Raw genomic sequence first — 57,671 nt, 5'->3', positions numbered from 1 at the left:
ACGACCAGCCGGCGGGCAAATCGCGCGGCTCGTCGCGGGAATACACGACGACGGGGATGCCGCTGGCGGCGATGTCGTCGCGGAACGCGAGCTCCGCCGCCTCCGACACCACATAGACCAGCACGACGTCACGGTCCTGGCCGGTGGCGACGAGGTGACGCAGTTGCGAGACGAAGGGTGTCACCCCGATACCGGCGGCCACCAGCAGCACGGGCGCCGTGGGGCGGGACGGCAGCACGAAGTCGCCCCACACACCGGTGACGGCGAGCGTCGATCCCGACTCGACGGCGGCCAGGGCCTTCTTGTACGACGACTGCGATCCGTCCTTGAACGCGATCCGCACCTCGGGAAGGTCTTCCGGCGCCGACGCGATCGAGAACTCGCGACGGGTGCCGCGGGCATCAGGGCGCCGATGCGGCACGTCGAGCTCGAGGTACTGCCCCGGGGAGAACGAGAACGGCCGGGCAGCGTGGAACGTCAACTCACGCACGGTGGGCGTGAGCTCCTTCCGCCGCTCGACCCGCAGGCGCACGGCCGCCCGCAGGCACAGCAGGAACGCGAGCAGGTTGCCGATCAGCAGAGCACGCTCCTGACCGAGCGTGATGTCGCCGACAGGCACCGGCCAGCCGGCCAGAACGCCGACGACGATCGCGACGACATACTGCTGCGTGCGACGCGGGGGCAGGGTGAGCGGCTCGGACAGCATGAAGGCGCCGAGGAAGAGGAAGGGCGACGAGAACGCCACCTGCATCAGCACGGCGGGTACGTCGACGGGAAAACCCGCGGCCTGGAACTGCACCGTCGTGCGCGCGAACGCCACGATCATCGCCACGGCCCAGAACACCGCAACGATCGGCAGTTTGTCGGTGCGCAGCAGGAGCAGGACGCCCAGCACGAGCACGGGGGCGGCGAGCCAGGGCGAGCCCACCCACCAGGCTGAGGAGCCCAGGTCGGGCGCCCAGATGCTCACGATGGTCAGGACGCTCGCACCGGTCGCGGCGGGGTTGAAGATGTGGCGCCCGCGCCAGACGAGCAGGTACTTCGACGCGGATGCCACGACTCCCGCGAGGGCGAGACCCGCGAGCCCCAGCGGCTCGATCGACGGGCGCAGCACGAACAGCAGGATCAGGGCCGTGATCAGCGATGACTCCAGCCGTCGCGGCATCCGGAGCACGCTCTGGGCGACGAGGTCGGTGGCGGCGCAGGCGACGCCGAGCACCACCGCGCTGACGACGAGCTCGAGCGGGGCGGGAACGACGAGGCCGACGAAAGACAGCACGAGGGCGATCAGCGCGAGCAGCCCGAGCGACGACAGCACGAGGCGGTACATCGAGACCCGGCCGATCAGGCCGAGCATGCGGGTCGAGCCCGCGGTGAGCGTGGCGCTCATGAGAAGACCTCTCCAGTGAATCCGGGCGACCACTCCACGCGGCCGTCGGTGCGCATGCGCACCCAGTGCGCGTTCCAGGATGCCGCGAGTTCGGGACCGCCGTCGAAGAACAGTGCCGTGGCGAGGGCATCGGCCCGCATCGCCGTCTCGGCCAGCGCCCAGGTGGCGGCGAATGCACGCACGGGCGCACCGGTACGGGCGTCGAGCACGTGATGCAGACCGTCGCCCCACGCGCGACGGTTGATGGCCGACGCGCACAGCGCGCCGTCGGTCACCGTGACCACTCCGATGGCGAGGGTGGGATCGTACGGGTGCTCCAGCGCGACGCGCACCGGAGCTCCGCACGCGGCGAGGTCGCCCGAGGCGTCGACGACGACATCGCCGTCGACGTGCGCGCGCACCACGTCGAGCACGAGATCCACGAGGCGGCCCTTGCCCAGCGCGCCCACATCGATGATCGACGCCGTCGACACGCTCAGGCGACCGTCTCGCCACGAGACTGCGTCGCGCCAGGCCGGCGCCGGCTCGGTCTCGGCCGAGGGGACCAGGGTCAGGCGCGCGTCGTAGCCCAGGCGGGCCAGCGCTTCGCCGACCAACGGGTTCACCGCTCCGGCGGTTGCGGCGTCCAGTTCGTCGTAGAGCGAGAGCATGGCGTCCGCGTCGGACGGTGCGGGGACGGATGCCGCCCGGCCCTGCGCGAGCGCCGACACCGTGGAGTCGTCGCGGAAACGCGACCACTCCCGATCGAAGCACTCGACGAGGGCTGCGATCTCGTCGCGGGCGATCGACGACAGCGGGTCGGCCGTGTCGATCGCCCACGTCGTGCCGATCGCGTCGAAGGCCCAGGTCGAGCCCGTCGCGGTCGGAGGGTTCATGATCGTCAGGCCTTGGCCTCGGTCTTGATGGTCTCGACGGCGTTGTTGAAGCCGCCGCTGGTCAGTGATGAACCGGCCACCTTGCTCACCGAGATCTCGTCGAGCTTCTTGCCGACGACCTCTGCGGCGATGCCGCCGATGAACTCGCTCTGGTAACGCCGGGACTCCGCCGCCTGCGGGTCGCCCGTCACGTTCACCTCGGTGATGGTGTCGCCGGCCAGGGTGAGGGTGACGTCGACGGTCTCGACGCTCTCGGGGGTGGCGTACTGACCGGTCGCCTCGTAGGTGCCGTCGGCGTAGGTGCCCGAGGTCGTGGCGCTGCCCGTGGCGGCGCTCTCGCTGGGCGCCGAGGTGGGCGCCGAGGTGGCCGCGGGGGCGGCGGTCGTCGCGGCCGGTGCGGGGGCGGCGGCATCGCTGGTCGCTCCGCCGGCGCAGCCGGCGAGGGTGACGATGCCGGCGACTCCCAGCAGTGCGGTGCCGATGCGGACGGGACGGGGTACGGCTGTGGTGCGGATCATGAGGGTCCTCCTTCGGTCGTGCCGAGCTCGTGCGTTCGTGCTCACGGTAGGGACACGACCTTGACGGCAGCCCGGTTCATTCTTTTGCGCCGGCTGTGAGCGACTCCCTCGTCGGAGCGGGCTATCGCGGACGATCCGGGTGACACGCCGCACCCGCGGCATCCGGGACCCGGCCTGTCAGGGTCCGACGCCGCTCGACGGCGCAGCCGCGGCCGACCCTGACGAACTCAGCCACCTCCCCCGAAGGGCAGATGGCTGAGCGTCGAGGGTGCGGAACGCCTACGCGTCGCCGCCGAACATGCTCGTGACCGAGCCGTCCTCGAAGACCTCGTGGATCGCGCGGGCCAGCAGCGGGGCGATCGGCAGCACCGTCAGTCGGTCGAAGCGGCGCTCAGCGGGCAGCGGGACGGTGTCGGTGACGACGACCTCGTCGATCGCGGCATCCTGAAGCCGTTCGGTGGCCGGGTCGCTGAAGATCGCATGGGTCGCGGCGACGATGACCTTGCGCGCACCGCTGGCCTTCAGCGCCTGGGCGGCCTTCTGGATCGTGCCGCCGGTGTCGATCATGTCGTCGACGAGGAGGCAGGTGCGCCCCTTCACGTCACCGACGATCTCGTGCACCGAGACCTGGTTCGCGACCTTCGGATCGCGGCGCTTGTGGATGATCGCCAGCGGGGCACCCAGGCTGTCGGACCACGTGTCTGCGACGCGCACGCGGCCCATGTCGGGCGAGACCACCGTCAGGGTCTCGCGGTCTTCACCGGTGAGCTTCTGCTCGAAGTGCTCGAGCAGCACGGGCTTGGCGAAGAGGTGGTCGACGGGGCCGTCGAAGAAGCCCTGGATCTGCGCCGCGTGCAGGTCGACGCTCATGATGCGGTCGGCACCAGCGGTCTTGAGCAGGTCGGCCACGAGACGGGCGCTGATCGGTTCGCGACCGCGGCCCTTCTTGTCCTGCCGCGAATACGGGTAGTACGGGGCGACGACGGTGATGCGCTTGGCGGACGCGCGCTTGAGCGCATCGAGCATGATGAGCAGCTCCATGAGCCACTCGTTGACCGGCGGACCGAACGACTGGATGACGAACACGTCGCATCCACGGATCGATACCTCGAAACGGGTGTAGATCTCGCCGGAGGCGAAGGTGCGGTGCTCGGTCGGGGCGAGTTCGGTGCCGAGGTGGTGTGCGACCTGGGCAGCCACTTCGGGATGCGACCGACCCGAGGCGACGACCAGTCGCTTCTTCGTCTTGGCGACGAGCCCGGGGGCGATGCCGTTGTCGCGGTCGAGATCTACACGATTCTTCTTACGAGCCATCGGCCGCTTCCTGTTCAGCCCGAGCCCGAGCGGCCACGTCGGCTGCTGCGGTGCCCGGTCGGTTCTTCTCGACCCACCCCTCGATGTTGCGCTGGGGTGCCACGCTCAGTGCCAGAGCACCGGCCGGGACGTCCTTGCGGATGACCGCGCCGGCTCCCGTCTTGGCGCCATCCCCAATCGTAACCGGCGCGACGAAGACGTTGTGCGAACCGCTGTGCACCTCGTCGCCGATGACCGTGCGGTGCTTGGCGATGTCGTCGTAGTTGGCGGTGATGGCTCCGGCGCCCAGGTTGACGCCGCGTCCGATGTCGGTGTCGCCGATGTACGACAGGTGCGGGACCTTGCTGCCTTCGCCGATCGAAGAGTTCTTCACCTCGACGAAAGTACCGACCTTGCCCCGGACGCCCACGCGGGCATTGGCGCGGAGGTAGGCGAAGGGCCCGACGCTCGCCCCCGCCTCGACCACGGCGAGGGTGCCGTCGGTACGGGTGACGGTGGCGCCCTCGCCGACCTCGCAGTCGACCAGGCTCGTGTCGGGTCCGATCGTGGCGCCCGAGGCGATGACCGTCGCTCCGCGCACGTGCGTGTTGGGCAGGATCGTCACGTCGGGCGCGAGCGTCGCGGTCGTGTCGATCCAGGTGGTGGCGGGATCGACCACGGTGACGCCCTCGAGCTGCCACCGACGCACCGTCCGTGCGTTGAGCGTGCGGCCGGCCTCGGACAGCTGCACGCGGTCGTTCACACCCAGTGCGGCGGAGGCGTCGGAGGTGACGGATGCCGCGACCCCGAGCTGCGCCTCACGCAGCAGGCCGATCACGTCGGTGAGGTACTTCTCGCCCTGCGCGTTGTCGGTGCCCACGAGCGCGAGCTGCGTGCGCAGCGGAGAGGATCGGAAGACGTAGACGCCGACGTTGATCTCGTTCACGGCGGCCTCGTCGGCCGTCGCGTCCTTCTGCTCCACGATGCGGCGGACGCCGTCGGCGTCGTCGCGCAGGATGCGGCCGTACCCGAACGGCTGGTCGACCCGCGCGCTCAGCAGCGTCACGGCCGTGCCGCCCGTGCGATGCGTCGCCAGCAGTTCGGTGAGCGTGCCGGTCTCGAGCAGCGGCACGTCGGCGCTCAGCACGAGCACGTCGCCCTCGAACCCCTCGAGCGCACCCAGGGCGGCCTCGACCGCGCGGCCCGTTCCGGGCACCTCGTCCTGATCGACGACGATCACCCCGGGGGCGAGCTCGGCCACGGTCTCGGCGACGAGCTCGCGCTCGTGCCGCACGACCACGACGATGCGGGCGGGGTCGAGGGATGCCGCGGTGTCGAGCACGTGGCCGACCAACGGCCTTCCGCCCACCGGATGCAGCACCTTGGGGGTGCGTGAGCGCATGCGGGTGCCTTGACCCGCCGCGAGGACGACGACGGCGAGCTCGGTCGTGGAAGTCATGCTCCGCCGCCAGGATTCGAACCTGGACCTAACAGCTCCAAAGGCTGTCGTGCTGCCGTTACACCACGGCGGACCGTGCCCGCGGGCACCGGTCAAGTCTGCCAGACGGCGCGCCTCCGCATCCGCGCCGCGACACCCGGGCCGCCATAATGAGACCGTGAGCCGGGACAGCGACGAGGTCGACCGCATCGTCGATGCGTGGGTCCGCCAGCGCCCCGACCTCGATTTCTCCCCGCTCGAGGTGCTCTCGCGCGTCGCGCGGCTGTCGCGGCACCTCGACATCGCCCGCAAAGAAGCGTTCCGCCGCAGCGACATCGAGTCGTGGGAGTGGGACGTCCTGTCGGCGCTCCGGCGGGCCGGCGAGCCCTACCAGCTCAGCCCCAAGCAGCTGCTGCAGCAGACCCTCGTCTCCAGCGGCACCATGACCAACCGCATCGACCGTCTCGTCGCCCGACGGTTCGTGCGGCGCGAGGCCGACCCGGGTGACGGACGGAGCATTCTGGTGACCATGACCGAAGACGGCCGCGTTCGCGTGGATGCCGCCATCACCCGCCTCGTCGACGCCGAGGCCCTGCTGCTCGAGGGCCTGTCGCGCGGCGACCGCGACCGGCTGGCGACACTGCTGCGCAAGCTCAGCATGGGATTCGACGCGTGAGCGCCGAGGTCAGCTCGCCGTCGCGGTGGGACGGTGTTCGCGCCTGGTTCGACGTGCGCTTCCGCTCCCCCGCCGCGATCTACGGCCTGATCGTGTTCGCGGCGTTCGTCACGATCGCCGACGACCATGCCGAGACGGTGGGCGAGGTGCTGCTGAGCGCCTCGAGCTCGCTCGTGGTGTTCTTCATCGCCCACGTGTTCGCGCACACCCTCACCCAGCACGCGGAGCATGGGCTGCGCCACGCCACCGCCGACGGCATCCGTCATGGCGCCGGCATGCTCTACGCGTCGGTGCCCTCCGTGCTCGTGCTGGTGTTCGCCGACGCCGCTGGCCTGTCGGTCGAGGATGCGTCCGAACTGTGCGGGTGGTCGACGTTCGTGGTGCTCGGGATCCTCGGTTACTTCGCGTACGCGCGGCGCAAGGCGAACCTGGTGATGCGTCTCCTCGGCGCCTTCGCGACCGCGTGCCTCGGGCTGTTCATCGTCATCCTGGAGTACGCCGTCCACTGAGGGGCGGTCGCGCGCCCCGTCTTGGGAGACCGCGCCGGGAGGAGAATCCGGGAGTGGAGGACGGATGCCGGGCACCCGGCCCTCCGCTCCCGGAATCCCCTCCGCTCCCCGGCGTGTCGCCGCAGCGCGGAGCGGCGGCCCCACGTCTCTCGACTCTCAGCCGATCGTCTCGGTGAGCTCGAACCACTGCATCTCGAGCTCGTCGCGCTCGGCCTCGAGCGTCGAGATCCGCTGCATCTCCTTGCCGAGACCGACGTAATCCGCCTGATCGTGCTCGGCGAGCGATGCCTTGGCCCGATCGATCTGCTGCTGCAGCTTCTCGATGCGCCGCTCGGTGGCTGATGCTTCCTTCTGAGCGGCTCGGAGTTCCGCGCCCTGCAGGCCGGACGCCGCGGGGACGCCGCCGGATGCCGCGGAGCGTGAGGGCTCGGCATCCTGGATCGCCCGCAGGCGCAGGTACTCGTCGACGCCTCCGGGGAGATGGCGGAGCCGGCCATCGAGGATCGCGTACTGCTGGTCGGTGACCCGCTCGAGGAAGTACCGGTCGTGCGAGACGACGATCAGCGTGCCCGACCACGAGTCGAGCAGATCTTCCATCGCGGCGAGCATGTCGGTGTCGAGGTCGTTGGTCGGCTCGTCGAGGATGAGCACGTTCGGCTGATCGAGGATGACGAGCAGGAGCTGCAGGCGCCGCTTCTGACCACCCGAGAGGTCTTTCACGGGTGTCGAGAGCTGAGCGCTCGAGAAGCCGAGACGCTCCAGCAGCTGACCGGGTGTGAGCTCCTGCGACTTCGATCCGGCGCCGAAGGCGTAGGTGGTGCGGAGGCTCGCGATCACCACGCGCACGGGGTCGTCCATGTGCTGCTCGAGCTCGTCGAGGCGCTGGGTGAGCGTTGCGACCTTGACGGTCTTGCCGCGCTTCACGCGTCCGCTCGTGGGTTCGAGCGAGCCGGTCACCAGGTTCAGCAGCGTCGATTTCCCCGCGCCGTTCACGCCCAGGATGCCGGTACGCTCACCCGGCGCGATGCGCCATTCGATGTCCTTCAGCACGGTGTGATCGCCGTACGTCACGCCGGCGTCGAGCAGATCGACCACGTCTTTGCCCAGGCGCGCGACGGCGAGGGACTGCAGGGCGACCTTGTCGCGGATCTCGGGCACGTCGGCGATGAGCTCGTTCGCCGCATCGATGCGGAACTTCGGCTTCGCCGTGCGCGCCGGAGCGCCCCGGCGCAGCCACGCCAGCTCTTTCCGAGCGAGGTTCTGACGCCGCTGTTCGATGGTCGCCGCCTGACGGTCGCGCTCGACGCGCTGCAGGATGTACGCGGCGTAACCCCCCTCGAAGGGTTCGACGAGACGGTCGTGCACCTCCCACGTGGCGGTGCAGATCTCGTCGAGGAACCACCGGTCGTGGGTCACGACGAGCAGGCCGCCCGCGCTGGGCGCCCATCGCTTCTTCAGGTGCATGGCGAGCCAGGTGATGGCTTCGACGTCGAGATGGTTGGTGGGCTCGTCGAGGAAGAGCACGTCCCAGTCGCCCGAGAGCAGTGTCGCCAGCGCGACGCGTCGACGCTGACCGCCGGACAGGTCGCCGAGGCGCGCGTCCCACGGCAGGTCGCCGAGAAGGCCCGCGATCACGTCGCGCGTACGGGCGTCGCCGGCCCACTCGTGCTCGGCGCGATCGCCGACGACCGCGTGGCCGATCGTCTCGTCGTCGTCGAGGGTGTCCTGCTGGTCGAGCACACCGACGGTCACGCCGCCGCGCACCGTCACGCGGCCGCCGTCGGGCTCGCGGATGCCGGCGAGCATGCCCAGCAGGCTCGACTTGCCGTCGCCGTTACGACCGACGATGCCGATGCGGTCGCCCTCGTTGACGCCGAGCGAGACGGAGTCGAAGACGACCTTGGTCGGGTATTCCAGGTGCAGGGCTTCGCCCCCGAGCAGATGTGCCATATCCGTCCCAGGCTACGCGGTGCGCCGCGCCTCGTGCTCCCCCGTCGCGCGGGCCGTGACGCGGCGGGGAGGCTGACGGTGGCCGCTCCGGGCACGAGCCCCCGCCTTACGGAGCCGTGACCATGTAGACCGCCTGCGCCCCGCCCTGACCCGACGTGGCGCCCCGAAGAATACTGGCCGCGCGCAGCAGCGTGAGCGAGGTGCCGTCGGTCCGACCGATGTTCCACGCCAGCTGAGCACCGCGGTTCCACACCGACCCGTTGCTCTTCAGCGCGAAGACGCCACCCTGCGAGGCCGTCATCGTGACCACATCGCTGGCGATCTGCACCGGCGACAGGATATCCGCCTTCGTGGAATCGATCTGCAGGTCGTCGTTACGCCCCCACGCCCACAGGGTGCCGTCCGTCTTGAGGGCATACCCCGTCGCCCCGAAGCCGTCCCAGTAGAGCCCCGTGGTGCCCGCGATCGCGGTGACGTCGGTAAGACCGGGGATCTGCTTCGGAACCGCGCTCGACGTCGTCGTCCCATCGCAGAGCTGTCCGTAGTTGTTGCGTCCCCACGCCCAGACGGAGCCGTCCGAACGGAGGCCGACGAACCCCGCGCCGAAGCCGTCTGCGACGTCCGTGAAGCCGTCGAGCGCCGTGACGCGGACCGGCGATGATCGGCTCGTGAAGGTCCCGTCGGCGAGTTCTCCGCTGCCGTTACCTCCCCATCCCCACCAGGTCCCATCGCTCTTGCGCGAGAGACGCGCCGTGAACATCGCCCCGTACACGCGGCTCGCGCCGCCGAAGGAGGGGATACGGGCGGGCGTCGTGCGGCCCCCGGAGACGGGCTCGCCGAGCTGGTTGCCGTCACCGCTTCCCCAGGCCCAGACGTCGCCGACCGTGTCGATGGCGTACGACGACGTGCCCATCGCCGCGATCGAAACGATCGACGGGAGTCCGGGCACCTTCGCCCACGTCGCCCGGCTCGTGGTCGTCCCGTCGCCGAGCGTGCCGTTCTGGTTCTGTCCGGTGGCCCAGACCGAACCGTCGGCGAGCAACACCAGCGTGAACATGCCGTTTCCTCCGGGGTATCCGGAACCTCGCGCATCGACGACGGGCGACGGGAAGACCAGCGACGTCTGACGCATCGCGCCGATCGGTCCCGACGCCCATCCCAGGCCCAGCTGCCCGCCGGAGTTGTTTCCGCCGACGAGGAGATTGGCCCCGTACACCGTGAAGACGCGGGTGGTCGACTCGCCGCCGACGAGGGCCGTCACCATCGCCGAGCTCCCGGGGGTGGTCCACGGCGTCGCCAGATCGATCGTCGTCGCGTAGACACCGTTCGCATCGGTGACACCTGCTGCACCGCCGAATTGTGCCCCCGAAGGGCCGGTGAGCGAGACGGCCACTCCGGCGGCCGGCGCGCCCCCGCTCGCGATGGTCACGGTCAGCGGGGTGCTTCCACTCGCCGGCAGCACGCCGGTCGGCGCGGCGATATCCACCGCATACGTGCCCGACAGCGCCAACGCCGGCGTGCTGGCGACCAGCGTGATCGCCGGCACAGACCAGAGCGCTGCCCCGACGACGGTGCGACGCGACGGCAGCGAAGACGCTCCGGAGGAAGACTCCGGAGGCTCCGACGCGGAGCGGGCGAAAGGAAGACGATCAGTCATGTGGACTCCAGGTTCGAGTGGACACACGGCACGCGGACATGCGGCCCGGTCCCCTCCATCCTCAGAACCACCGTGACCTCGCGCCGACGGCGTCACAGGGAAATCAACACGAAGCGCCCGTACTTCACCCGGCGGCGGCGAGACGAGGCATCCCACGACGAGAACGGTGCGTCCAGGGCCATCGATGAGCGTGGCGGGGGCCGTGTGTGTGAGCCTGCCGTGCAATGACGTCGAACAGGCACGACAACGAAGGCCGCCCCCAACGGGACGGCCTTCGTCGTGGTGCGGCGACGCTGGATCAGACCAGCCCGGCCTCCTTCAGCCAGTCGGCGGCGGCGGTGGACGCCGATGCCTGCTCGCTCCCCTCGACGCGGTCGCGCAGGGCGATCAGGTCGTCGGTGGTCAGCTTGGCCGAGACGGCGTCGAGCGCCTCCTTCAGCTCCGGCGTGTCGATGGACGCGCTGAGCAGCGGGAGCACGTTCTGCGCCGCGATCAGGTTCTCAGGGTCTTCGAGCACGAGGAGGTTCTCGGCCACGAGCGCGGGCGAGGTCGTGTAGATGTCGGCCACCTGCACGGTGTTGTCGACGAGCGCACGCACGGTGTCGGGACCGCCGAAGTCCTCGTAGGGCACGAAGGTCACGTTGCTGACGCCGTACACCGAGGCCAGACCCGGGATGCCGTATCCCAGCTCCGCGAACTGCGGGTTGGCACCGAGGCTGAACGGCTGCACCTTCGCCAGGTCGGCGATGGAGGTCAGGCCGTTCGCCTCCGCGTACGCCTGAGTGACGACGTAGGCGTCCTTGTCTTCGGCCTCGGCCGACGAGTACACGACGAGGTCGTCCGCCGCCACGGCGTCGGTGAGCGCCGCGTCGACGTCTTCGGTCGTGCGCTGGGTGAACTCGGTGTCGTAGTACGCCAGCAGGTTGCCGTTGTACTCGGGGATCAGGTTGATCGAGCCGTCCTGCAGGGCCGGAATCGTCTGCTGACGTGGGCCGATGTTGAACTTGGTCTGGACGTCGAAGCCCTTCGCCTCGAGGGCCTGGGCGTAGATCTCGCCGAGGATCTCGCTCTCGGGGAACGCGAACGACCCGACGGTGATCTGGCTCGAGTCGCCGCTACCGGCATTACCGGTGTCGGGAGCGGTGGGATCCGCCTGCGAACACCCTGCCAGGGCCACGACGGCCCCGACCGCGATGACGCCCGCGGCGACCCGGCCTTTACTGAAAATGCTCATGCTGTGACATTCCTCTCGTGGGTTGGTGTTTCCACCACCGACTCGGGACGGGACGCCCCTCGACGGACTTTGTTTCCTCGGCCGCCGGCGCCGACTCCGGGGCCGCGGGTGAAGCGTTGGACGAGCGCGAACAGCGCGTCGACGACGAGGGCGAACACCGTCACGAGGATGGCGCCGCCCAGGATGCGGTCGTAGTCGTTGAGACCGATTCCGCTGCTGATGATGCGGCCCAGCCCGCCGAGGCCCGCGTAGGACGCGATGACCGCGGTGGCGATGACCTGCAGGGTGCCCGCGCGGAGTCCGCCGATGATCAGCGGCAGGGCCAGAGGGATCTCGACGCGCGTCAGGATCTGCATCTCGGTCATGCCGACCGCGCGGGCGGCGTCGATGACGGGCCGCGAGACCGACTCGAGACCCGCGTACGCCCCCGCCAGGATGGAGGGGATCGCGAGGATGACGAGGGCGACGATCGTGCCCCAGAAGATGCCGGACGGGCCCCTCACGACCGAACCGAGCACCATCGTCAGGAAGAACAGCACGCCCAGGGTAGGCAGGGCGCGCATGGCACCGGTGAATCCGATGACGAACTGGCGGCCCTTCCCGGTGTGACCGATGTAGAACCCCAACGGCAGGGCGATGAGCGCCGCGATCACGACGGCGAGGGCCGTATAGAGCAGGTGCTCGAGAAGGCGGTCCTGGATGGGCAAGGGGGATTGTCCCCCCGGCTGCCAGTTCTGGGGCGCGAAGATCCACGCGATCGCGTCGAGGAAGAGGTTCACTCGCGGCCCCCCGGGAGAACAGCGTTACCCGCGGCGATGGGCGCGGTGCCCCCCGATGCGAGGTGGGTGAGGGCGACGTCGCGCTTGGCGCGTCGGCGCGTGCCCCGGTCGACGCGGACCCACGGCATGAGGATGCGTCCCAGTGTCACCAGGATGAGATCGAACAGGAGGGCGATGAGGAGCGTGGCGATGATGCCCACGGCCACCTCTTCGAGGTTGTTGCGCTGCTTGCCGTTGGTGAACAGGTATCCGAGGTTCTCGGAACCGATGAGCACGCCGACCGAGACCAGGGCGATCGTCGACACCGACACGACGCGGAGTCCCGCGAGCATGACGGGTCCCGCGAGCGGGAACTCGACGCGCCAGAATCGACGCCACGCCGAGAAGCCCATGGCGGTGGCCGCCTGCTTGGTGTCGGCCGACACCGAGAAGAAGGCGTCGGAGGTCGCGCGCACCATGATGGCGACGGCGTAGATCGTGAGGGCGACGATGAGGTTCGTGTCGCTCAGGACGCGCGTGCCGATAATGGCGGGCAGGATCACGAACAGCGGCAACGACGGGATCGTGTACAGCAGGCTCATCGCCGTGATCATCGTGGCGCGAGCGTACCGGCTGGTCAGAGTCAGGCGTCCCAGCGGCACGGCGATCACGAACCCGAGCACGATGGGGATGATGCTCAACCGGATGTGGTTGAGCGTGAGATCCAGCACGAGGGGGAAGTTTCCCCACAGCCAGGTCACGACACCGGCTCGTCTCTCAGGGCGCCCTGCGTGCGTCCCTCGGCATCCACCACGACCGTTCCGGTCGGCGTCTGCTTGAGGTGGAGCGCGCGCTTACCCTTCACGGCGCCGATGAAGCTCGCCACGAAATCGGATGCCGGGTTCTCGACGATCTCGCTGGGGGTGCCGACCTGGGCGATCTTGGCCCCCTTTTCGAGGATGACGACCTGGTCGCCCAGAAGGAAGGCCTCGTCGATGTCGTGAGTGACGAAGACGATCGTCTTGCCGATGTCGCTCTGCAGGCGGATGAGCTCCTGCTGCAACTCATCGCGGACGATCGGGTCGACGGCGCCGAACGGCTCGTCCATCAGCAGGATGTTGGGATCGGCGGCGAGTCCGCGCGCGACGCCCACCCGCTGCTGCTGCCCGCCCGAGAGCTGGCTGGGGTAGCGGTCCGCCATCGCGGCATCGAGCCCGACGGTCTTCATCAGCTCGAGGGCTCGCGTGCGCGCGGCCTTGCGGTTCTGGCCCTGCAGCACCGGCACGGTGGCGATGTTGTCGGCGACGGTGAAGTGGGGAAGGAGTCCCGAATTCTGCATCACGTAGCCGACGCTGCGTCGCAGCTGCACGGCCGGCTTACCGCCGATGTCGTCGCCGTCGATCTCGATCGAGCCGGAAGACGGTTCGACCATGCGGTTGATCATCCGCAGCAGCGTGGTCTTGCCGCACCCGGACGATCCGACGAACACCGTCGTCTTACGTGAGGGGATCACCAGGTGAAAATCGTCGACGGCGCGGGTGCCGTCGGGGAAGACCTTTGAGACGGCCGAGAACTCGATCATGGGTTCGACCGACCTCAGTCGGAGACCACGACCTTGCGGTCGAAGGCGACGTAGCCGGCGAAGTCCTTGCCGACGCGGTCGACCGCGCCCGGGCGCAGGTCGGGGTAGGACCACGCGCCATCGGTGAGCTCGGCACCGTCGAGCGAGATGCTCCAGTACTGTGCTGCACCCTTCCAGGGGCACGTGTAGGGGGTGGGGCTCTGCTGCAGAGCACCGTCGCGGACGGCCTGCGGCGGGAAGTACCAGTTGCCCTCGATCGATGCCAGGTCGTCGCGGTCCGCTTCGGCGATAACGACGCCGTCGAGCACTGCCTTCATGGGATACCCCCTTCGTGGCGCCCCGCGGGCACGGCACCCAGCGGTGACGAACCACCTCGGACGAGGGTAGCGAGGTACGGATCGCTCGATCTGAAGATTGCCCCGTATGTCCACCTGGGTTATGGTGCCGCGCCATCCGCCGTTCCGGTGGCTTCGCCAGGCTCAGCCACCTCCGCCCCGCGAGCGCTCTGAGCCGGTGTCGAGGTCCCTGATCGACACCGGAGGTCCCGAGCCACGGCCGCAGCCGAGGTCCCTGCGCTGCGGCCGAGGTCCCTGCGCTGGTCGAAGGGACCGGAACCCGATGCGGCCCTCAGACCACGCGGGCGCCGGGGACCGGGCCGTGCACGTGCAGCGCGACGAGGCCGGCGGCGCTCAGCGTCACCTGCAGGTCGATCGCGGATGCCTCGTCGGCCGCGAGGAAGGCGAGGGTGGGACCCGAGCCCGAGACGAGACCGGCGAGGGCCCCCGAACTCTCACCGCGTTCGAGCACGCGTGCCAGATCCGGACGCAGGTGCAACGCGGGGGCCTGCAGGTCGTTGCGCAGTGTCGCTGCGAGCATCTTCGCGTCTCCCTGCCGGAGCGCGTGCAGCACATCGGGGTCGACGGCGGGCACGCGCGGGGCGGGGCCGATGTCGACCGCGTGGCGCTCACGATGGGCGTCGAGCTCGCCGTAGACGACCGGCGTCGATATGCCGACGTCGTTGGGCACGAGTACCCAGTCGAACCGGCCGCGTGCCAGCGCCGGACTCAGTTCGTCGCCGCGACCTGTGCCCACCGCCGTACCGCCCATCAACGCGAACGGCACGTCGGCACCGAGGCGCGCGGCCAGTCGCGAGAGCTCGCTCATCGGCATCCCCAGCCCCCACAATGCGTCGCACGCGACCAGCGCGGCGGCCGCGTCCGCCGACCCACCGCCCATTCCACCGGCCACCGGCACGGCCTTTCGGATCGACAGGTGAGCGCCGCGGTCCACTCCTGCGGTCTGCGCCAGCAATCGGGCGGCGCGGATGGCGAGGTTGCGATCGTCGGTGGGGACGCCGTCGATGTCGACGGGTCCGCGCGACGACACCTCGAGCGACATCTCGTCGGCGGGCGTCGCGGTCATCTCCTCGTAGAGCGACACCGCCTGGAAAGCAGTCGCGAGCTCGTGGTAACCGTCGTCTTGCACGTCGCCGACCTCGAGGAAGACGTTGATCTTGCCGGGCGCGCGTACGCGCACGGATGAGGGGGTGTGCGTGGTCATCGCCGTTCTCCCGCCCCCGCTCGTCCACCGCTGCCCGCGTGTGCGAGACTGAGGCTTCGGTCCGAGGCCCCCCGCCGCTCCCCAGTCGGTACGGGGAGGTCCGGTCCGGAGCGAGCGATCTGAGTCACTCTTCGACAGTAGCGCTCCGCTCCCCGACGTTCGCCGCCGCTGCCGAAACGTCTTCGAAACCCCGGAACCGTACGGTGACCGGATACCGTCCCCTACCCCCGAGGAGGCAGCATGCGCCCAATGGTCCCCCTGTCGATCGACGCCGACCCATGGCGCGCGCTGCTATCCCGCTCCGACATCCGGATGCATGACGGCATCCTGCACATGGTCGACGACACCGCGACCCCGGCCGTCGCCGAACGGGAAGACCTGTTGACCGCCGCCGCCGCGATCGAGGCCGCGGGGATCCGCGTTCTGCTGGTGCGCGACGCGAACCGCCGCCCCAAGCTCGTCGTCGACACCGCCCACGCCGAAGCCGCGATCGAGGCGCTGCGCGACCCCGAACTCGGCCCGGTCTACATGAAGGCCCGCGGCGAGGACCCCGTGCCCGCGCACAGCGTGCACCCCACCGCCGGATCCGTACAGGCGTACGCGGTCTTCCGCCCGCGCACCTCGACGGAGGGCTCGTATCGCTACGGCGCATCGCTCGCCCCCCGCCTCGAGCTCTGGCGCTTCGGCGAGAAGACGATCGAAGCGCCCCGTCCGAGCGCCCTCAGCCGCCGCCGGTTCGCCGCGACCGACCTCGACCTCGTCGAGGTGGAGCGCTACGGGCGCCGGTGGCAGACCATCTCGGGCATGTTCGACCCCCACCCGAACGAATTCACCGCCGATGTCGACATGGTCTTCTCGTGGGTCGACGGGTCGTCGAGCGAGTTCCAGCGGCAGCGCGCCGCGCGCATGAAGGGGTACGTCGTCGGCGATGGCGACGACAACGCCGCCCGCTACCGCCAGGTCGACGAGTTGCGCTACGCGCTCCGCAGCGTGCACATGTACGCACCGTGGGTGCGCCGCATCTTCATCGCCACCGACTCCCCCACGCCGGAATGGCTCGCCGATCACCCCAAGGTGACGATCGTGCGCAGCGAGGAGTTCTTCGCCGACCCCTCGGTGCTCCCCACGCACAACTCCCACGCGGTCGAGGCCCAGCTGCACCGCATCCCGGGTCTGGCGGAACACTTCCTCTACAGCAACGACGACATGTTCTTCGGGCGCCCCGTGACACCCGAGCTGTTCTTCAGCGGCGGCGGCGTGAGCCGCTTCGTCGAGAGTGGCGTGCGTATCGGCAGCGGTCCCTCGCACATCGACCGATCGGGCCACGACAACGGACTGCGTGTGAACCGCGCCCTGCTCAAAAAGCGCTTCGGCCGGGTCATCACGCTCGACCTCGAACACTGCGCCACCCCACTGCGTCGCTCGGTCGCGGCCGAACTGGAGCAGGAGTTCGCCGACGACTACGCCCGCACCGCCGCGAGCCGCTTCCGTTCGGCGACCGACATCTCGGTCACGAACAGCCTGTACCATTACTACGCGCTGGCGACCGGTCGCGCGATCGTGACGACCGAGCCCCGAACCCGCTACGTGCAGACCACCCAGCTCGACTCCCTGCGCACCATGGAGCGACTCGTCACACGTCGGGACACGGACATGTTCTGCCTCAACGACGGCAGCGTGCCCGAGATCCCCGAAGAAGTGCGCGTGCCGGCGCTCCGGGCATGCCTCGAACGGTACTTCCCGGTCGCAGCCCCCTGGGAGAAGCCCGCGGTCAGCGCAGGATCGGCAGCGGCGTCGTCGGCGGCGACACCGGTCCACTGAGCTCACGCGTGGCCGGGACGACGAGCCCGGCCTCGCGCAGGCGCCGCTGCGACTCGGCGGCATCGACGTACTGCAGCGCCTCGGCTGCCCCGAGCGGGACGACCGAGTGCACGACGGTCTCGTCGTAGACGTGGACGATGTTGAAGCCCTGGGCCGCGTCTTGCGGGCGCGTTCCCCCCACCGGAACCATGAGGTCCTGCGTGTAGCAGGTGGCGGATGCCACCGACACGGGGATACCGGCGAACGTGGCGAACGTCGAATAGTGCAGGTGACCGGCGAGGATCGCGCGGACGTCACTCCCGCGCAGGACGGCGGCGAGGCTGCGCTGGTCGCGGAGTTCCACCGAGGCGGCCAGATCGAGGACGCTCGGCACGGGCGGGTGATGCATCGCGAGGATGGTTCCGAGAGGGGCGGGGGTGGCCAGCACATCGGCGAGCCACGTCAGCTGGTCGGCGCCGACCTCACCGTGGTGGGCGCCCGGCACCGAGGTGTCGAGAGTGATGATGCGAAGGCCGTCGAACTCGTCGACGCGGTCGACCGGCGCGGTCGGGTCGGCGCCGTCGCCGGGAAGCAGGCTCGCACGGAACGCGGTGCGGTCGTCGTGGTTGCCCATGACCCAGACCACGCGCGTCCCCAGGCGCTCGGCGAGCGGCTCCACCAGCGCGCGTACGCGCTCGTACGCATCGGCCTCGCCGAAATCGGCCAGGTCGCCCGTGAACACCAGGGCGTTCGGTCGCACGCCCGACGCGTCGATGGCCGCCACCGCGCGGGCGAGGTAGGCCTCGGAGTCGACGCTGTCGTACAACCGAGTGCCGCCGGCACGTAGGTGGGTGTCGCTGAGGTGCAGCAGCACACGTTCGGCACGGGGGTATTCGGAGTAGCGCATCTCGAGTTCCTCTCGGGCCGTCGGGTGCGGCCTCGTCACCGGCGTGATGCTCCCGGTGCCTCAAAATGTTACAGACATGTTTCGCGAACGCGTGATGAACACGTCGGTAATTCACCCTGACGCGGCTGTGCGCGTCGGCGACACCGCCGTCCAGCTCCTGGCATCCGGAACACGACGGCGGGCGCCGCACCCGACACGCCGCTAAAGACCCGGCGCCCTACGGCGTGTCGCCGAACGCCCCGCCGTTGTGCACCTACGCGCCGCACGCCGCGACCCCGACGGCGCCGCCGGAGCCGGCGCTCGCAGTGGCGGCGCGTCAGAGTGCGGCGACGCGGGCGTAGTCGTCGACCGTCAGCTGCTCGCCGCGCAGCGTCGGGTCGACGCCCGCCTGCTCGAGCACCGCCGACGCCTGGGCCGCCGTGCCGCCCAGCACGCCCGCAAGCGCCTGCCGCAGCATCTTGCGGCGCTGCTGGAAGGCGGCATCCACGATCTGGAAGGTGCGGCGCCGGTGCTCCTCGGTGCCGCGGGGCTCGGCATCCCGGTCGAAGCCGACGAGCACGCTGTCCACGTTCGGGACGGGCCAGAACACCTGCCGCGACACTGTCCCCGCCAGACGCCACGAGCCGTACCACGCAGCCTTGACGCTCGGGGCCCCGTAGATCTTCGAGCCCGGCGGGGCGGCGAGTCGCTCCCCCACCTCGGCCTGCACCATGACGACACCGCGCTGGAGATAGGGGAAGGTCTCGAGGAAGTGCAGCAGCACGGGAACGGAGACGTTGTACGGCAGGTTGGCCACGAGCACGCTCGGCTCGCCCGGCAGATCGTCGACGCGCAGGGCATCGGCGTCGATCACCGTGAGGCGGTCGGCCGGCACGTCGTGCGCCGACGCGGTCGCGGGCAGGCGCTCCGCGAGGCGGTGGTCGATCTCGACGGCGACGACCGAAGCGCCGGTCTCGAGGATCGCCAGGGTGAGGGAGCCCAGGCCCGGCCCGATCTCCACGACGCGATCGGATGAGGTGACCCGCGCGGCGTGCACGATCTTGCGCACCGTGTTGGCGTCGACGACGAAATTCTGCCCGAGCTTCTTGGTCGGGGTGACGTCGAGGTCGGCAGCGAGCCGACGGATCTCGGCGGCACCGAGCAGGGAAACGGGCATTGTTCCACTGTAGTCAGGGCGCCGCCAGAACCCCTCCGGCGCGAGAGCCGGGAGTAGCGTGGGCGGGTGAGTCAGACGCAGTCGATCCCCTCCAACGCCTTCACGCTCCGGAGCCCGTACGGGCGACGAGCGATCGGGCTGTCCCTCGCCGCCGCCGTGGGCGGGTTCCTTTTCGGGTTCGACTCCTCGGTCATCAACGGTGCGGTGGACGCCGTCGAGAGCAACTTCGAGCTCAGCCAGGTGCTCACCGGCTTCGTCGTGGCCGTCGCGCTTCTCGGCTGCGCCGTCGGCGCCGTGGTCGCCGGAGCACTGTCGGACCGCTGGGGCCGGCTGAAGGTCATGCTGCTGGGTGCCGTGCTGTTCTTCGTCTCGTCGATCGGCGCAGCCCTCACCTTCAGCGTCCCCGATCTCATCCTGTGGCGCGTCATGAGCGGTCTCGGCATCGGCATCGCCTCGGTCGTCGCCCCCGCCTACATCGCCGAGGTCGCACCCCGCCAGATCCGCGGTTCGCTGGCGTCGCTGCAGCAGCTCGCGATCACGCTCGGCATCTTCGGAGCGCTCCTCTCCGACGCAGTGCTCGCCAACAGCGCGGGCGGCGCCGCCAATGAGCTGTGGTTCGGGATGGAGGCCTGGCGGTGGATGTTCCTCGTCGGCGTCGTGCCGGCGGCGGTGTACGGCATCCTGTCGTTCACCGTTCCCGAGTCCCCGCGGTTCCTGCTGGCCAAGGGCCGGGTCGACGAGGCCCGCTCGATCTTCGCCCGGCTCGTGCCGCCCGCGGACCTCGAGAAGACGATGAAAGACCTCACGCAGGCGATCGACACCGACCGCAAGAACGCGAATGTATCGCTGCGCGGACCGGTGCTCGGCCTTCAGCGCATCGTCTGGATCGGCATCATCCTGTCGGCATTCCAGCAGTTCGTCGGCATCAACGTGATCTTCTACTACTCCACGACCCTCTGGAAGGCGGTCGGATTCCAGGAGAGCGACTCGCTGCTCATCTCGGTGATCACCTCGATCACCAACGTGCTGGTGACCCTGGTGGCGATCTTCCTCGTCGACCGCGTCGGGCGGAAGCCGATCCTCCTGACCGGTTCGGTATTGATGACGGTATCGCTGGGCGCGATGGCCCTGGCGTTCACCTTCGCGCAGGGCAGCGGCGAGGACGTCTCGCTCCCGGCCCCGTGGGGCACGGTGGCTCTCGTCGCCGCCAACCTGTTCGTCGTCGGCTTCGGCGCCTCGTGGGGACCCCTGGTGTGGGTGCTGCTCGGCGAGATCTTCCCGAGCCGCATTCGCGGTCGAGCCCTCGGCGTGGCCGCCGGTGCGCAGTGGATCGCCAACTTCGCCATCACGGTGTCGTTCCCCGCGATGTCGAGCTGGTCGCTCCCGCTCACCTACGGCATGTACGCACTGTTCGCGGCGCTGTCGTTCTTCTACGTCGCCTTCCGCATCCCCGAGACCAAGGGCATGGAGCTCGAACAGGCCGAGACGTTGTTCGTCGACAAGCCGAAGACCAGAGCGAAGGCATAGCGGATGCCGGAGGGACGGCGCCCCGCGGGGTGCCGGCCTCTCGCGCGCGTGGGGGTCTACCGCGGGCGTTACCTCAGCGATTCGCACAGAGTCAGCGGCATCCGGGAAGAAGCGGGTGAGGTCACGCACATCACTGAGGTTGTGCGCCGCGTCGCGCGTCCTCCGGATCCGTCGGCTTGCGCGGTCGCGTGGGTGGCGATGAGTGCAACCTCCGCGATCTGCACGACCTCCATCGCATTCGGAGGCGCAGGGCTGAGCGAGGGCTACCCGAGCGGGTTCGCGCAACCCCGACGACAGCCCTAGTCGTGAAAGGGAGGGAGCGCGGGCGGCGAGCGCGGTGCGCGGGTCAGTCCTCGAAGGCGCCGTAGACGCGCAGCGTGTTCGCCGCGACCTGGGCGCCCAGTTCGTCGGCGTCGATGCCCAGCTCCGCCGCGAGGAAGCGCAGCGTGACCGGGATCAGGTACGGCGCGTTCGGGCGGCCCCGGTACGGTGCCGGCGTCAGGAAGGGCGCGTCGGTCTCGACGAGGATGCGATCGAGCGGCGTCACGGCGAGGGCGTCGCGCAGGTTCTGCGCGTTCTTGAACGTGACGTTGCCGGCGAACGACAGGTAGTAGCCGCGGTCGGCGGCGATGCGCGCCATGTCGGCGTCGCCCGAGAAGCAGTGGAACACGGTCTTGTCGGGCGCGACGACGCGCTCGAGGGTCTCGAGCACCGCGTCGTGCGCGTCGCGGTCGTGGATCTGCATGGCCATCCCGTGCTTCTTCGCCAGCGCGATGTGCGCCTCGAATGAGCGCATCTGCGCCGGGATGCCATCGGCCCCGGTGCGGAAGAAGTCCAGGCCCGTCTCGCCGATCGCCCGCACGCGCGGCTCGGCGGCGAGCTCGTCGATCACGGCGATCGCGGCATCCAACTCGCCCGCCCGTTCGTACTCGGGAGCTTCGTTGGGGTGGATCGCGACGGCGGCGAGCACGCGCGGGTGCGAGCGCGCGGCCCACGCCGACCAGCGCGAGGAGTCGACGTCGCCGCCGGCCTGGACGACGCCGTGCACGCCGACGGTCAGCGCGCGCTCGAGTTGCTCGTCGAGGGACAGCCCGGTGTCGCCGTCCTCGATCTCGAGGTGGGTGTGGTTGTCGTAGACCGGGATGCCGAGCGGCTCGGGCGCGGGCGGATAGCTGACGTCGCGGCGGCCGTCGGCACTGCGCTCGCGCACGTACTGGCTGGGGTCACCCGCCTGGATCGTGCCGCGGGGGCGCTCGACGGAAGTCGATCCGGCGGCCGAACCCTTGGTCGGGCCGGGCGCCGCCGCACGGGAGCCCTGCTGCTCACCGTCAGCCGCGCCGGACGCCGGGGCCGGCTCCGGTGTCACGGGCGTCACGCCTGCTCGACGCGCGGGAACAACGGCGTGAGAACGGTGACCTTCGCCCCGGCACCCAGCGCGCCCCACTCCCCCGCCCGGCGGAGAGGCTGCTCGACGAGAAGCCCGAGGCCTTCGTCGGCGCCGAGGGCACTCCACAGCTTCTCGGTCGAGCTCGGCATGACCGGCGACAGCAGCACCGCGAGGGCGCGCAGACCCTCGGCCGCGGTGTAGAGCACCGTGCCGAGGCGCTCGCGCTGCGCCTCGTCTTTGGCGAGGGCCCACGGCTCGTTCTCGGTGATGTAGCCATTGAGAGCGTCGACGATGGTCCAGACGGCGGCGATGGCCTCGTCGATGCGGAAGCGCTCCACGGCGGAGTCGGCGGCTGCCGCGGCATCCGCCACGATCTTCTGGATCGCCAGGTCGCCCTCGGCATAGGCGCCGGCCGACGGCACGACCCCCTCGAAGTACTTCTCGATCATCGCGACGGTTCGCGACGCCAGGTTGCCGAAACCGTTGGCGAGCTCGGCCTGGTAGCGGGCCGACAGGTCTTCCCACGAGAAGGACCCGTCTTGCCCGAAGGCGATGGCGGAGAGGAAGTAGAAGCGGTACGCGTCGGAGCCGAACACGTCGGTGATCTCGGTGGGCGCGATGCCGGTGAGCTTCGACTTCGACATCTTCTCGCCGCCGACGAGCAGCCACCCGTGGGCGAAGACGCCGCGGGGCACGTCGAGACCGGCGGCCATGAGCATGGCCGGCCAGATGACGGCGTGGAAGCGCAGGATGTCTTTGCCGACCACGTGGAACGCCGGCCAGCGGCGGGCGAACTGCTCGGGGTCGTTGCCGTAGCCGACGGCGGTGGCGTAGTTGAGCAGCGCGTCGACCCACACGTAGATGACATGCGAGGGGTCCCAGGGCACCGTGATACCCCAGTCGAACGCCGAGCGCGAGATCGAGAGGTCTTTCAGACCGCTGCGGACGAACGAGACGACCTCGTTGCGCGCCGATTCGGGCCGCACGAAGTCGGGCTCGGTCTTGTACAGCTCGAGCAGCCTGTCTTGGAACTCGCTGAGCTTGAAGAAGTAATTCTTCTCCTGCAGCAGTTCGAGGGGCTTGGAGTGGATCGCGCACACCTTGAGGCCCTCGAAGGGACCGGTGCCGTCGACGATCTCGGCCTCGGGCTTGAACTCCTCGCAGCCGACGCAGTACAGCGCCTCGTATTCGCCCGCGTAGATGTAGCCGCGGTCGAACAGCGCCTGCACGAACTGCTGCACGCGCTCCTCGTGTCGTGGCTGCGTCGTGCGGATGAAGTCGTCGTTGGCGACGTCGAGCGTCTCGAGGAGCGGGAACCACGACTCGGTGACGAGCTTGTCGACCCATTCCTGCGGCGTGACGTTGTTGGCGGCCGCGGCGCGCAGCATCTTCTGGCCGTGCTCGTCGGTGCCCGTCAGCATCCAGGTGTCATCGCCCGCCTGGCGGTGCCAGCGCGCGAGAGTGTCGACGGCGACGGTCGTGTACCCGTGCCCGATGTGGGGCAGATCGCTGGGGTAGTAGATCGGCGTCGTGATGTAGAAGGATCGGCCGGAAGTCACTTGAGGATTCTACGCAGGAGGCACCGACGCAGCCGACCGTGTGACGCCCCGACCGCGCCGCCGTCCGGTCGCGCAAGCAGGCGCGTGAGGGGTCGTCTTTGTCGCCGCGGGCGATACTCGGCGACACGTTCCGACCCCTCGCGCGCGGTGCGGGCCGAGGACGGGCGTCAGCGCTTGACGGCGAGTCCCGCCTGGTACAGCTCGCGCGAGGAGTGACCGGTCTGCGACGCGACCTCGGCGGCCGCCTCTTTGAGCCGCGTCCCACCGCGCACGAGCTCGAGCACCTGGGTGACGGCATCCGGGAACGCCACCTCGCGGGCTTCGGCTCCGCCCACGACGATCGCGATCTCCCCGCGCACGCCCTCCGCGGCCCACGCGGCGAGTTCGGCGAGGGTGCCCCGCTTGACCTCTTCGTAGAGCTTGGTCAGCTCGCGGCAGACGGCGGCGGGGCGATCGGCGCCGAACGCCGTGGCGAGGTCGTCGAGGGTGGATGCCAGTCGCGACGGCGACTCGAAGAACACGAGGGTCCGCTCCTCGGAGGCGAGCTGCGCGAAGGCTCTGCGGCGCTCCCCGGGCTTGCGGCGCGGAAACCCCTCGAACGCGAAGCGGTCGGTGGGGAGCCCCGCGACGGCGAGCGCGGTGACGACGGCGCTCGGGCCCGGGAGGGCGGTGACGGTGACACCGGCCGCGGCCGCCGCAGCGACGAGACCGTACCCGGGGTCGCTCACCGTCGGCATACCGGCGTCGCTGAGAACGAGCAGATCGTCTTCGCGGGCGAGCTCGACGAGCTCCGCCGCCCGCTCCTTCTCGTTGTGATCGTGCAGGGCGATCAGCCGCGGGCGGTTCTCGACGCCGAGGCCCGCCAGCAGGCGCTGGGTGGTGCGGGTGTCTTCGGCGGCGACCACACGGGCGTTCTCGAGCGCCTCGACGAGGCGCTTCGAGGCGTCACCGAGGTTGCCGATCGGCGTCGCCGCAAGGATGATCACCGCCCCACCTTATGCTGGGGCGCGTGAGCACCGCTGTCCCCTCTCTGCGTCCCGAGGTGGAGCGCACGCGCCTCGATCGATGGCGCGACGTGCTGCTGGGCGACCCCCGGGGGCTCCGACTGTGGCGTTGGCTGGCGCCGGCGCTCGTCACGATCGTCGCCGGGGTGCTGCGCCTGTTCGACGTCGGCACACCGCACGCGCTCGTGTTCGACGAGACGTACTACGTGAAGGACTCGTGGAGCCAGTGGGTGCTCGGCTACCCGTCGGCATGGCCCGAGAACGCCGATCCGAGCTTCGTCGCCGGCGACACCGACATCTTCACCGGCGTGGGCAGCTACGTGGTGCATCCGCCTCTCGGCCGCATCCTGATCGGTGCCGGAATGGCGCTGCTCGGTCCCGACTCGGCCACGGGATGGCGACTGTCGGCCGTGATCTTCGGCACAGCCACCGTGCTGCTGGTCTACCTGCTCGCGCACAACCTCACCCGCTCGATCACGTTCGCCACCGTGGCATCCGGTCTCATCGCGATCGACGGTCTGAGCATCGTGCTCAGCCGCACCTCGCTCCTCGACGTGTTCCTGACCTTCTTCGTCGTGCTGGCGTTCTGGTTCGTCGCGCTCGATCACAAACGCACCGGCGACCGTCTCGACGCCGCCATGGACGAACTCCCCGGCACCACCCACAACTGGGGACCGTTGCTGTGGGACCGCCCGTGGCTGCTGGCGGCGGGCGCCGCCGCCGGTGCCGCCACGGCGGTGAAGTGGTCGGGGCTGTACCTGATCGCCGCGATCGGCATCTACGTCGTTGTCACCGATGCGCTGGCGCGCCGCCGCGTCGGCATCGTGCAGTGGCCGATGGATGCCGTGCGCCAGGGCCTCATCTCGTTCGTGCTCATCGTGCCGGTGTCTCTCGTGGTGTACCTGACGAGCTGGTCGGGCTGGTTGTTCACCACCGGCGGCTACATGCGCAGCAGCGAAGCTCTGGGCACCGGTCTGCTGTCATTCCTTCCCGTACCGCTGCAGAACCTCTGGGCCTACCACGAGTCGATGTACGGCTTCCACGTCGGACTCGTCACCCCGCACAGCTACGCCAGTCCCGCGTGGCAGTGGCCCTTCCTGATCCGTCCCACCTCGATGTACTGGCACCAGGACGACTTCGGCGTGAACGGCTGCGCGCTGCCGAACGGCTGCACCGAGGCGATCTCGAGCAACGCGAACCCGCTCATCTGGTGGGCGGGCATCGCGGCATCCGTGTATCTGCTCGTGCGCTTCGTCCTGGTGCGCGACTGGCGCCATGCGCTGGTGCTGACGGGCCTGGGCGCCACCTACCTCCCGTGGCTGCTGTACCCCGAGCGCACGATCTTCCAGTTCTACACGGTGGCGATGGTGCCCTTCCTCGTCCTCGCGGTGGCTTTCGCCCTGCAAGACGCCGTGCGGGGCGTCTGGCGGCTCTCGCGCGCCCACGCACAGGTGATCGCGGTGGTGTTCCTGGTCGTCTGCATCGGGATCTCGGCGTTCTGGTATCCGGTGTGGGCGGGCCTTCCCGTCTCGTACGAGTTCTGGCGCCTGCACAACTGGCTGCCCAGCTGGATCTGACGTGTCACGGGGCGACGACTGGCTGCACGACCCGCGGCCGATCCAGCGCGTCAAGGTGTTCCGCGACGCGCCCGTCGATGCGCGGGCGTGGCCGGCCGACATCCCCGCCGTGGCTCACTTCCTCGACGTCGCGCGGGCCGACGGGTGGGAGTTCGGCGCGGGCGTGACCTTCCTCGTCGGCGAGAACGGCTCGGGCAAGTCGACGCTGATCGAGGGCATCGCCGAGGCGTACGGCCTGCCCGCGGAGGGCGGGTCGACCAATGGCGGCGGTGAGACCCGCCGTACCGAGAGCCCGCTCGGCGAGTGGCTGCGCGTCGAACGCAGCCCGCGCGCCGCGCGGTGGGGCTTCTTCCTGCGCGCCGAGACGATGCACGGCTACTACTCGTGGCGCGACGACCTGCCCGACGCGCCGCCGAGCCTGCACCCGATGAGCCACGGCGAGTCGTTCAACGCCCTGCTCGACGAAGCGCTCGACCACCCGCGCTACGTCGCGGGGCTCGCGTGCCTCGACGAACCCGAGGCGGCGCTGTCGTTCTCATCGACCCTGCGCTGGTTGGCATCCCTCGACCGCATGCGCTCGCGCGGCACGCAGGTGATCTGCGCCACCCACTCCCCCGTGCTGGCGGCGCTGCCGGGCGCAACGATCCTCGAGCTCGGCGAGTGGGGCATCCGCGAGAGCGTGTGGGAGGACCTCGAGGTGGTGCGGCTGCAGCGCGGGTTCTTGGAAGCGCCGGGGCGGTTCTTGCGGCATCTGCTGGATTGAGGGCGGATCGGCGGGCGGCGACAACGGCGGAACGACCGCGGGCGCCACGATGCTCGCAGAATCACGCGCAACTCGCAGATGTGCGGGCGAATACCGCGAGAAAAGAGCTCGTCTGCGAGATTCGACAATGCGCTGACCGGCGCGAAGTATGCGTCGGCTCACTGGACCACCGTCATCTGCCGCGCCGGCCCCCATGCCGTCGTTGCCGAACCGAGGCGCCCGGCCGGACAAGCCTGCGGCCGCACACCCGATGACCCCGAACCACCCCCGGTGATCAACCATCCCCGCAATCTCGTCGTTCGAGGAGACTGAACCGGTACGGCTGTGGGATAGCGACCTTGGGGTCCTACGGACGATCGAAGAGCAGTGAGTCGCGGGGCATATGGTGCAGAGCTGTGGCCTGACGCGTATCTGCCGCTCGATCCTGGTCATGACAGGGCATGAGGACGCTGGATAGGGTGGAACATGGCTGGTTCGCGCTTTCGGGGTATCGCACAGGTCAACGTCTGGGCTGAGGATGTGGCACGCGCCCGCGATTGGTATGCCGCGGTGTTCGGCATCGAGCCGTACTTCCAGCGGCCGGATGCGGACGCTCCGCTCTACGTGGAGTTCAGGCTCGGAGCGGACGAGGACGAGTTCGGGATCGTCTCCGCAGGTTTCGCGCCCGGCGCGCCCGTCCCTGCCGCCGGGTCGAGAGCCGTCGGCCCGCGCGGTGTCATTGCGCGGTGGCACGTGGACGACCTCCGCTCCGTTGTCGCGGATCTGCTCGAGCGTGGCGCGAAAGAGTGGGAACCCGTCGTAGAACGGGAAGCCGACTTCATCACGGCATCGGTGGTCGACCCGTTCGGTAACGTTCTCGGACTGATCCAGAGCCCGCACTTCGTCTCTCGCGGTTCGTGAGGCCCACCGTCGACCGCGGACTGGGGCGAGCGAGTGGTCCGGGGTGTCGGGTCCGTCCAGCCCGCCGAGTCGGACCCGCGCTCGCGTCAGACGCACCCGGCCCCACGCGTCAGACCAGCGCCGCCGGATTCGTCGTCGGCAACGCGCACGTGAACGCGCGGCAGTCGTACGCCGTCGCCTCGCCGCGCAACGCGACCTTGGCCTCGAACAACTCGAAGCCCGCCGCGGCGAACGCGACAGCCTGAGCGGGCGACACCACGGCGACCACGTCGGCGGCGACCCGACGCGCGGCGTCGGCGATCTCGGCATCGGGCTCCCCCACCACGACGACCTGACGCGGCGCTGATGCCAGACCCACCGCGACCTCGAGGATCGCTCCGTGCGCGAGGGGCGTCGACAGCGCGGCCTCGGCGGCGGCGCGCACGAGGGTCTCGGCGGCGGTGCGGTATCGCTCACCCGCCCCCAGGCGCCAGAGGTCGAGCGCTGCCGCGGCGAACACCGACGGCCCCGAGGGCGACGCGCCGTCGCTGGGCACTCCGTGCGGCTGCATGCCCTGCGCGACGAGCACGGGATCGCCACCGCCGGGAGGATGGATGCCGTCGGCGCCGAGGCACTGGTCGACGAGGCCCCGCGCGCGCTCGGCGTACGCGACCTCGCCGGTCGCCCGCGCGAGGGCGAGAAGGCCCCGCGCGAGGCCGCCGTAATCCTCGAGTGTCGCGGGAGCGGCGGAACGGATCTCGTCGAGCGACGCGCGCCGGAGCGTGCCGTCGTCGGCAACGTTGCTCTCGAGTACCGCGTCGGCCGCCCAACGCGCGGCCTCGAGGAAGCGCGGGTCGGTGCGGGTTCCGGCGGCGGCGAGTGCGGCGATCGCGTGGCCGTTCCACCCCGTGACCACCTTGGCATCCAGAGCCGGGGGCTGCAGCGCCGACCGGTCGGTCACGCGGTAGTAGCCGCCCTCGTTGCGGACGCCGTCGATGATCGACTCCGAGTCTTGGGCTGCGGCGATCCCGCCGGACGGCAGCTGCAGCACGTCGACGAGGAAGCGCGCCGCATCGGTCGCGACGGACTCGTCGGACGCCGCGAGCGCGACCTCGATCAAACCCGCATTGTCGGTGAGCATGCGCTCGTAGTGCGGCACGCTCCAATCGCGGCGGGTGGCGTAGCGGAAGAAGCCGCCCTCGACGGTGTCGTGCAGGTCGGAGCCGGCCATGGCCGACAGGGCGCGGGATGCCACGTCCGCCGCCTCGGGGGCGTCCGAGGCGAGCGCGGGGTGCTGCAGGAAGCGGAGCACGGGCGTGTTCGGGAACTTCGGCGTCTCGAAGGCCGGTCCCGCGGCGAAACCGGCGTACTCGCGATCCTCGCGCGCGGCGACGGTGCGCGCGGCGGCGGCGAGCTGCAGGAGGGACGGGGGCGCATCGGCGGGGGCGGTCGCGGCGGCCGAGAGCGCGTCGCGCAACGAGGAGCCCGTGGCATCCACCTCGCTCCGGCGCTCGGTCCACGCCTCGCGGACCGCGGCGAGCACTTGGCGGAACGACGGCTGGGGCGGGCGCGGCGCGGGCGGGAAGTACGTGCCGGCGTAGAACACGCGCCCCTCGGGTGAGGCGAAGACCGTCAACGGCCAGCCCAGATGCGGGGTGAAGGCGGACGCGGCGTCGAGGTAGGCGGCATCCACATCGGGATGCTCCTCGCGGTCGACCTTGACCGCGACGAAGCCGTCGTCGAGGATCGCGGCGATCTCGGGGTCTTGGAACGACTCGCGTGCCATCACGTGGCACCAGTGGCAGGTGCTGTAGCCGATCGAAATCATCACGGGGACGTCTCTCTCGGCCGCGAGCGCGAACGCCTCGGCCCCCCACGGGAACCACGCGACGGGATTGTCGGCGTGGGCCCGGAGGTAGGGGCTCGAGGCGTTCGCGAGGCGGTTCATGCGCGCCTTGTCAGATCACTCGACGTCGTCGGGGTGCGAGCCGACCCGGCCCGAACCGTCACCGGGGTCGACGGCGTCGATCGCGGCCATCTCGTCGGAGGTGAGCTCGAAGTCGAACAGGTCGAAGTTCTCTTCGAGGCGCTCGCGGCGCACCGACTTGGGGAACACGATGAAGCCGTGCTGGATGTGCCAGCGCAGAACGGCCTGCGCCGGGGACTTGCCGTGGGCCTCGGCGGCATCTTTCACCGCGGGAAGTTCGAACAGGTCGTACTTGCCCTGGCCGAGCGGGCCCCACGACTCGATGTGCATGTCGTGCTCCTGGCCCCAGGCGGCGATCTCGCGCTGGCTGAGGGCGGGGTGCAGCTCGATCTGATTGACCACGGGGGTGACCCCGGTCTCGGCCACGATGCGGTCGAGGTGCGGCACGAGGAAGTTCGAGACGCCGATGGAACGGGTCTTGCCCGCCTCGCGGATCTCGATGAGCTTCTGCCAGGCGTTGAGGTAGTTGTCGGCCTTGGGGGTCGGCCAGTGCACGAGGTACAGGTCGACGGCGTCGAGGCCGAGCTTCTCGAGGCTCTCGTCGATCGCGGCGTGCGGGTCGTCGCCATCGTGGCGCGCGTTCCACAGCTTCGTGGTGACGAAGAGGTCGTCGCGGGAGATGCCGCTGGAGGCGATAGCGCGGCCGACACCCTCTTCGTTCTTGTAGATCGCGGCGGTGTCGATGTGGCGGTAGCCGACCTCGAGGGCCTCGGACACGGCGCGCTCGGCGTCGTCGGCGGGCACGAGGAACACGCCGTAGCCGAGCTGGGGGATGGAGTTTCCGTCATTGAGCTGAACAGAAGGAACGGTCATGGCATCCACCCTAGGAGCCGCCTCCGACATCGGATCCGGGGGTTGACGGCCCCTACGACAGCGGAGGTGCGGATGCCGCTCGGGCGAGCGCGTCGGCCACCAGCCGCACATTCTCGGTGACCGATCCCGCCGTGACCCGCACCCGCTGCTGCGCGGAGGCGTCGGCCATGAACGGCCCGCCCGCGGCCACCGCGATGCCCTCCGCGGCGAGGTGGACGACGGCGGCGCGCTCGTCGCGGACGGGCAACCACAGGTTGATGCCGTCGGGTGCGCCCACGTCGATGCCCAGGCGGCGCAGGGCCGCCGCCATGCGGTCGAGCCGGTCGCGGTAGATGAGTCGCGCCGTGCGGACCGGCGCGACCGAGCGCGAGTCGGTGAGCAGTTCGAGGAGCACGCTCTGCAGCAGGCGCGACGTCCACCCCGGTCCCAGCATTCGGCGCCGCACGATGCGCTCGACGATACGGGCGGGTCCGCCGAGGGCGGCGATGCGCAGGTCGGGGCCGTGCGATTTCGAGAACCCTCGCACGTGCACGACCTGGCCGGGGAGCCACCGCGCGAGGGTGACCGCCGGAGCGGTGGCGATGAGGGCCGAGTGGTCGTCCTCGATCACCGTCACCTCTCGCCCGCCCGGAACGGTGAGCAGCACGTCGGCCAGACGTCTCGCCCGCTCGACCGACATCGACACCCCGGTGGGGTTCTGCGCCCGGGGCTGGAGCACGAGTGTCGAGGGACGCTGCGCGAGCGCACGCGCCAGGGAGCCGGGCAGGATGCCGTCGGCGTCGCTCGCGAGCGGCAGCGCGACGCCCCCGGTGGCCTCCACCAGGTCGAAGATGTACGGGAATCCCGGGGACTCCACCGCGACCCGGTCGCCGAAGCGCACGACCTGCTCGACCGCGCGGGAGATGCCGTCGAGCGCTCCGTCGACGACGGTGAGTGCCTCGACCGTCCGCACCGGCCAGTCGTCCACGAGGGCGTCGTGCAGCTCGGGGAGGACGGGAAGGTCGTGGTACCGGCCGGTGTCGGCGCGCGGACGGGCCCGGGAGAGCGCCCGCTCGAGCGAGGGCAGCATGGCAGGGTCGGGCGTGCCGAGCGAGAGATCGAGACGTATGCCGTGCGCGCCCCGCCCTCCGAGTCCGCTGGGAGCCGCGGCGGGTGGACCCTCGCCCGTGGACATCCCGCGCACCCGCGGACTCAGCCACTCACGCCGCTCCGAGCGGACGAAGGTGCCGGAGCGACCGCGGGAGGTGACGACACCCGCGTGGGCGAGGGCGCGCCACGCCGCCGCGATCGTTCCGGTGGACAGGCCAAGGTCGGCCGCCATCTGCCGCACGGTCGGAAGGCGCTCCCCCGGCACGAGCGTGCCGTCGGTGACCAGGCGGGCGATCTCCGCCGCCAGCCCCGCGGCGGAGCGGGATCCGAGGGCGCGGGGAGAGAGCATGCGGCTCCAATTAACGGCGAAGTCACCCGACGAAATCGTCGGGAAATGTTCAGGCGCGACAGTAACAGAACACCCCGCCAGAATGCGACCACCCGCATTCCCCCGCGGGACAGAGATCGAGGAGGACCCATGACGACGGTGCGAGCGGCCATCACGCAGACCACGTGGACCGGTGACAAGGAATCGATGCTCGACAAGCACGAGCAGTTCGCCCGTGACGCGGCGGCGCGGGGAGCGGAGATCGTCTGCTTCCAGGAGCTGTTCTACGGCCCGTACTTCGGCATCACCCAGGACCAGAAGTACTACCGCTTCGCGGAGCCCGTCGACGGGCCGATCGTCCAGCGCTTCGCCGCCCTGGCGAAGGAGCTGGGCCTGGTCAGCGTGCTGCCCATCTACGAGGAGGCGCAGACCGGGGTGTACTACAACACCTCGGTGCTCGTCGACGCCGACGGCACCGTGCTCGGCAGCTACCGGAAGAACCACATCCCGCACCTCGACAAGTTCTGGGAGAAGTTCTACTTCCGCCCCGGCAACCTCGGCTACCCCGTCTTCGACACCGCGGTCGGCAAGGTGGGCATGTACATCTGCTACGACCGGCACTTCCCCGAGGGCTGGCGCGAGCTGGGCCTGAACGGCGCCCACATGGTGTTCAACCCGAACGCGACCAAGCCCGGCCTCTCGAACCGCCTGTGGGAGGTCGAGGGCCCGTGCGCCGCCGTCGCGAACGGCTACTTCGTGCTGCAGCCGAACCGCGTCGGCCGCGAGGACAACGAATACGGCGAGGACGCCGTCACCTTCTACGGAACGAGCCAGGTCATCGATCCGCGGGGCAACCATGTCGGCGCGGTGGGCTCGTCGGAGCACGAGGAGATCCTCATCCGCGACCTCGACATGGACCTCGTGCAGCAGATGCGCGACGACTGGCAGTTCTACCGCGACCGCCGCCCCGACACCTACGGCGAGATCGTGGAGGCCTGACATGGCCACCACCCTGCTCACGGGCGGCACCGTCGTGTCGGCGACGGGTCGCGGCGCCGCCGACGTGCTCCTGGACGGCGAGAGCATTGCCGCCGTGCTCGCGCCCGGGTCGACCCTGCTCGGCCACGACCTCGCGGCATCCGTCGACACCGTCATCGACGCCACCGGCAAGTACGTCATCCCGGGCGGGATCGACGCGCACACGCACATGCAGCTGCCCTTCGGCGGCACGAGTGCCTCGGACACGTTCGAGACCGGCACGCGCGCCGCCGCCTGGGGCGGCACGACCACGATCGTCGACTTCGCCGTGCAGCGCACCGGCGAGCGCGTGCAGGACGGCCTCGCCCACTGGCACGAGCTCGCCGCGGGCAACTGCGCGATCGACTACGGCTTCCACCAGATCGTCGGAGGGGTGGATGCCGACTCCCTCGCGGCTCTGCCGGGGCTCATCGACGAGGGCATCTCGAGCTTCAAGATGTTCATGGCCTACCCGGGCGTCTTCTACGCCGACGACGCGCAGATCCTGCGGGCGATGCAGGTGGCCGCCGACACGGGCCTGTTGACGATGATGCACGCGGAGAACGGTCCCGTCATCGACGTGCTCGCCGAGCAGCTGATCGAGAAGGGGAAGACCTCGCCGTACTTCCACGGCGTCGCCCGCGCGTGGCAGATGGAGGAGGAGGCCACCCACCGCGCGATCATGCTGTCGCACCTCACCGGCGCCCCGCTGTACGTCGTGCACGTCAGCGCGAAGCAGGCCGTCGAGCAGCTCGCCTGGGCGCGCGACAACGGCCAGAACGTGTTCGGCGAGACGTGCCCGCAGTACCTCTACCTCTCGCTGGAGGATCAGCTCGGCGCCACGAGCGAGGAGTGGGGCGACTTCGAGGGCGCCAAGTGGGTGTGCTCGACCCCACTGCGCTCGAAGCACGAGGGCCACCAGCACCACATGTGGCAGGCCCTGCGCACCAACGACATCCAGATGGTGTCGACCGACCACTGCCCCTTCTGCATGAAGGACCAGAAGACCCTCGGCCAGGGCGACTTCCGCGCGATCCCCAACGGCATCGGCTCGGTCGAGCACCGCATGGACCTGATGTACCAGGGCGTCGTCACGGGGCAGATCACGCTCGAGCGGTGGGTGGAGCTGACCAGCACGACGCCGGCACGCATGTTCGGGATGTACGGCAAGAAGGGCGTGATCGCCCCCGGCGCCGACGCCGACCTCGTCGTCTACGACCCGGCCGGTCACACGTCCATCGGTGTGGGCAAGACCCACCACATGAACATGGACCACTCCGCGTGGGAGGGCTACGAGATCGACGGGCACGTCGACACCGTCATCTCGCGCGGCAAGGTCGTCGTCGACGACGGCGCCTACCTGGGCGCGCCGGGCGACGGCCGGTTCGTCAAGCGCGGCCTGAGCCAGTACCTGATCTGAGAGGAGACCCCATGGACTTCGGTGTCGTCCTGCAGACGAACCCCCCGGCCGCCCGCACGGTGCAGCTGTCGCAGCTGGCCGAGGCGCACGGGTTCAGCCACGTCTGGACCTTCGACTCGCACCTGCTGTGGCAGGAGCCCTACGTCATCCACTCCGCCATCCTCGCGGCCACCCGCCGCGTGACCGTCGGCCCGTTCGTGACCAACCCCGCGACCCGCGACTGGACCGTCACGGCATCCACGTTCGCCACGCTCAACGAGATGTACGGCAACCGCACGATCTGCGGCATCGGCCGCGGCGACTCCGCGGTGCGCGTCACCAACGGGCGCCCGACGACGCTGAAAGCGCTGCGCGAGTCAATCCACGTCATCCGCGAGCTCGGCAACTCCCGCGCCGTGGAGTACAACGGCGCGACGCTGCAGTTCCCGTGGAGTCGCGGGTCGGAACTCGACGTGTGGGTGGCCGCCTACGGTCCGCTCGCGCTGAAGCTCACCGGCGAGGTGGGCGACGGCTTCATCCTGCAGCTCGCCGACCTCGACATCGCCGAGTGGATGATCGCGACCGTCCGCAAGGCCGCGGAAGACGTGGGCCGAGACCCCGACGAGATCGCCTTCTGCGTCGCCGCCCCGATGTACATCGGCGAGGACACCCCCGAGGCGCGCGCGCACATGATCGAGCAGTGCCGCTGGTTCGGCGGGATGGTCGGCAACCACGTCGCCGACATCGTGACCAAATACGGTGACGGCTCCGACGTTCCCGCCGCCCTCACCGACTACATCGCGGGGCGCACCGGATACGACTACAACTCGCACGGCAAGAGCAACAACGACCACGTCGACTTCGTGCCCGACGAGATCGTGGAGCGCTTCTGCGTGCTCGGCACCGCCGAGGAGCACATCGCCAAGCTCGAGAAGCTCCGTGCCCTGGGCGTCACCCAGTTCGCGGGCTACCTGCAGCACGACAACAAAGAGGAGACGATGCGGGTCTACGGCGAGACCGTCATCCCCGCGCTCACTCCCCCGGTGACGGCGAAGCGGTGACACGCCCGTGACCGACCAGGTGATCGCCCCCGGTACGGCGGCGCCCGTCGAGACGGCGGAAGAGGGACGGATGCCGCGGGACTCCGGCATCCGTTCCTCCCGCGCCCGCACCGCCGCGGTTCGAGCGGGATGGGGAATCGCCGGTATCGCGGTCGTCGTCACCGCGTGGGAGCTGTACAAGACGTTCGGCCCGGCCGACGGCCTCACGGTCGGCAGCGACGGATCGGCCGGTTCCGGCGTGATCCTGCTCCCGCGCACGAACGACCGCGCCATGCCGCACGTGTGGGACATGGTCACGCGCATGTTCGCACCGACGAGCGGCGGGGACACCCCACCGCTGATCGTGTCCGTCGCGGGAGCGGCGGGGATGACGCTCGGCCTCGCCGCCCTCGGCTGGGTGATCGGCGTCGTGGTCGGCTCGCTCCTGGGCATCGCGATGCAACGGTGGCGTCTCGTCGAGGCGGGACTCCTGCCGTGGATCGTGGTGAGCCAGATCGTGCCGCTCATCGCCTTCGCACCGGTGGTCAACGCCATCGGCACCCAGGTGGACCGCTCGGGCTTCCCCTGGCCGCCGTGGTTGTCGGTGGCGCTCATCGCGTCGTACCTGGCCTTCTTCCCCGTCGCCGTCGGCATGCTGCGCGGCCTCTCGGCGCCCGACGCTCTGCACCTCGACCTGATGCGCGCGAACTCGGCCGGCTGGGGGCAGACGCTCGTGCGACTGCGCCTCCCGGCGGCCGTACCGTACCTGTTGCCCGCGCTTCGCCTCGCCGCCGCGTCCGCGGTCGTCGGCGCCGTCGTCGCCGAAGTCTCGATCGGCCTCCGTGGCGGCATCGGACGCATGCTCATCCAGCTCGCCGGCCAAGCCTCATCCGACCCTGCCGCCCCCTGGGCCCCCACCTTCGGCACCGTCGTGATGGGACTCGTCGCAGCCGGCGGCGTCGCGCTCGTCGGGGTCGCTCTGCACCGCTTCCGTCGCGGAGAGGACACCGCATGACCACCCAGACCGCCACCGACCTCGCCGTCCGCGCCGCGGGCGTCGGCAAGGTGTTCCCCAGCGCCGGCGGCGAGGTGAGCGCCCTCACCGGGGTCGACCTCACCGTCGCCGCGGGCGAGTTCGTCTCACTGATCGGGCCCTCCGGCTGCGGCAAGTCGACACTGCTCCGGCTCATCGCCGACCTCGACAGCCCCACCGGCGGCGAACTGACGCTGTACGGCAAGTCGGCGCGCCAGGCGCGCCTCGACCAGGACTACGGCATCGCCTTCCAGCAGGCGGCGCTGCTGCCGTGGCTGACGGTGGCCGCGAACATCGCTCTCCCTCTCGACCTGCACAAGTGGTCCCGCGCCCGCCGCGACGCCCGCGTGGCGGAGCTCGCCGAACTCGTCGGGCTGACCGACTTCATCGGCCGCTACCCCGACCAGCTCTCCGGCGGTATGCAGCAGCGCGTCGCCATCGCCCGCTCCCTCGCCGCACAGCCCCGGCTGCTGCTGATGGACGAGCCGTTCGGCGCGCTCGATGAGATGACCCGCGAGCGGCTCCAGTCCGAACTCGCGCGCATCGCCGCCGAGACCGGTGCCGCGGTGGTGTTCGTGACCCACTCCATCCCCGAGGCGGTGTTCCTCTCCGACCGCGTCGTCGTCATGAGCCCTCGGCCGGGGCGCATCACCGACGTGATCGACACCCGCCCCGGCCGCGAGCGCGACGACCACCTCCGCGAGTCGCCGGAGTTCTTCGCCCGCGTCACCGCCGTGCGCGAAGCGCTGCACGGAGCCCCCGTCCAGCGGGCGAACGAACGATGAACGGGGTCCGACGCGCGGCGCGCCAGCCGGTGGCATTCGGGATCCCCCGACGGACCACGGATGCCGTGACCCGGCGTGCCGTGGCATCCGTCACCGCCGGAGGTCCGCGATGAACGCCACGCCCCTGCCCGGCTGGGCGCGACTGGCCGCCCCCGTCGTCGTGGGGCTCGCGGGACTGCTCGCCTGGTACGCGTTCGTCGCCTCGGGCAGCGCGCCGCGGATGCTGCCCGATCCGATCGCGGTCGCGACCGAGCTCGTCGAGCGCTTCCCCCTGGTGTGGGAGGCGGCCGGCATCACCGGCACGAACGCCCTCGTGGGGCTGCTCGCCGGAACCGTCGTCGCGGTGCTGCTCGCCGCCCTCGCCGCCACCTGGCGGCCGGTCGACGGCATGACCGCGCCGCTGGTCGCAGCCCTCGCGGTGGTGCCGATCGTCGCCCTCACCCCGATCCTCAACACCATGTTCGGGGCGTCTAGTCAGTTCGGACGCCAAGCCGTTGCCGGGATCGCGGCCTTCGTGCCCGTTTTCGTCAACACCCTCCGCGGACTCCGTCAGACGCGCCCGGTGCAGCGCGACCTGTTCCGGGCCACCGCCGCCACCGGCGGACAGACGTTCCTGCGGCTGACGCTCCCCACCGCGCTGCCCTACCTGCTCACGGGCGTGCGGGTCGCGGCATCCCTCGCCGTCATCTCCGCCCTGGTCGCGGAGTACTTCGGCGGCCCCGCCGACGGCATCGGCACCGCCATCGCCACGTACGCCAAGTCGGGCCGCGCGGCCCTGGCCTGGGCGTTCGTGGGCGGGGGCATCGCGATCGGTCTCGTCTTCTTCGTCGTCACCGCCCTGCTCGAACGCGTCGTCGCGAAACGGCTCGGCGCCCTGCGCCCGTGACGGCGGCGACACCTGGAACCTGCACCACCCGACACCCGCTCCACCCGAACCGGAAGGACCTTCCATGAGACACAGCACCCGTCGCGCCCTCGGCGCGATCGCGGGGGTCGCGGCCGCGACCCTCGCCCTCTCGGCCTGCTCGGGAGGCGGCTCCGAGCCGTCGGCGGCCGATGGCGAATTCACCCCGCTGACCTCGGTGAAGCTGCAGCTGCAGTGGCTGCCGCAGGCACAGTTCGCCGGCTACTACGTCGCCCTCGATCAGGGGTACTTCCAGGAGGAGGGCTTCGACGACGTCGAGGTGCTCCCCTCGGGCGGCGACATCGTGCCGCAGGACGCCCTCGTCGCGGGCGACGTCGACTTCGCCGTCGCGTGGGTTCCCAAGGTGCTCGGAACGCTGGAGAACCAGGGGGTCGAGCTCACCGACATCGCCCAGGTGTTCCAGAAGTCGGGCACCACCCAGGTGTCGTGGAAGGACTCCGGCATCACCGGCGTCGAGGACTTCGAGGGCAAGCGCATCGGCTCGTGGGGCTTCGGCAACGAGTGGGAGATCTTCGCCGCGATGGCCGATCAGGGCCTCGACGCCTCGACCGTGCAGATCACGACGCAGGACTTCTCGATGAACGCGCTGCTGGACCGCGACGTGGATGCCGCCCAGGCGATGACCTACAACGAGCTCGCGCAGCTGTTCGAAACGGTGAACCCCGCCACCGGGAATCTGTACACGATGGAGGACGTCGACGTGATCTCGTACGAGGACACCGCCGGAGCCATGCTGCAGGATGCCATCTGGGCCGACACGCAGCGACTGGCCGACGATCCCGCCTACGCCGATGCCGCGAAGCGCTTCCTCAAGGCCGTCGTGAAGGGCTGGGTGTATGCCCGTGACAACCCCACCGAGGCAGCGGAGATCACCTACGCCGCGGCGACCGCGCCGGGTGTCGACGCCTTCCCCGTGGGTCCCACACACCAGCTGTGGCAGATGAACGAGGTCAACAAGCTCATCTGGACCGGCGGAGAGTTCGGCATGATCGACTCGGCCGCGTGGGACCAGACGGTCGAAGGCGCCCTGAAGGCCGTCAACCAGGACGGCCTCAATCTCATCACCGAGGAGCCGGGCGACTCGGCGTACTCGAACGACTACATCGAGGACGCGCTCTCCGAGCTGAAGGACGAGGGGATCACCGTCGACGGTGAGTACACGCCGATCGAGGTGACGCTGACCGAGGGCGGCAAGTAGTCCGGGTACACGGTGGGGCGGCTCTTCCCGGGGCCGCCCCACCGTCGTGTCCGCGCGCCGAGCTGCCCCCGGCCGACCGTGGTTGACTACCCCCATGCCCGTCACCCCTCCGGCCCATCACGCGCAGCGCCGCCCCGATTCGGGCGTGCGGCGCGGTCTGAAGCTGGCCGCGATCGCTCTGGCCGTCCTCGTGGTGGCATCCGTGGCTGTCGGCGGGTTCTACGCGTGGTCGCTCACGCAGCGCCTGCAGGAGGCCGCGGTGCCGCTTCCGGACGCGCCCTCCGAGCCCCCCGCCCTGAGCGCCTACACGGGTCCCTTCGCGGTACTGGTGGTCGGAACCGACGAGTGCGACGACGTCGTGTCGGCGGCCTTCGGGCCACGGTGCTCGGACCCCGAGAACGACGGTGCGCGAAACGACGTCAACATGCTCGTGCATGTGTCGGCCAACCCCCGCCGTGTCACGGTGGTCTCGTTCCCGCGTGACCTCCAGGTCGAGATCCCCGAGTGCACGGCCGCCGACGGCAGCACCTTCGCCGGCGCCTTCAAAGCGTCGATCAACACGGCCTACGAAGCCGGTGGACTCACCTGCGTCGCCGAGACCGTGTCGGAGTTGAGCGGCCAGAGCATCCCCTTCGCCGGGAAAGTGAGCTTCGGGAACGTCGTCAACATCACCGACGCCATCGGCGGCGTCGAGGTCTGCATCGCGGGCGACGGCATCGACGACCCCGACGCCGGTATCGACTGGCCTGCGGGGCCACGGGTCGTGAAGGGCTTCGACGCTCTGGCATTTCTCCGCACCCGGTACGGCGTCGGCGACGGCAGCGACCTGGCCCGCATCGGCAACCAGCAGCAGTACCTCTCGCGGCTGATCAACAAGCTCCGCAGCGACGAGGTGCTGTCGAACCCCGGCACGCTGCTGGGCCTGGCCAACACTGCCGTGAACAACATCACGCCGAGCGAGAGCCTCGCCGACCCCGTGCGCATCGCGCAGCTCGCCTACACGCTCAAGGACGTCCCCTTCAGCGACATCACCTTCGTGCAGTACCCGGTCGTCGACGACCCCGACGACAGCAACCGCGTCGTGCCCGACCTCGAGGCCGCCGACACGCTGTGGCAGGCCCTGGCCGACAACGCCCCCCTGGCGCTGACGGGCGGTCTCAGCGGTAACGACGGTGTCATCGCCGACCCGTCCGCCCCGACGGCGGAACCCACCGAACAGGCACCGGATGCCGCGACCTCGGCGCCCGACGCCGGCGCCACGCCCGGCGCGAGTGCGGCGCCCGATGTCGTAGAACTTCCGAGCAACATCAACGGGTCGAAGGCGAACCAGCCGACGTGCTCCGACGGAAACGGCTGATCCGGCGCGATCCGCCGGAGCCGTGGCATCCGGATCCTCCGCGATCCGCTTAACCTCAGCGCGTTCCAGCGAATCCCAGCTGAGGTTGTGCGGATCGCTGAGGTTGCGCACGCCGCCGCGGGTCGCGGCGGCCAGCCACGCCGTCTGACGCCGTCAGCGCAGGTGCGTGTCGGCGTAGACGGTCATGGCGTCCCGGATCACGGCGGCGTTGCGCTCCCCGCCGTACACGGCGGCGAAGCGGGCGTCCGACACGTAGAGCTCGCCGAGACCGATGTAGGACTCGGCATCGGGGGTCCGGCCCCACTGGTCCGTGATCCAGCGATGATGCGTCTGGACGAGCGCCTGCAGTGCGGGGTCGTCGGGGTCCCGCCCCGCAGCCGCCGCGTCGCGCAGGGCGGCGTTGAGGTCACGACCGCGGTCGTCGTCGGCGCGACGCTGCTCGGGGCTGAGAGCGCGTCGGCGGGCGGCGCTGCGCTCCCACGCGTCGTCGCCCCACCGCTCGCGGACCTCGTTCTCGTAGCGGGAGTCGTCCACTCCCGCCAGGGCGTCGTCGATGCTCACGTCTCTTCCTTCCTCCAGGGCCGTCAGGGTGTCGCGCACCGCGGTGATGCGCTGCTCGAGGCCCGACCGCGTGCGTTCCAGCGCCGCGAGGTGCGCACGCACCGTGTCGGCGAAGGACTGCTCGTCGCCCAGCGCCCGCGCGATATCGGGCAGCGATAGGTCGAGCGCGCGAAGCGACAGGATGCGGTAGAGGCGGGCGATCTCCGCGTCGCCGTAGAAGCGGTATCCGTTCTCGGCGACCCGCGCCGGACGCAGCAGCCCCACGCTGTCGTAGTGCCGCAGCGTACGGCTGGTGACTCCGGCCGCACGGGCGACGTCGGCGATGGGCCATTCGTTCATAGCATCCACCCTGCCGGTTGACGCCGCGGCAGAGTCAAGTGCCGGGATCGTTCAGGCCCATGAGCGACCATCGAGGGGTGAAGAGTCCCGCGCGTCCGACCGCCCTGCTGATGCTCGCGGCGCTGACCCTCACCGCGTGCGCCCCCGCCACGGCACCCACGGTGTCACCGACCACGACGATCGCGCCTACGCCGACGCGCACGCCCACCCCGACCCCCACGCCGACGCCCGACCCGCTCGCGGGCATGAGCGTCGCCGACAAGGTGGGGCAGATGTTCATGGTCGGAACCTCGGTCGACGGCGCTGACCCGACCACGCTCGCGGCCGTGGCCGACGACCACATCGGCGGCGTCTTCCTGCACGGACGATCGGATGCCGGTACGCAGCCGATCGCCGGCCTGGTGTCGCAGTTCACCGCCGCCGTCAGCGTCGACGACCCCGGACTGTGGGTCGCGACCGACCAGGAGGGCGGCACGGTGCAGGTGCTCTCGGGGCCGGGCTTCGACGGCATCCCGTCGGCCGTCGAGCAGGCGCAGCAGCCCGACGCGCAACTGCGGACGAACGCGTCGACGTGGGGCGCGCAGCTCGCCGCGGCGGGCGTGAACATGAACCTCGCGCCCGTCGCCGACATCGTCACCAGTCCGGAGTTCGCGGCATCCAATCCGCCGATCGGCGAGCTGGCACGCGAGTACGGCTACGACGGCGCGACGGTCGCCGCGAAGGCCGGTGCCTTCGCGGCGGGAATGCGCGACGGCGGCGTGCTGCCGACCTTCAAGCACTTCCCGGGGCTCGGTCACGTCGACGACAACACCGATTACTCCACCGGGGTCACCGACGAGGTGGTCACCGCCGACGGACCCGATGTCGGCGTCTACCGCACCGTCCTGTCGCAGGGCCCGGCGGTGGTCATGCTCTCGACGGCCGACTACGCCTTGATCGACCCGGGCGTCCCCGCGGCATTCTCCTCCCGCGTCGTCGGGGTGCTCCGTGACGGCGCGGGATTCGAGGGCGTCGTGACCTGCGACGACCTCTCCGCCGCCGATCAGGTGGGAGGCTACTCGCCGGCCGATCGCGCCACCCTCGCCGTCGAGGCGGGGGTCGACCTCCTGCTGGTGTCGGCCGACCCGTCGGTCTACCCCGAGATGCACCAGGCGGTACTCGCCCGCGCGCAGAGCGACCCCGCATTCGCGGCGAGAGTGGATGCCGCCGTCACCCGCATCCTGGCCCAGAAGGCGTCGATGCCCTGAGACCCGGCGCGGCGCGGGTCGAGGAGGCGCGGGTCGAGGGGGCGCGGGTCGAGGGGGCGCGGGTCGCTGCGGCGCAGGGCAGTGACAAACGCTCTCTGACGCGAGGCAAGGCGCGACGCGGCGTTTCTCGCGCGCAGAAGCGTTTCTCGGGCGGCCGCGCGGCGCAGCAAGCGCGATCAGCGGCGGCGTGACGGCGCGGTGACGCGGCGGCGTGACGGCGCGGTGACGCGGCGACGTGACGGCGCGATACGCCCCCGGACGCGACGCCGCGATAGGCTGGAAGGCTGTGTCTGTCGAACCCGTCATCGTCTACCCGCCCGAGCTGCCCGTCAGCGCCGCGCGGGAGGAGATCGCGCGCGCCATTCGCGACCACCAGGTCGTGATCGTCGCGGGCGCGACCGGCTCGGGCAAGACCACGCAGCTGCCGAAGATCTGCCTCGAGCTCGGCCGCACCTCCATCGCCCACACGCAGCCCCGCCGCATCGCCGCGCGCACGATCGCCGAGCGCATCGCCGACGAGATGAAGGTGCCGCTGGGCTCCACCGTCGGCTACAAGGTGCGCTTCACCGACAAGGTGTCGGCCGACACCCGCGTGGCGCTGGTGACCGACGGCATCCTGCTCAACGAGATCCACCGCGACCGGCTGCTGCGCCGCTACGACACGATCATCGTCGACGAGGCGCACGAGCGCTCGCTGAACATCGACTTCCTGCTCGGATACCTTCGCCGCATCCTGCCGAAGCGCCCCGATCTCAAGGTCATCGTCACCTCGGCCACGATCGACCCCGAGAGCTTCGCGCGGCATTTCGCTGCGCCGCCGACCGAACCCGGCGGTGAACCGGTTCCCGCGCCGGTGATCGAGGTGTCGGGGCGTACGTACCCGGTCGAGATCCGGTATCGGCCTCTCGACGGCGCGGACCAGACGCCGAACGACTCCGACGACGAGGCTCCGGATGCCGGCACCCCGGCGCCGGCGCCCCAGAAGCCCCGGAGTTCGGCACGGCCCGCCGCGAAGGCCGGCCGCCCCGACGACGACGTCGACGAAGTCGGGGCGGTCGTCGCCGCCCTCCGCGAGCTCGACCGGGAGTCCGCGGGCGACGTGCTCGTCTTCTTCCCCGGCGAGGCCGAGATCCGGGATGCCGCGGATGCCATCCGCGGGGCGTACCAGAAGGACGCCGCCCCCACCGAGGTGCTCCCCCTCTACGGCCGGCTCTCCGCCGCGGAGCAGCATCGCGTCTTCGAGCGCTCGAGCGTGGCGGGCGTCCGCCGTCGCGTCATCCTCGCCACCAACGTCGCTGAGACGAGCCTCACCGTCCCCGGGATCCGCTACGTCGTCGACACCGGCACCGCGCGCATCTCCCGCTACAGCAACCGCTCGAAGATCCAGCGGCTGCCGATCGAGGCCGTCTCGCAGGCGTCGGCGCAGCAGCGCTCCGGGCGCGCCGGCCGCACGTCGCCGGGTATCGCGATCCGGCTCTACTCCGAAGACGACTTCACGCGCCGCCCGGAGTACACCGAACCCGAGATCCTGCGTACGTCGCTGGCATCCGTCATCCTGCAGATGCTGTCCCTGGGCTTCGGCGACATCCAGGCGTTCCCGTTCCTGACCCCGCCCGACTCGCGGGGCGTGAAGGCGGCGTTCGACCTGCTCGTGGAGCTCGGCGCGGTGAAGCTTCCGGCGCCGGGGACGCGGGGCGGCGGCGAGTCAGCGCGGGAGCGCGACGTGCGCGGCGACGGCGACCCCTCGCGCCAGCGCTCGAGCCGCCGTGACGAGAGCGGCCCCCGCCTCACCGAGATCGGCCGCGAGATCGCGCGGCTGCCCATCGACCCGCGATTCGCCCGCATGCTCATCGAGGCGCGACGGAACGACGTGCAACCCGAGGTGCTCGCGATCGTCTCGGGCATGTCGATCCAGGACGTGCGCGAGCGCCCCGAGGAGCGCCGTGAGGAGGCCGACCGGTTCCACGCGCGCTTCACCGACCCCACCAGCGACTTCCTCTCGCTGCTGAACCTCTGGGATTACCTGCAGGAGAAGCAGGCCGAGCTCGGATCGAGCGCCTTCCGACGCCTCTGCCGCAGCGAGCACCTCAATTACGTGCGCGTGCGCGAGTGGGTCGACGTGCACCGGCAGCTCCGGTCTCTGGGCGGCGAGCGCGGCTCGGGCGAGAGCGGCTCAGGCGACGGCGGGCGCAGCGGCGGCGACACTCGGCGCGGCGCCCGGAACCAGGTCCCGCGTCTGGCTGACACGGATCCCTCCCAGCCGCGCAGAGCGGGAGACGGCTCGACACGACGGGGGCGTGATCCACACGGTCCGGCGGGCGCCGGCGCCACCTCCGCCCCCGAGGGACACGCCGCCGGCGACGCCATCCACCGCTCGATCCTCTCCGGACTGCTGTCGCACCTCGGCATCCTCGACGCGCGCACGATGGCGCAGACCAAGGACCGCAAGACCCCGGGCGACGCACGACCGGTCAAGGGCGAGTACATCGGGGCGCGCGGGGCGCGCTTCGCGATCTTCCCCGGCTCGGGGCTGAAGAAGAAGCGCCCGGCCGCCGTCATGGCCGCCGAACTCGTCGAGACGTCCCGCCTGTTCGCCCGCACGGTCGCCGCCGTCGACCCCGCCTGGGCGGAAGACCTCGCCCCCGACCTGGTGAAGCGCTCCCTCAGCGAGCCGCACTGGTCGAAGGATGCCGGCTCCGCCGCCGCCTACGAGAAGGTCACCCTCTTCGGGGTCGAGCTCGTCGGACGCCGCCGCGTGCAACTCGCGCGCTTCGACCGGCCGCTCGCGCGCGAGATGTTCGTGCGCCACGCGCTGGTCGAGGGCGAATGGGACCCGTCGGTGCTCGACAAGCGGCTCACGGCTTTCCTGCGCCGCAACGTCGAACAGCGTCGACTGCTCGAGAAGATCGAGGAGCGCGAGCGTCGCCGCGACATCCTCATCGGCGACGAAGCGGTGTTCGCGTTCTACAACGCGCGCATTCCCGCCGACGTCACCGACGTGCGCTCGTTCGAGACGTGGTGGAAGGATGCGGTCACCCGCACGCCCAACCTGCTCGACCTCCGCGAGTCCGACCTCACCGGTGATCGCGCGCAGGGTGACGACCGGGCGTTCCCCGCGCGCTGGCGTCAAGGCGACCAGACGCTGAACCTCGCCTACCGCTTCGAGCCCGGAGCTCCCGACGACGGTGTCACGGTGGTGGTGCCGCTCCCCCTCCTCGCCCAACTGCGCCCCGACGGCTTCGACTGGCAGGTGCCGGGCATGCGCGACGAACTGGTCACGGCACTACTCCGCGCGTTGCCGAAGACCATCCGCCGCAACGTGGTGCCCGCCGCGGACTGGGCCGAGAAATTCAGCGCCGAACTCGCCGAGAAGGGGCCCGAGCACGCGAACGGTCTGCCGAGGACGACCCTCGTCGACGCGCTCGCCGCCCTCGTGCAGCGCGTGGCGAACCAGCGCGTGAGCGCCGCCGACTTCGAGCTCGAGCGGGTCCCTGGTCACCTGAGCCCGTCGTTCCGTGCAGTCGACGCGCGGGGGCGCGCGATCGGCAGCGACCGTGACCTGGGGGCGCTGCAGCGCCGCCTCGCCGACAGGGCCCGCTCCAGCGTCGAGTCGGCCATCACCCGCGAGCGCCCCGCCGCGCGTTCCGCCGCGGCGAAGGTCGCCGAGGCCTCCCCCGCGTTCGCCTCGCGAACGACGCTCACCACGTGGGACTTCGACGAACTCACCGAAGTCGTCGACACTCCCGTCGCCGGCGGCGTCGTGCGCGGGTATCCGGCTCTCGTCGACGAGGGCGACAGCGTGGCTCTGCGCGTCGAGGCGACCCCCGAGGATGCGGCGCGGCTCACGCGCGCCGGCGTCCTGCGTCTGATGCTGCTCGCCGTCCCCTCCCCCGCCAGCTACGTGCTCGACCACCTCACCGCGAACGAGAAGCTCGCCCTGGCGGCATCCCCGTACCAGAACGCGAAGGCCCTGATCGAGGATGCGCGCGTCGCCCTGGCCGACGACCTGTTGGGGCGCGAGAACCCGAGCGGCGTCGTGCGGACGAAGGCGGATTTCGTGCGGGTGCGCGACGCGTTCTCGGCGGCATCCGTCGAACGCACGTTCCAGACCGTCTCGCTCGCGGCGAAGATCCTGCTCGCGCAGCGCGAGGTGGAGCGGGCGATGAAGGATGCGGCATCCATCACGCTCCTCGGCGCGCTGAACGACGTGCGGGGTCAGGTGAAGGGTCTGCTGTTCCCCGGCTTCCTCTCGCGGACCGGCCTCGCGCGCCTGCAGCACTATCCCCGCTACCTCACGGGCGCGCTCGAGCGCGTGAAGACCCTCACGGACAACCCGGGCCGTGATCGCCAGCGCATGACCGAGTTCGAGCGCGCCGCCGCGGGCTTCGTCGAGGCCGGCGGGACGGTGCCCCTCCCCTCCGGCGCCCCGGCGAACCTGGTGCAGACGCGGTGGCTGCTCGAGGAGCTGCGGGTGAGCCTGTTCGCCCAACGCCTCGGCACCGCCGAGCAGGTGTCCCCACAACGCATTGCGAAGGCACTGAAGGGCTGAGCCCGGCTTCTCGCCGAGCCTTCGCACTCCCCGCGCCGCTTCCACTCGCGCAGCAGCGCCTCGAGGCTCCGGCGCTGAGTGGAGGCGAGCAGCGTCGGACCGCCGCGTGAGTCGCTGCACGCCCGCACCGACGTCCCGGCCTCGACCGGGCGCGGCCCGCGCGGGGGCCGGGCGCGAGGGTACCGGCGCCCGAATGTGGACATGACCACAAGTGGACGTTGCGCCCGAGGCGCGATGTCCGCCACGGTGAGAGCAGCGACCCCGGCGGTCGACCCGTTTCGAGGAATCGGACGATACCGTTCCCCTCGTTCCGCTCGTCTTGGCCGCCCTGCCCGCGGCATCCCGCGGCGGGCATTCGAGCCGGCTGGCGCCCGGCTCCCGACTCCGAAAGATCTCATGAAACGCATCACTCAGCTCGTCACCCTGGTCGCCCTGACGACTCTTCTGGCTGTCGGTGGCGGCACCGCGGCCTCGGCTCGTGGCACGGCCTCCGTCACCGCCAGCCCCAGTACGGTCGCGGTCGACGAGACCACGACGATCACCGCCACCGGGCTCGGTGGGCTGGAGGACGCCTTCTTCGGCCTCGCCGGTTCACCGGGGGGTCTGCTCTCGACGCAGTCGGGTGGGGCCGGCTCCACCGACGTCAGCAGCCCGGCGAACGACGGCCAGGCCACGGCGTACTTCCGCGCGACGCAGGCGGGCACCTTCACCGTCGCCGTCGGAGACGGCGAGACCGTGCTGGGCACCGTGTCGGTGACGGTCAGCGGGTCGGCACCTCAGCCCACCGCGACGTCGCAGACCCCCATCATCGAGGTCGATTCCTCGCTGGTCGTCGGGCAGAAGACGCAGGTGGAGGCGAAGGTCAGCGGCCTCGAGACCGTCGGCTTCGGGCTGGACTCCACGGACGGCGGGTCCTTCAGCGACGGAAGCAGCAGCGGGCCGTCGATCACGACCGCCGTCACCGACGGCACGGCCACGGTCGAGTTCACGCCCGCGCGCGCCGGCTCCGTGACCATCGCCTTGTCGGACGGCGAGACGGTGCTCGCCTCCGCCGTCGTCCAGGTCGCGGCCGCACCGGTCACCCCGTCAGCGACGCCCACGCCCAGCGCGACGCCCTCCGCGAGCCCGACGCCCGCCCCGGTCGCGGACTCTGCTCCGGTGCTGCCCTGGATCCTGCTCGTCGTCGCAATCCTCGTCATCGCCGGACTGATCGTCTGGCTGGTGGTCTCCCGCCGTCGGGGCTCCGGCGCGCGTCGGAGCGGTCCGACCGCGGACTGACGGAGAACGCGTGAGGGGTCGCTTCCTGTCGCCGAACCGGAATCCGGGCGACAGAAGACGACCCCTCACGTGCGCCGTCAGGAGCGAAGCCTCACCGACCCCATCGTCGCGGTCACGTCGACCGTGGCCGTGGCCGACGGGCTCGTGCGCAGACCGTTGTCGACGGAACCGGCGCCGTCATCGACGCGGACGCGGTATTCGTCGTCGGGCAGCATGACGTCGGCGGAGCCGGCGGTCACCTCGACGTCGGTGCGGGTCGGGGTGACCCCGCTGAGTGTCGCCGTCAGCTCGCCCCCGGCCACCTCGAAGGCGGCTGTGTCAGCATCGATGATCGCGGCCGTGGCCGATCCGCCCGTCACCGTCACGTCGATGTCGCGTGCCGCACCGTCGAGAGTGGCAACGCCTCCGGCGACCTCCACCGTCACGTCGCCGAAGCCGCCGGTCAGTTCCAGCGCACCGCCGGTGACCCGGATGTCGGCGGCGATCCCGGATCCATCGAGATCCCAGGGCAGGGTGAGCGTGGCCCGCGCCGCGCGCCCCGCGTCGACGAACGAGCCGGAGGGCGAAGCGACGCGCAGGGAATCCCCGTCCTGGTCGAACGTCCACCCCTGTCGGCCGCGGCTGTCCGCATCGAGTTGGGGCGACTCGACATCGCCGTACTCGACCGTGAGTTCACCCCCGGCCAGGTCGATCTGCAGGTCGGTGAGCGACAGCGCCGAGCTTTCGGACGACACGTCGTACGACGACGTCTCGCCCCGCCAATCGGCCATGCCCGCCACGGCTGACACTCCGGTACCGGCGAGGGTGCCGACGGCGACGACCGCACCGACGACGATGGTGGCCACCGACACGGCGAAGGCGGCACCGCGACGACGGGGCGGCTCGGGGGCGGCGGGGGTGGGGAGGGGCGTCTGCGCGGTCATGAGGTGGCTCCGGTGTGATCGTGGCCGAGGTGGACGAGGGCGGCGATCACGCGGCGGTTGCCGGTCTCGTCCTGCTCCAGGCCCAGCTTGGTGAAGATGGCGGTGATGTACTTCTCGACGCTGGCCTCGCTCACGAAGAGTGCGCCGGCAATGGCCTGATTCGAGCGGCCCTCGGCGATCAGCGCGAGAACGCTCCGCTCGCGCTCGGTGAGACACTGCAGACGCTCGTCGCGGCGTCGCCGCGTGAGCAGCTGCGCGACGACCTCGGGGTCGAGCACCGTCGCGCCGCCGGCGATGGATGCGACCGCGGCGAGGAAGTCGGCGACGTCGGCCACCCGGTCTTTCAACAGGTACCCCAACGCGCCCTGCCCGTCGGCGATGAGATCGCTCGCGTACCGTTCCTCGACGTACTGCGACAGCACGAGGACGGCGAGACCCGGATGCCGGGACCTCAGCGCGATCGCCGCGCGGATGCCCTCGTCGGTCCAGGTCGGCGGGAGCCGTACGTCGAGGATGCACAGCTCCGGCGCCGTCTCGGCGACCGCGGCCTCGAGCCCCGCGGCATCCGGGAGGGCGGCGACGACCTCGTGGCCGTCGTCGGCGAGCAGGCGCACGAGTCCCTCGCGCAGCAGCACCGAGTCCTCGCAGATCAGGATGCGCACGGGACGTTCACCTCCACCGTGGTCGGGCCGCCCTGCGGGCTGTCGATGCGCGCCGTGCCGCCCGCGGCGGCGACGCGGTTGACGATGCCGTCCAGGCCGCCGCCGGGGACGATCCGCGCGCCCCCGAGCCCGTCGTCTTCGATGCGCGCCCAGAGCGAGCCGTCCTCACGCGCCCGCACGTCGACGCGACACGCGGCGGCGCGGGAGTGCTTCGCGGCGTTGGTGAGCGTCTCAGCGATGGCGAAATAGACGGCCTCCTCCGCCGCGCGACCGCATCGCCGCGGCAGACGCACGTCGAGCGTCACCGGGATGTGTGAGCGGGACGCCAGGGCAGACAGCGCGGCATCCAGTCCCCTGTCTTCGAGCACCGAGGCGTGGATGCCACGGGCGAGCTGACGCAGTTCGGTGATGGCCGACTTCGTCGAGGCGTGCGCCTCGGCGATCAACGCCTTCGCGGCCTCGGGGTCGTCGTCGATCTTCGTCTGAGCGAGGCCCAGCGTCATACCGATCGACACGAGGCGCGGCTGGACGCCGTCGTGCAGGTCGCGCTCGATGCGCGTGCGCTCCACCTCGGCGGCCCGGACGGCGCCGGCCCGACGGGTGTCGGAGGTGCGGGCCTGCTCGACCAGCTGCGCCTCGCGGGAGGGGACGAAGATCGCCCGCACGATCACGCCGTGCAGGATCGCGAGGCCGACGATGACGCCGAGCGCGACGATGATCGCCGCGATTCCCGTCAGGGGCGCCGCGATCCCGGGGAGCGGCAGGATGCCGAGCAGGCGCGTGTCGGACCATCCGAAGATCGGGCTCGCCGTGAGACCGATCCCCCACGACACGACGCCGATCGCGGCGATCGTGGCGAGACCCAGAACAGTCGCGATGGCGAAGGATGCCACGGCGCGCCACTGCAGCGGGTCGATGGCCTGCAGCCAGATGGTGTGCAACACCCCGAGGAAACCGGGCTTCGGGCTGCGGCGCGGGCGGATCGGCGCGAGTCCGAGGCCGTAGAGGCCGTCGACGCGGGCACGCTCGAACCAGGCCACCGCGAAGAGCGCGTAGACGAAGACGACGAGCACCACGACGCCGATGAGCAGGGCGGGGAGCAGCCCGAATCCCGAGCCGAAGAGGCCGAACAGGGCGGTGAAGACCGCGGGGCCCACGACGCCGAGGGCGGCGAGGTGCGCGGCTGCGCCGGCGACGCGACCCGGCGAGGAGATACGCACCTTCGGCGGGACGGCGACGGCGGTCGACGCGGGCGGCGCGGTCGGAGCGGTGGCGTCGTGCGCGGAGGACGCGCCGGGGATCGGCGGCGGGGGCGGGAGAACGGATGCCGTGGTCATGGCATCCACGCTATGACTCCCTCCCTTGCGACACCTCCCGGTCAGCCCCCGGCTCGATTCGGGTTATCCCGAAGCCGGAGACGACGAACGCCCCGCCGCACGAGGCGACGGGGCGTTCGAGGAGGGCGTGGATCAACCGCGCGTGCGGTTCTTGTTCCACACGTCGAAGGCGACGGCCAGCAGCAGCACGAGACCCTTGATGAACTGCTGCACGTCGGTCGAGATGCCCATGAGCGACATGCCGTTGTTCAGCACACCCATGACCAGACCACCGGCGATCGCGCCGACCACGCGGCCGACACCACCCTGGACGGCGGCTCCACCGATGAAGGATGCCGCGATGGCATCCAGTTCGAAGAGGTTTCCGGCGCCGGGTCCGGCGGAGTTCAGTCGGCCCGTGAACACGATGCCGGCGAGGGCCGCGAGCACACCCATGTTCACGAACAGCATGAAGTCGACCCGGCGGGTGTTGATACCCGACAGCTTCGCGGCGGTGCGGTTTCCACCGATCGCGTAGATGTGGCGACCGAAGACGCTGCGGCTCATGACGGTCGAGTACCCGATGATCAGCACCGCGAGCACGACGAGCACGATCGGCGTGCCGCGCGAACCGGGGGCCACACCGAGCAGGTAGGTGAGGTACACGATGAGTGCGCCGCCGCCGACGACCTTCACGAGGAAGGCGACCTGGGGCTCGTTCTGCAGCTCCAGCGCCGCACGCTTCGCCCGCTGGCGCACCTGCGACACCACGAAGAGCACCAGGGTCAGAACGCCCAGGGCGACGGTGATCCACTCCGCCGGCGACGAGGTGGCCGGGAACAGGTCGGGGAAGAGGTAGCCGCCACCGAGCTGACGGTACTCGGTCGGGAAAGGCGTGATCTGCGTATTGCCCAGCGTCATCTGCGTGAGGCCGCGGAACAGGAGCATGCCCGCCAGCGTCACGATGAAGGCCGGGATGCCGATGTAGGCCACCCAGAAGCCCTGCCACATGCCGACCACCGCACCGATCAGGAGCGACAGCACGATGCCGAGCCACCAGGGCATGCCCCACTCGACGATGAACACACCCGAGACCGCACCGACGAAGGCGGCGACGGAACCGACCGAGAGGTCGATGTGGCCGGCGATGATGATCATCACCATGCCGATCGCGAGGATCAGGATGTAGCTGTTCTGGACGATGATGTTCGACACGTTGCCCGCGGTGAGCAGACGTCCGCCGGTCAGCGCCTGGAACAGCAGCACGATGACGATGAGGGCGATGAAGATGCCGATCTCGCGCAGGCGCGAGGTGAAGAACTGCACGAGGCCACCGGCACCGCTGCCGGCGCCGCCGCCGACGGGTCCCTTCGGCGTGGCGGGACCCTTCGGGGTCACGGTGTTGTCAAGCGCTGACATGGTCGGCTTCCTTTTCCTTCGTCATGAGCACCATGAGTGCCTCGGGAGTTGCCTCTTCGATGGGCAGCTGGCCGGTGATGTGGCCTTCGCTGAGGGTGTAGATGCGGTCGCAGATGCCGAGGAGTTCGGGCAGCTCCGAGGAGATGACCAACACCCCCTTCCCCTGCGCCGCGAGGGCGTTGATGATCGTGTAGATCTCGTACTTCGCGCCCACGTCGATGCCGCGGGTCGGCTCATCGAGGATCAGCACCTCCGGGTCGGAGAACAGCCACTGCGACAGCACGACCTTCTGCTGGTTGCCGCCCGAGAGCTTGCCGACGACCACGTCGACGCTGGGGGCCTTGATGTTCATCGACTTGCGATAGCGGTTGGCGACCAGATACTCCTCGTCACCGTCGACGAAGCCGCCCTTGACGAGCTTGCGCATGCCCGCGAGCGAGATGTTGCGCTTGATCGTGTCGATCAGGTTGAGCCCTGCGCCCTTGCGGTCCTCGGTGACGTACGCGAGACCGCTGCGAATGGCGTTGGGCACCGTGGAGGTGTCGGCCTTCTTGCCGTTGATGTAGACGGTGCCCGAGATGCGCGAGCCGAAGCTCTTGCCGAACACGCTCATCGCCAGCTCTGTGCGGCCGGCGCCCATGAGACCGGCGATACCGACGACCTCACCGGCGCGGACGTTGAGGTTCGCCTGGTGGATGACGGTGCGCGCGGCATCCGTGGGGTGACTGACGTTCCAGTCCTCGATGCGCAGGACCTCGTCGCCGATGACGACGTCGCGGTCGGGGTAGCGGTTCTCGAGCTCGCGGCCGACCATGCCGCGGATGATGCGGTCTTCGCTCGTGCCGCCGGTGGCCACGTCGAGCGTCTCGATCGTGCGCCCGTCGCGGATGATCGTGACCTCGTCGGCGATCGCTCGGATCTCGTTCAGCTTGTGGCTGATGATGATGCAGGTGATGTTCTGACCGCGCAGGTGACGGATCAGGTCGAGCAGGTGCTCGGAGTCGTCGTCGTTCAGGGCCGCGGTCGGCTCGTCGAGGATGAGGAGCTTGACGTCCTTCGACAGCGCCTTGGCGATCTCGACGAGCTGCTGCTTGCCGACCCCGATCTCGTTGACGGGGACGTCGGGGCTGTCGCCCAGGCCCACGCGGGCGAGGAGCTTGGCCGCCTCGCGGTTCGTGGCATCCCAGTCGATCAGGCCGCGGTGGGTGATCTCGTTGCCGAGGAAGATGTTCTCGGCGATCGACAGGTAGGGGCTGAGGGCCAGCTCCTGGTGGATGATGACGATGCCGGCCGCTTCGCTGTCGCGGATGTCCTTGAACTCGACGGTGTTGCCGTCGAAGACGATCTCACCGCGGTAATCGCCCGCGGGGTACACACCGCTGAGCACCTTCATGAGGGTCGACTTGCCGGCGCCGTTCTCGCCACAGATGGCGTGAACCGTTCCGCGCTCGACGGTCAACGACACGTCGGCGAGCGCGATGACGCCGGGGAACTCCTTGGTGATCGAGCGCATCTCGAGGATGGTGCTCACGAGGTCCTCCTTGCAGAACCGGCTCGTCGCCGGTCGGGATGATGGGGGCGGGTGCACGTCACGCGAACCCGCGGGAGCCTCCGCCGCGACCCGATAGGGCCGCGGCGGAGGCGGGTCGGGAGGGCCGGAGCCCTCCCGGGGGATCAACCCAGGTCGGCCTCGGTGTAGTAACCGCTGTCGACGAGGATCTCCTTGTAGTTGTCCTTCGTGACGATGGTCGACTCGAGCAGGTACGACGGTACGACCTTCTCGCCGTTGTCGTAGGTCTCTTCGTCGTTGACCTCGGGGGTCTCGCCCTTGCGGATGTCGTCGACCATGGTCACGGCCCGCTTCGCCAGCTCGCGCGTGTCCTTGAAGATCGTCGAGTACTGCTCACCGGCGATGATCGACTTGATCGAGCCGACCTCGGCGTCCTGACCCGTGACGACGGGCAGGTCGCTGGCCGAGTAGCCACCCGAGGTGAGGGCCGAGATGATGCCGATCGACAGGCCGTCGTAGGGCGAGAGCACGCCCTGCAGCTTGGTGGAGCCGATGACGGTGAGGATGTTCTCCATGCGCTCCTGGGCCGTCTCGGGCAGCCAGCGGAGGATCGCAGCCTGGCCGAACTCGGTCTGACCCGAGGGGACGACGAGCGTGCCCTTGTCGAGGTACGGCTGGAGCGTGTCGATGGCGCCCTGCCAGAAGAACGTGGCGTTGTTGTCGTCGGGGCTACCGGCGAACAGCTCGACGTTGAAGGGACCCGCGGCGCCCGTGTCGGCACCCGATTCATCGAGCACACCGAGGCCGGTGAGGAGCGAGGTGGCCTGCTGCACGCCGACCTTGTAGTTGTCGAACGTCGTGTAGTAGTCGACGTTGGGCGTGCCGTTGATGAGGCGGTCGTACGCGATGACAGGGATGTCGGCGTCGGCTGCCTGCTGCAGCACGTCGGTCAGCGTGGTGCCGTCGATCGAGGCGATGATCAGGGCCTTCGCGCCCGTGGTGATCATGTTCTCGATCTGCGACACCTGGGTGGGGATGTCGTCGTTGGCGTACTGCAGGTCGACGTCGTAGCCGAGCTCCTCGAGCTGCGCCTTCACGTTGTTGCCGTCGGCGATCCAGCGCTCCGACTGCTGCGTCGGCATCGCGACACCGATGATGCCGCCCGCCTCTTCCTCGCCGCCACCTGAGTTACCGCCGGTACGGTCGCCCGCGCAACCCGCGAGTCCGATGCCGAGCGCCAGGACGCCGGCTCCGGCGACCGCCTTGAGCATGCTGTGCTTCTTCACTCTGGTTCCCTCCATTGGGTGTTAGTCGCGATGTCTCCCCCTGGAGTCCATCGCAGGCACTGCTGACGGACCGCATTCCCCGCGCACGGCCTCAGGGGCGAAACGAAGTGCCGGTCGGTGCCGCGGGAGAACCCGCGTCGTTCGAAACGTCTTCGTCTCGACGGATCCGCTCCGCAGCGAGTCCCGTCGTCCGTGTGACCAGGTCATGTGACCGTTCACATTGTGTGTGTGATGCTACCGCGCCCGGCGGTCGACCTGTCAAGTCTCGATGCGAATGACATCGAGCCGTTGCCGAAACGTGACGAAGTCAGCGTGAGGGCGGCGCGGTGGACGACCGCACGATCAGGCGCAGGTGGTCGGGTTCGGCCGCGGGCACGTCGCCCTGGAACTCGCCGAGCGAGGTGAGCAGGTCGGCGACGGCGCGTGTACCGATCCCCACGAAGTCCTGCCGCACGGTGGTCAGCGGCGGCCAGAGATGGGCCGATTCGGGTACGTCGTCGAAGCCGACTACCGAGATGTCTTCGGGGACCGACCGACCTATGGCGCGAACGGCATGCATGAACCCCAGCGCCATATGGTCGTTCCCCGCGAAGACCGCCGTGACGTCCTCCGTCCGCAGCAGCTCCCGTCCGGCCTCGTAGCCGAACTGCGCGGTCCAGTCGCCCAGCACCGGCGGCCGCGGCGGGAGGTCGCCGGCATCCATTTCCGCCAGGTAGCCCCGCATGCGATGGTCGGCCTCGATCCAGTCCCGCGGGCCGGCGATGTGCAGGATGCGGGTGTGCCCCAGCTCGATCAGGTGACGCACGGCGGCACGCGCCCCCGCAGCCTGATCGTTGTGCGAGGTCGAAACCCCCGTGGAGGCCACGGTCTGCACCGGCACCGGGAGCTTCAACTCCTCGAGGATCGGGATCACGCGAGTCTGCGGCGCCACCGCGATGAGCCCCTCGATCGACTGCTGCATGAGGTGGTCGATCGAGGCGCGCACATCGTCGGGGTCGCTCGTGGCGAGGTTCGTGACGGTCAGCCGGTAACCCGCGGCGCGTGCGGCGGACTCGATCGCCTGCACCATGGAAGCCACGCCGTGAGTCGTCACGCGCGGGCCCATCACGCCGATGAGGCGCGATCGACTGGTCGCGAGGGCTCGGGCGGCCTGGTTCGGCACGAACTTCAGCTCGGCGATCGCCGAACGCACCTTCGCCGCCGTCTCAGGGCGCAGCTGCGAACTGTTGTTGATCACCCGCGAAACAGTCTGGTAGGACACCCCCGCCACCCGGGCGACATCGCGGATGCTCGGGGCGCGCCCTGTCGCCTCCGGGATATCGGTGTCGCTCATCGTCCGCCTCATTGCGGGTCGCGCGCTGCTGCGTGACCGGTCACAAGAGGATAACCGACGACGCAAGAGGGGTGTACCCGGCGACCTGCGATCACGTTCGTGCGGGTGAACCCGTGACCCGGGGTGCCGTCGCGCGCCGATACGGTGGATGCCATGACCGGACTGCATTGGGGCATCCTCGCGACGGGCGGAATCGCCCACGCCTTCACCTCCGACCTTCGCACGGCGGGCTTGCACGTCGCCGCCGTGGGTTCCCGCCGCATCGACAGCGCCCGCGA

48 protein-coding genes and 1 tRNA gene (2 of these 49 only partly in view) are annotated in these 57,671 nt (G+C 70.2%); 19 read left to right on the top strand and 30 right to left on the bottom strand.

Annotation, left to right across the window (positions count from 1 at the left end; all coding sequences use genetic code 11):
• The 6 genes from ASF76_RS10635 to ASF76_RS10610 form a co-directional block, all read right to left on the bottom strand.
• Positions 1-1,390: the 5' portion of an FAD-dependent oxidoreductase gene (locus ASF76_RS10635; protein ID WP_055957050.1), read on the bottom strand. It extends 164 nt beyond the left edge of the window; the window shows 1,390 of its 1,554 coding nt (coding positions 1-1,390); the start codon lies at positions 1,388-1,390; its stop codon lies beyond the left edge, outside the window.
• Positions 1,387-2,265, bottom strand: a complete 879-nt coding sequence (locus tag ASF76_RS10630; RefSeq protein WP_055957048.1) for an FAD:protein FMN transferase — start codon at positions 2,263-2,265, stop codon at positions 1,387-1,389. Before ASF76_RS10630 ends, ASF76_RS10635 begins: the two co-directional genes overlap by 4 nt.
• A gap of 5 nt (positions 2,266-2,270) precedes the next feature.
• Positions 2,271-2,783, bottom strand: a complete 513-nt coding sequence (locus ASF76_RS10625; protein ID WP_055957046.1) for an FMN-binding protein — start codon at positions 2,781-2,783, stop codon at positions 2,271-2,273.
• 279 nt (positions 2,784-3,062) lie between these two features.
• Positions 3,063-4,097: a ribose-phosphate diphosphokinase gene (locus ASF76_RS10620; RefSeq protein ID WP_055957043.1), complete on the bottom strand. Its 1,035-nt coding sequence runs from the start codon at positions 4,095-4,097 to the stop codon at positions 3,063-3,065.
• The gene (glmU, locus tag ASF76_RS10615; protein WP_055957039.1) at positions 4,087-5,535 is read right to left on the bottom strand and encodes a bifunctional UDP-N-acetylglucosamine diphosphorylase/glucosamine-1-phosphate N-acetyltransferase GlmU; all 1,449 of its coding nucleotides are present in this window, start codon (positions 5,533-5,535) and stop codon (positions 4,087-4,089) included. Before glmU ends, ASF76_RS10620 begins: the two co-directional genes overlap by 11 nt.
• Position 5,536: 1 nt before the next feature.
• Positions 5,537-5,608, bottom strand: a tRNA-Gln gene (locus tag ASF76_RS10610).
• A gap of 84 nt (positions 5,609-5,692) precedes the next feature.
• On the opposite strand from ASF76_RS10610, the gene ASF76_RS10605 reads away from it, so the two are divergent.
• Positions 5,693-6,190, top strand: coding sequence for a MarR family winged helix-turn-helix transcriptional regulator (locus tag ASF76_RS10605; protein ID WP_055957038.1), 498 nt, complete (start codon positions 5,693-5,695; stop codon positions 6,188-6,190).
• Positions 6,187-6,699: a hypothetical protein gene (locus ASF76_RS10600; RefSeq protein ID WP_055957035.1), complete on the top strand. Its 513-nt coding sequence runs from the start codon at positions 6,187-6,189 to the stop codon at positions 6,697-6,699. The genes ASF76_RS10605 and ASF76_RS10600 overlap by 4 nt, the downstream gene beginning before the upstream one ends.
• Before the next feature lie 156 nt (positions 6,700-6,855).
• On the opposite strand, the gene ASF76_RS10595 is transcribed toward ASF76_RS10600, so the two are convergent.
• The 8 genes from ASF76_RS10595 to ASF76_RS10560 all read right to left on the bottom strand — a co-directional run bounded on the left by ASF76_RS10595 (position 6,856) and on the right by ASF76_RS10560 (position 15,440).
• The gene (locus ASF76_RS10595) at positions 6,856-8,649 is read right to left on the bottom strand and encodes an ABC-F family ATP-binding cassette domain-containing protein (protein ID WP_055957033.1); all 1,794 of its coding nucleotides are present in this window, start codon (positions 8,647-8,649) and stop codon (positions 6,856-6,858) included.
• Positions 8,650-8,755: 106 nt separating this feature from the next.
• Complete coding sequence (locus ASF76_RS10590; RefSeq protein WP_055957031.1) at positions 8,756-10,306, bottom strand: RCC1 domain-containing protein; 1,551 nt, start codon at positions 10,304-10,306, stop codon at positions 8,756-8,758.
• A gap of 298 nt (positions 10,307-10,604) precedes the next feature.
• Positions 10,605-11,540: an ABC transporter substrate-binding protein gene (locus ASF76_RS10585; protein WP_055957029.1), complete on the bottom strand. Its 936-nt coding sequence runs from the start codon at positions 11,538-11,540 to the stop codon at positions 10,605-10,607.
• On the bottom strand, positions 11,537-12,319 hold the full coding sequence (locus tag ASF76_RS10580; protein WP_055957027.1) for an ABC transporter permease: 783 nt from the start codon (positions 12,317-12,319) through the stop codon (positions 11,537-11,539). The genes ASF76_RS10585 and ASF76_RS10580 overlap by 4 nt, the downstream gene beginning before the upstream one ends.
• Positions 12,316-13,059 carry an ABC transporter permease gene (locus ASF76_RS10575; RefSeq protein ID WP_055957025.1) on the bottom strand — a complete coding sequence of 248 codons (744 nt, stop codon included), beginning with the start codon at positions 13,057-13,059 and terminating at the stop codon, positions 12,316-12,318. The genes ASF76_RS10580 and ASF76_RS10575 overlap by 4 nt, the downstream gene beginning before the upstream one ends.
• Positions 13,056-13,880 (bottom strand): ABC transporter ATP-binding protein, encoded by an 825-nt coding sequence (locus ASF76_RS10570; RefSeq protein WP_055957023.1) that lies wholly within the window; start codon positions 13,878-13,880, stop codon positions 13,056-13,058. Before ASF76_RS10570 ends, ASF76_RS10575 begins: the two co-directional genes overlap by 4 nt.
• A gap of 14 nt (positions 13,881-13,894) precedes the next feature.
• Positions 13,895-14,197, bottom strand: coding sequence for a DUF427 domain-containing protein (locus tag ASF76_RS10565; protein WP_055957021.1), 303 nt, complete (start codon positions 14,195-14,197; stop codon positions 13,895-13,897).
• A gap of 310 nt (positions 14,198-14,507) precedes the next feature.
• The gene (locus ASF76_RS10560; protein ID WP_055957019.1) at positions 14,508-15,440 is read right to left on the bottom strand and encodes a 4-(cytidine 5'-diphospho)-2-C-methyl-D-erythritol kinase; all 933 of its coding nucleotides are present in this window, start codon (positions 15,438-15,440) and stop codon (positions 14,508-14,510) included.
• A gap of 240 nt (positions 15,441-15,680) precedes the next feature.
• Between ASF76_RS10560 and ASF76_RS10555 the strand changes: the two genes are divergently transcribed.
• Positions 15,681-17,261: a stealth family protein gene (locus ASF76_RS10555; RefSeq protein ID WP_055957017.1), complete on the top strand. Its 1,581-nt coding sequence runs from the start codon at positions 15,681-15,683 to the stop codon at positions 17,259-17,261.
• On the opposite strand, the gene ASF76_RS10550 is transcribed toward ASF76_RS10555, so the two are convergent.
• Together ASF76_RS10550 and rsmA are read right to left on the bottom strand one after the other, a co-directional pair.
• Positions 17,212-18,147: a phosphodiesterase gene (locus tag ASF76_RS10550; RefSeq protein WP_055957015.1), complete on the bottom strand. Its 936-nt coding sequence runs from the start codon at positions 18,145-18,147 to the stop codon at positions 17,212-17,214. The two genes, ASF76_RS10555 and ASF76_RS10550, sit on opposite strands and share 50 nt — an antisense overlap.
• A 316-nt stretch (positions 18,148-18,463) precedes the next feature.
• Positions 18,464-19,303: a 16S rRNA (adenine(1518)-N(6)/adenine(1519)-N(6))-dimethyltransferase RsmA gene (rsmA, locus tag ASF76_RS10545; protein ID WP_055957012.1), complete on the bottom strand. Its 840-nt coding sequence runs from the start codon at positions 19,301-19,303 to the stop codon at positions 18,464-18,466.
• Positions 19,304-19,369: 66 nt separating this feature from the next.
• On the opposite strand from rsmA, the gene ASF76_RS10540 reads away from it, so the two are divergent.
• Entirely contained in the window at positions 19,370-20,830 is a 1,461-nt protein-coding gene (locus ASF76_RS10540) for a sugar porter family MFS transporter (RefSeq protein ID WP_055957010.1), read from the top strand.
• A gap of 346 nt (positions 20,831-21,176) precedes the next feature.
• Here the strand turns inward: ASF76_RS10540 and ASF76_RS10535 are convergent, their stop codons facing one another.
• The 3 genes from ASF76_RS10535 to rsmI all read right to left on the bottom strand — a co-directional run bounded on the left by ASF76_RS10535 (position 21,177) and on the right by rsmI (position 24,762).
• Complete coding sequence (locus ASF76_RS10535; protein WP_055957260.1) at positions 21,177-22,067, bottom strand: TatD family hydrolase; 891 nt, start codon at positions 22,065-22,067, stop codon at positions 21,177-21,179.
• Between the two features lie 134 nt (positions 22,068-22,201).
• Positions 22,202-23,776, bottom strand: a complete 1,575-nt coding sequence (gene metG / locus ASF76_RS10530; RefSeq protein WP_055957008.1) for a methionine--tRNA ligase — start codon at positions 23,774-23,776, stop codon at positions 22,202-22,204.
• Positions 23,777-23,943: 167 nt separating this feature from the next.
• Entirely contained in the window at positions 23,944-24,762 is an 819-nt protein-coding gene (gene rsmI / locus ASF76_RS10525; protein ID WP_055957007.1) for a 16S rRNA (cytidine(1402)-2'-O)-methyltransferase, read from the bottom strand.
• Positions 24,763-24,785: 23 nt separating this feature from the next.
• On the opposite strand from rsmI, the gene ASF76_RS10520 reads away from it, so the two are divergent.
• From ASF76_RS10520 to ASF76_RS10510, 3 genes are all read left to right on the top strand, one after another.
• The gene (locus ASF76_RS10520) at positions 24,786-26,357 is read left to right on the top strand and encodes a dolichyl-phosphate-mannose--protein mannosyltransferase (RefSeq protein WP_235561285.1); all 1,572 of its coding nucleotides are present in this window, start codon (positions 24,786-24,788) and stop codon (positions 26,355-26,357) included.
• A gap of 1 nt (position 26,358) precedes the next feature.
• Entirely contained in the window at positions 26,359-27,120 is a 762-nt protein-coding gene (locus ASF76_RS10515) for an AAA family ATPase (protein WP_082484990.1), read from the top strand.
• Positions 27,121-27,585: 465 nt separating this feature from the next.
• Positions 27,586-28,020 carry a VOC family protein gene (locus ASF76_RS10510; RefSeq protein ID WP_055957003.1) on the top strand — a complete coding sequence of 145 codons (435 nt, stop codon included), beginning with the start codon at positions 27,586-27,588 and terminating at the stop codon, positions 28,018-28,020.
• A gap of 109 nt (positions 28,021-28,129) precedes the next feature.
• Here ASF76_RS10510 and ASF76_RS10505 read toward each other — a convergent pair whose 3' ends face one another.
• From ASF76_RS10505 to ASF76_RS10495, 3 genes are read right to left on the bottom strand one after another with little or no spacing between them, the layout of a single operon-like run.
• Complete coding sequence (locus ASF76_RS10505) at positions 28,130-29,947, bottom strand: thioredoxin domain-containing protein (RefSeq protein ID WP_055957001.1); 1,818 nt, start codon at positions 29,945-29,947, stop codon at positions 28,130-28,132.
• A gap of 15 nt (positions 29,948-29,962) precedes the next feature.
• Positions 29,963-30,799 (bottom strand): aldo/keto reductase, encoded by an 837-nt coding sequence (locus tag ASF76_RS10500; protein WP_055957000.1) that lies wholly within the window; start codon positions 30,797-30,799, stop codon positions 29,963-29,965.
• A 52-nt stretch (positions 30,800-30,851) separates the two neighbouring features.
• The gene (locus ASF76_RS10495) at positions 30,852-32,237 is read right to left on the bottom strand and encodes an aminotransferase-like domain-containing protein (RefSeq protein ID WP_055956998.1); all 1,386 of its coding nucleotides are present in this window, start codon (positions 32,235-32,237) and stop codon (positions 30,852-30,854) included.
• A 129-nt stretch (positions 32,238-32,366) separates the two neighbouring features.
• Between ASF76_RS10495 and ASF76_RS10490 the strand changes: the two genes are divergently transcribed.
• The 8 genes from ASF76_RS10490 (at position 32,367) to ASF76_RS10455 (ending at position 40,970) form a co-directional block, all read left to right on the top strand.
• Positions 32,367-33,215 (top strand): nitrilase-related carbon-nitrogen hydrolase, encoded by an 849-nt coding sequence (locus ASF76_RS10490; RefSeq protein WP_055956996.1) that lies wholly within the window; start codon positions 32,367-32,369, stop codon positions 33,213-33,215.
• 1 nt (position 33,216) lies between these two features.
• A complete protein-coding gene (gene hydA / locus ASF76_RS10485) occupies positions 33,217-34,653 on the top strand; it encodes a dihydropyrimidinase (RefSeq protein WP_055956994.1) in 1,437 nt (478 codons plus the stop codon).
• Positions 34,654-34,664: 11 nt separating this feature from the next.
• The gene (locus ASF76_RS10480; RefSeq protein WP_055956992.1) at positions 34,665-35,693 is read left to right on the top strand and encodes a TIGR03842 family LLM class F420-dependent oxidoreductase; all 1,029 of its coding nucleotides are present in this window, start codon (positions 34,665-34,667) and stop codon (positions 35,691-35,693) included.
• Between the two features lie 7 nt (positions 35,694-35,700).
• Positions 35,701-36,687, top strand: a complete 987-nt coding sequence (locus ASF76_RS10475; protein ID WP_082484989.1) for an ABC transporter permease — start codon at positions 35,701-35,703, stop codon at positions 36,685-36,687.
• Positions 36,684-37,490, top strand: a complete 807-nt coding sequence (locus ASF76_RS10470) for an ABC transporter ATP-binding protein (protein WP_055956991.1) — start codon at positions 36,684-36,686, stop codon at positions 37,488-37,490. The genes ASF76_RS10475 and ASF76_RS10470 overlap by 4 nt, the downstream gene beginning before the upstream one ends.
• Before the next feature lie 109 nt (positions 37,491-37,599).
• Positions 37,600-38,376, top strand: a complete 777-nt coding sequence (locus ASF76_RS10465) for an ABC transporter permease (protein ID WP_055956989.1) — start codon at positions 37,600-37,602, stop codon at positions 38,374-38,376.
• Between the two features lie 64 nt (positions 38,377-38,440).
• The gene (locus ASF76_RS10460) at positions 38,441-39,613 is read left to right on the top strand and encodes an ABC transporter substrate-binding protein (protein WP_055956987.1); all 1,173 of its coding nucleotides are present in this window, start codon (positions 38,441-38,443) and stop codon (positions 39,611-39,613) included.
• Between the two features lie 94 nt (positions 39,614-39,707).
• The gene (locus ASF76_RS10455) at positions 39,708-40,970 is read left to right on the top strand and encodes an LCP family protein (protein ID WP_055956985.1); all 1,263 of its coding nucleotides are present in this window, start codon (positions 39,708-39,710) and stop codon (positions 40,968-40,970) included.
• A gap of 153 nt (positions 40,971-41,123) precedes the next feature.
• Here the strand turns inward: ASF76_RS10455 and ASF76_RS10450 are convergent, their stop codons facing one another.
• Entirely contained in the window at positions 41,124-41,870 is a 747-nt protein-coding gene (locus ASF76_RS10450) for a MerR family transcriptional regulator (RefSeq protein WP_055956984.1), read from the bottom strand.
• Positions 41,871-41,947: 77 nt separating this feature from the next.
• Here ASF76_RS10450 and ASF76_RS10445 point away from each other — a divergent pair, with 77 nt between their 5' ends.
• From ASF76_RS10445 to ASF76_RS10435, 3 genes are all read left to right on the top strand, one after another.
• Complete coding sequence (locus ASF76_RS10445) at positions 41,948-43,117, top strand: glycoside hydrolase family 3 protein (protein ID WP_200936118.1); 1,170 nt, start codon at positions 41,948-41,950, stop codon at positions 43,115-43,117.
• Between the two features lie 286 nt (positions 43,118-43,403).
• Positions 43,404-47,666: a DUF3418 domain-containing protein gene (locus ASF76_RS10440; protein WP_055956982.1), complete on the top strand. Its 4,263-nt coding sequence runs from the start codon at positions 43,404-43,406 to the stop codon at positions 47,664-47,666.
• Between the two features lie 396 nt (positions 47,667-48,062).
• Positions 48,063-48,944, top strand: coding sequence for a hypothetical protein (locus ASF76_RS10435; RefSeq protein WP_055956980.1), 882 nt, complete (start codon positions 48,063-48,065; stop codon positions 48,942-48,944).
• A gap of 77 nt (positions 48,945-49,021) precedes the next feature.
• Here ASF76_RS10435 and ASF76_RS10430 read toward each other — a convergent pair whose 3' ends face one another.
• The 7 genes from ASF76_RS10430 to ASF76_RS10400 all read right to left on the bottom strand — a co-directional run bounded on the left by ASF76_RS10430 (position 49,022) and on the right by ASF76_RS10400 (position 57,393).
• Positions 49,022-49,867, bottom strand: a complete 846-nt coding sequence (locus ASF76_RS10430) for a hypothetical protein (protein WP_055956978.1) — start codon at positions 49,865-49,867, stop codon at positions 49,022-49,024.
• Complete coding sequence (locus ASF76_RS10425) at positions 49,864-50,529, bottom strand: LuxR C-terminal-related transcriptional regulator (protein ID WP_055956976.1); 666 nt, start codon at positions 50,527-50,529, stop codon at positions 49,864-49,866. The genes ASF76_RS10430 and ASF76_RS10425 overlap by 4 nt, the downstream gene beginning before the upstream one ends.
• Positions 50,517-51,866, bottom strand: coding sequence for a sensor histidine kinase (locus ASF76_RS10420; RefSeq protein WP_082484988.1), 1,350 nt, complete (start codon positions 51,864-51,866; stop codon positions 50,517-50,519). Before ASF76_RS10420 ends, ASF76_RS10425 begins: the two co-directional genes overlap by 13 nt.
• A 132-nt stretch (positions 51,867-51,998) precedes the next feature.
• Complete coding sequence (mmsB, locus tag ASF76_RS10415) at positions 51,999-53,264, bottom strand: multiple monosaccharide ABC transporter permease (protein WP_235561284.1); 1,266 nt, start codon at positions 53,262-53,264, stop codon at positions 51,999-52,001.
• Positions 53,251-54,777 carry a multiple monosaccharide ABC transporter ATP-binding protein gene (gene mmsA / locus ASF76_RS10410; RefSeq protein WP_055957239.1) on the bottom strand — a complete coding sequence of 509 codons (1,527 nt, stop codon included), beginning with the start codon at positions 54,775-54,777 and terminating at the stop codon, positions 53,251-53,253. The genes mmsB and mmsA overlap by 14 nt, the downstream gene beginning before the upstream one ends.
• A gap of 161 nt (positions 54,778-54,938) precedes the next feature.
• Complete coding sequence (gene chvE, locus ASF76_RS10405; RefSeq protein WP_082485011.1) at positions 54,939-56,045, bottom strand: multiple monosaccharide ABC transporter substrate-binding protein; 1,107 nt, start codon at positions 56,043-56,045, stop codon at positions 54,939-54,941.
• A gap of 322 nt (positions 56,046-56,367) precedes the next feature.
• Positions 56,368-57,393: a LacI family DNA-binding transcriptional regulator gene (locus ASF76_RS10400; protein WP_055956971.1), complete on the bottom strand. Its 1,026-nt coding sequence runs from the start codon at positions 57,391-57,393 to the stop codon at positions 56,368-56,370.
• Positions 57,394-57,546: 153 nt separating this feature from the next.
• Between ASF76_RS10400 and ASF76_RS10395 the strand changes: the two genes are divergently transcribed.
• Positions 57,547-57,671: the 5' portion of a Gfo/Idh/MocA family protein gene (locus ASF76_RS10395; RefSeq protein WP_055956969.1), read on the top strand. Its footprint extends 859 nt past the window's final position; only the first 125 of its 984 coding nucleotides appear in the window; it begins with the start codon at positions 57,547-57,549; the stop codon falls past the right edge of the window.

This window comes from Microbacterium sp. Leaf151 (genome assembly GCF_001424225.1).
Classification (GTDB): Bacteria; Actinomycetota; Actinomycetes; order Actinomycetales; family Microbacteriaceae; genus Microbacterium.
This window is presented reverse-complemented; position numbering and strand designations above follow the sequence as displayed.

Bases quoted from the DNA above. Each gene is read 5' to 3' on its own strand.
- ASF76_RS10570 (WP_055957023.1), bottom strand. From the start codon at position 13,880: ATGATCGAGTTCTCGGCCGTCTCAAAGGTCTTCCCCGACGGCACCCGC.
- ASF76_RS10505 (WP_055957001.1), bottom strand. From the start codon at position 29,947: ATGAACCGCCTCGCGAACGCCTCGAGCCCCTACCTCCGGGCCCACGCC.
- ASF76_RS10630 (WP_055957048.1), bottom strand. From the start codon at position 2,265: ATGAACCCTCCGACCGCGACGGGCTCGACCTGGGCCTTCGACGCGATC.
- ASF76_RS10625 (WP_055957046.1), bottom strand. From the start codon at position 2,783: ATGATCCGCACCACAGCCGTACCCCGTCCCGTCCGCATCGGCACCGCA.
- mmsA (WP_055957239.1), bottom strand. From the start codon at position 54,777: ATGCGCTCGATCACCAAGGAGTTCCCCGGCGTCATCGCGCTCGCCGAC.
- ASF76_RS10490 (WP_055956996.1), top strand. From the start codon at position 32,367: ATGACGACGGTGCGAGCGGCCATCACGCAGACCACGTGGACCGGTGAC.
- ASF76_RS10435 (WP_055956980.1), top strand. From the start codon at position 48,063: ATGAAACGCATCACTCAGCTCGTCACCCTGGTCGCCCTGACGACTCTT.
- mmsB (WP_235561284.1), bottom strand. From the start codon at position 53,264: ATGTCAGCGCTTGACAACACCGTGACCCCGAAGGGTCCCGCCACGCCG.
- ASF76_RS10450 (WP_055956984.1), bottom strand. From the start codon at position 41,870: ATGAACGAATGGCCCATCGCCGACGTCGCCCGTGCGGCCGGAGTCACC.
- rsmA (WP_055957012.1), bottom strand. From the start codon at position 19,303: ATGCCCGTTTCCCTGCTCGGTGCCGCCGAGATCCGTCGGCTCGCTGCC.
- ASF76_RS10470 (WP_055956991.1), top strand. From the start codon at position 36,684: ATGACCACCCAGACCGCCACCGACCTCGCCGTCCGCGCCGCGGGCGTC.
- ASF76_RS10550 (WP_055957015.1), bottom strand. From the start codon at position 18,147: ATGCGCTACTCCGAATACCCCCGTGCCGAACGTGTGCTGCTGCACCTC.
- glmU (WP_055957039.1), bottom strand. From the start codon at position 5,535: ATGACTTCCACGACCGAGCTCGCCGTCGTCGTCCTCGCGGCGGGTCAA.
- ASF76_RS10480 (WP_055956992.1), top strand. From the start codon at position 34,665: ATGGACTTCGGTGTCGTCCTGCAGACGAACCCCCCGGCCGCCCGCACG.
- ASF76_RS10620 (WP_055957043.1), bottom strand. From the start codon at position 4,097: ATGGCTCGTAAGAAGAATCGTGTAGATCTCGACCGCGACAACGGCATC.
- ASF76_RS10465 (WP_055956989.1), top strand. From the start codon at position 37,600: ATGAACGCCACGCCCCTGCCCGGCTGGGCGCGACTGGCCGCCCCCGTC.
- ASF76_RS10590 (WP_055957031.1), bottom strand. From the start codon at position 10,306: ATGACTGATCGTCTTCCTTTCGCCCGCTCCGCGTCGGAGCCTCCGGAG.
- hydA (WP_055956994.1), top strand. From the start codon at position 33,217: ATGGCCACCACCCTGCTCACGGGCGGCACCGTCGTGTCGGCGACGGGT.
- ASF76_RS10565 (WP_055957021.1), bottom strand. From the start codon at position 14,197: ATGAAGGCAGTGCTCGACGGCGTCGTTATCGCCGAAGCGGACCGCGAC.
- ASF76_RS10500 (WP_055957000.1), bottom strand. From the start codon at position 30,799: ATGACCGTTCCTTCTGTTCAGCTCAATGACGGAAACTCCATCCCCCAG.
- ASF76_RS10560 (WP_055957019.1), bottom strand. From the start codon at position 15,440: ATGACCACGCACACCCCCTCATCCGTGCGCGTACGCGCGCCCGGCAAG.
- ASF76_RS10420 (WP_082484988.1), bottom strand. From the start codon at position 51,866: ATGACCACGGCATCCGTTCTCCCGCCCCCGCCGCCGATCCCCGGCGCG.
- ASF76_RS10455 (WP_055956985.1), top strand. From the start codon at position 39,708: ATGCCCGTCACCCCTCCGGCCCATCACGCGCAGCGCCGCCCCGATTCG.
- ASF76_RS10495 (WP_055956998.1), bottom strand. From the start codon at position 32,237: ATGCTCTCTCCCCGCGCCCTCGGATCCCGCTCCGCCGCGGGGCTGGCG.
- ASF76_RS10595 (WP_055957033.1), bottom strand. From the start codon at position 8,649: ATGGCACATCTGCTCGGGGGCGAAGCCCTGCACCTGGAATACCCGACC.
- ASF76_RS10460 (WP_055956987.1), top strand. From the start codon at position 38,441: ATGAGACACAGCACCCGTCGCGCCCTCGGCGCGATCGCGGGGGTCGCG.
- chvE (WP_082485011.1), bottom strand. From the start codon at position 56,045: ATGCTCAAGGCGGTCGCCGGAGCCGGCGTCCTGGCGCTCGGCATCGGA.
- ASF76_RS10510 (WP_055957003.1), top strand. From the start codon at position 27,586: ATGGCTGGTTCGCGCTTTCGGGGTATCGCACAGGTCAACGTCTGGGCT.
- ASF76_RS10430 (WP_055956978.1), bottom strand. From the start codon at position 49,867: ATGACCGCGCAGACGCCCCTCCCCACCCCCGCCGCCCCCGAGCCGCCC.
- ASF76_RS10585 (WP_055957029.1), bottom strand. From the start codon at position 11,540: ATGAGCATTTTCAGTAAAGGCCGGGTCGCCGCGGGCGTCATCGCGGTC.
- ASF76_RS10555 (WP_055957017.1), top strand. From the start codon at position 15,681: ATGCGCCCAATGGTCCCCCTGTCGATCGACGCCGACCCATGGCGCGCG.
- ASF76_RS10400 (WP_055956971.1), bottom strand. From the start codon at position 57,393: ATGAGCGACACCGATATCCCGGAGGCGACAGGGCGCGCCCCGAGCATC.